At 73.0% G+C, this 56,474-nt stretch carries 56 protein-coding genes (2 of these 56 cut by a window edge); 38 read left to right on the top strand and 18 right to left on the bottom strand.

Annotated elements, in window-relative coordinates:
• Both glmS and DDP54_RS04460 read left to right on the top strand, forming a co-directional pair.
• Positions 1-168, top strand: partial view of a glutamine--fructose-6-phosphate transaminase (isomerizing) gene (glmS, locus tag DDP54_RS04465; protein ID WP_109130723.1) — the 3' portion only. 1,692 nt of this gene lie to the left of the window's left edge; 168 of the gene's 1,860 nt are visible here — the last part of the coding sequence; its start codon lies beyond the left edge, outside the window; its stop codon occupies positions 166-168.
• Between the two features lie 10 nt (positions 169-178).
• Positions 179-532, top strand: a complete 354-nt coding sequence (locus DDP54_RS04460) for a holo-ACP synthase (RefSeq protein WP_109130722.1) — start codon at positions 179-181, stop codon at positions 530-532.
• Between the two features lie 73 nt (positions 533-605).
• Here the strand turns inward: DDP54_RS04460 and DDP54_RS04455 are convergent, their stop codons facing one another.
• Positions 606-1,592 (bottom strand): LLM class F420-dependent oxidoreductase, encoded by a 987-nt coding sequence (locus tag DDP54_RS04455; RefSeq protein WP_109130721.1) that lies wholly within the window; start codon positions 1,590-1,592, stop codon positions 606-608.
• A gap of 71 nt (positions 1,593-1,663) precedes the next feature.
• Here DDP54_RS04455 and DDP54_RS04450 point away from each other — a divergent pair, with 71 nt between their 5' ends.
• The 7 genes from DDP54_RS04450 (at position 1,664) to DDP54_RS04420 (ending at position 7,990) form a co-directional block, all read left to right on the top strand.
• Complete coding sequence (locus DDP54_RS04450) at positions 1,664-3,295, top strand: bifunctional ADP-dependent NAD(P)H-hydrate dehydratase/NAD(P)H-hydrate epimerase (RefSeq protein ID WP_242448221.1); 1,632 nt, start codon at positions 1,664-1,666, stop codon at positions 3,293-3,295.
• Positions 3,296-3,360: 65 nt separating this feature from the next.
• Positions 3,361-3,978 (top strand): nucleoside/nucleotide kinase family protein, encoded by a 618-nt coding sequence (locus DDP54_RS04445; protein ID WP_277949597.1) that lies wholly within the window; start codon positions 3,361-3,363, stop codon positions 3,976-3,978.
• 85 nt (positions 3,979-4,063) lie between these two features.
• Complete coding sequence (gene alr / locus DDP54_RS04440; RefSeq protein WP_109130719.1) at positions 4,064-5,275, top strand: alanine racemase; 1,212 nt, start codon at positions 4,064-4,066, stop codon at positions 5,273-5,275.
• Positions 5,272-5,883 (top strand): tRNA (adenosine(37)-N6)-threonylcarbamoyltransferase complex ATPase subunit type 1 TsaE, encoded by a 612-nt coding sequence (locus DDP54_RS04435; RefSeq protein WP_109130718.1) that lies wholly within the window; start codon positions 5,272-5,274, stop codon positions 5,881-5,883. Before alr ends, DDP54_RS04435 begins: the two co-directional genes overlap by 4 nt.
• Before the next feature lie 18 nt (positions 5,884-5,901).
• A complete protein-coding gene (gene tsaB, locus DDP54_RS04430; protein WP_109130717.1) occupies positions 5,902-6,606 on the top strand; it encodes a tRNA (adenosine(37)-N6)-threonylcarbamoyltransferase complex dimerization subunit type 1 TsaB in 705 nt (234 codons plus the stop codon).
• Positions 6,603-7,130 carry a ribosomal protein S18-alanine N-acetyltransferase gene (rimI, locus tag DDP54_RS04425; RefSeq protein ID WP_109130716.1) on the top strand — a complete coding sequence of 176 codons (528 nt, stop codon included), beginning with the start codon at positions 6,603-6,605 and terminating at the stop codon, positions 7,128-7,130. Before tsaB ends, rimI begins: the two co-directional genes overlap by 4 nt.
• Complete coding sequence (locus DDP54_RS04420; protein WP_109130715.1) at positions 7,127-7,990, top strand: sulfurtransferase; 864 nt, start codon at positions 7,127-7,129, stop codon at positions 7,988-7,990. Before rimI ends, DDP54_RS04420 begins: the two co-directional genes overlap by 4 nt.
• A gap of 6 nt (positions 7,991-7,996) precedes the next feature.
• Here DDP54_RS04420 and DDP54_RS04415 read toward each other — a convergent pair whose 3' ends face one another.
• A complete protein-coding gene (locus DDP54_RS04415; RefSeq protein WP_109130714.1) occupies positions 7,997-8,650 on the bottom strand; it encodes a malonic semialdehyde reductase in 654 nt (217 codons plus the stop codon).
• An 87-nt stretch (positions 8,651-8,737) separates the two neighbouring features.
• Between DDP54_RS04415 and tsaD the strand changes: the two genes are divergently transcribed.
• Complete coding sequence (gene tsaD / locus DDP54_RS04410) at positions 8,738-9,796, top strand: tRNA (adenosine(37)-N6)-threonylcarbamoyltransferase complex transferase subunit TsaD (protein ID WP_109130713.1); 1,059 nt, start codon at positions 8,738-8,740, stop codon at positions 9,794-9,796.
• 64 nt (positions 9,797-9,860) lie between these two features.
• On the opposite strand, the gene DDP54_RS04405 is transcribed toward tsaD, so the two are convergent.
• Both DDP54_RS04405 and DDP54_RS04400 read right to left on the bottom strand, forming a co-directional pair.
• Positions 9,861-11,006 carry a glutamate--cysteine ligase gene (locus DDP54_RS04405; protein ID WP_109130712.1) on the bottom strand — a complete coding sequence of 382 codons (1,146 nt, stop codon included), beginning with the start codon at positions 11,004-11,006 and terminating at the stop codon, positions 9,861-9,863.
• The gene (locus DDP54_RS04400) at positions 11,003-12,193 is read right to left on the bottom strand and encodes a class I SAM-dependent methyltransferase (RefSeq protein WP_109130711.1); all 1,191 of its coding nucleotides are present in this window, start codon (positions 12,191-12,193) and stop codon (positions 11,003-11,005) included. The genes DDP54_RS04405 and DDP54_RS04400 overlap by 4 nt, the downstream gene beginning before the upstream one ends.
• 258 nt (positions 12,194-12,451) lie before the next feature.
• Here DDP54_RS04400 and groES point away from each other — a divergent pair, with 258 nt between their 5' ends.
• Positions 12,452-12,748, top strand: a complete 297-nt coding sequence (gene groES / locus DDP54_RS04395) for a co-chaperone GroES (RefSeq protein WP_109130710.1) — start codon at positions 12,452-12,454, stop codon at positions 12,746-12,748.
• Between the two features lie 84 nt (positions 12,749-12,832).
• On the opposite strand, the gene DDP54_RS04390 is transcribed toward groES, so the two are convergent.
• The gene (locus DDP54_RS04390) at positions 12,833-13,123 is read right to left on the bottom strand and encodes a WhiB family transcriptional regulator (protein WP_109130709.1); all 291 of its coding nucleotides are present in this window, start codon (positions 13,121-13,123) and stop codon (positions 12,833-12,835) included.
• Between the two features lie 201 nt (positions 13,124-13,324).
• Here DDP54_RS04390 and DDP54_RS04385 point away from each other — a divergent pair, with 201 nt between their 5' ends.
• From DDP54_RS04385 to guaB, 3 genes are all read left to right on the top strand, one after another.
• Positions 13,325-14,416: a MerR family transcriptional regulator gene (locus DDP54_RS04385; protein WP_242448220.1), complete on the top strand. Its 1,092-nt coding sequence runs from the start codon at positions 13,325-13,327 to the stop codon at positions 14,414-14,416.
• 170 nt (positions 14,417-14,586) lie between these two features.
• Positions 14,587-15,249 (top strand): response regulator transcription factor, encoded by a 663-nt coding sequence (locus DDP54_RS04380; RefSeq protein ID WP_109130708.1) that lies wholly within the window; start codon positions 14,587-14,589, stop codon positions 15,247-15,249.
• A gap of 30 nt (positions 15,250-15,279) precedes the next feature.
• Complete coding sequence (guaB, locus tag DDP54_RS04375; protein WP_109130707.1) at positions 15,280-16,809, top strand: IMP dehydrogenase; 1,530 nt, start codon at positions 15,280-15,282, stop codon at positions 16,807-16,809.
• A gap of 70 nt (positions 16,810-16,879) precedes the next feature.
• Here guaB and DDP54_RS04370 read toward each other — a convergent pair whose 3' ends face one another.
• Positions 16,880-17,602: an exonuclease domain-containing protein gene (locus DDP54_RS04370; protein WP_109132351.1), complete on the bottom strand. Its 723-nt coding sequence runs from the start codon at positions 17,600-17,602 to the stop codon at positions 16,880-16,882.
• 154 nt (positions 17,603-17,756) lie between these two features.
• Between DDP54_RS04370 and DDP54_RS04365 the strand changes: the two genes are divergently transcribed.
• Positions 17,757-18,893: a GuaB3 family IMP dehydrogenase-related protein gene (locus DDP54_RS04365; protein ID WP_109130706.1), complete on the top strand. Its 1,137-nt coding sequence runs from the start codon at positions 17,757-17,759 to the stop codon at positions 18,891-18,893.
• A 34-nt stretch (positions 18,894-18,927) separates the two neighbouring features.
• On the top strand, positions 18,928-20,559 hold the full coding sequence (locus DDP54_RS04360; protein ID WP_109130705.1) for a succinic semialdehyde dehydrogenase: 1,632 nt from the start codon (positions 18,928-18,930) through the stop codon (positions 20,557-20,559).
• A 22-nt stretch (positions 20,560-20,581) separates the two neighbouring features.
• On the opposite strand, the gene DDP54_RS04355 is transcribed toward DDP54_RS04360, so the two are convergent.
• The 4 genes from DDP54_RS04355 to DDP54_RS04340 form a co-directional block, all read right to left on the bottom strand.
• Positions 20,582-22,237, bottom strand: coding sequence for a tetratricopeptide repeat-containing diguanylate cyclase (locus DDP54_RS04355; protein ID WP_109130704.1), 1,656 nt, complete (start codon positions 22,235-22,237; stop codon positions 20,582-20,584).
• 186 nt (positions 22,238-22,423) lie between these two features.
• Positions 22,424-23,620, bottom strand: coding sequence for an acetate kinase (locus tag DDP54_RS04350; RefSeq protein WP_109130703.1), 1,197 nt, complete (start codon positions 23,618-23,620; stop codon positions 22,424-22,426).
• A complete protein-coding gene (pta, locus tag DDP54_RS04345; protein ID WP_109130702.1) occupies positions 23,617-25,701 on the bottom strand; it encodes a phosphate acetyltransferase in 2,085 nt (694 codons plus the stop codon). Before pta ends, DDP54_RS04350 begins: the two co-directional genes overlap by 4 nt.
• 93 nt (positions 25,702-25,794) lie before the next feature.
• Entirely contained in the window at positions 25,795-28,275 is a 2,481-nt protein-coding gene (locus tag DDP54_RS04340; RefSeq protein WP_109130701.1) for a phosphoketolase family protein, read from the bottom strand.
• Positions 28,276-28,570: 295 nt separating this feature from the next.
• Here DDP54_RS04340 and DDP54_RS04335 point away from each other — a divergent pair, with 295 nt between their 5' ends.
• Positions 28,571-29,494, top strand: coding sequence for an SURF1 family protein (locus tag DDP54_RS04335; protein WP_242448219.1), 924 nt, complete (start codon positions 28,571-28,573; stop codon positions 29,492-29,494).
• Positions 29,495-29,522: 28 nt separating this feature from the next.
• Here the strand turns inward: DDP54_RS04335 and DDP54_RS04330 are convergent, their stop codons facing one another.
• Positions 29,523-30,026: a peptide chain release factor-like protein gene (locus tag DDP54_RS04330; RefSeq protein WP_109130700.1), complete on the bottom strand. Its 504-nt coding sequence runs from the start codon at positions 30,024-30,026 to the stop codon at positions 29,523-29,525.
• Between the two features lie 94 nt (positions 30,027-30,120).
• Here DDP54_RS04330 and DDP54_RS04325 point away from each other — a divergent pair, with 94 nt between their 5' ends.
• A complete protein-coding gene (locus tag DDP54_RS04325; RefSeq protein ID WP_242448218.1) occupies positions 30,121-30,729 on the top strand; it encodes a GNAT family N-acetyltransferase in 609 nt (202 codons plus the stop codon).
• Between the two features lie 19 nt (positions 30,730-30,748).
• On the opposite strand, the gene DDP54_RS04320 is transcribed toward DDP54_RS04325, so the two are convergent.
• Together DDP54_RS04320 and DDP54_RS04315 are read right to left on the bottom strand one after the other, a co-directional pair.
• On the bottom strand, positions 30,749-32,482 hold the full coding sequence (locus DDP54_RS04320) for an ABC transporter ATP-binding protein (protein ID WP_109130698.1): 1,734 nt from the start codon (positions 32,480-32,482) through the stop codon (positions 30,749-30,751).
• A complete protein-coding gene (locus DDP54_RS04315; protein ID WP_109130697.1) occupies positions 32,463-34,298 on the bottom strand; it encodes an ABC transporter ATP-binding protein in 1,836 nt (611 codons plus the stop codon). The genes DDP54_RS04320 and DDP54_RS04315 overlap by 20 nt, the downstream gene beginning before the upstream one ends.
• 179 nt (positions 34,299-34,477) lie before the next feature.
• Between DDP54_RS04315 and DDP54_RS04310 the strand changes: the two genes are divergently transcribed.
• Positions 34,478-34,828 (top strand): DUF3817 domain-containing protein, encoded by a 351-nt coding sequence (locus DDP54_RS04310; protein WP_109130696.1) that lies wholly within the window; start codon positions 34,478-34,480, stop codon positions 34,826-34,828.
• Positions 34,829-34,940: 112 nt separating this feature from the next.
• Here the strand turns inward: DDP54_RS04310 and DDP54_RS04305 are convergent, their stop codons facing one another.
• Positions 34,941-35,276, bottom strand: coding sequence for a DUF192 domain-containing protein (locus DDP54_RS04305; protein ID WP_158274451.1), 336 nt, complete (start codon positions 35,274-35,276; stop codon positions 34,941-34,943).
• Between the two features lie 213 nt (positions 35,277-35,489).
• Here DDP54_RS04305 and DDP54_RS18100 point away from each other — a divergent pair, with 213 nt between their 5' ends.
• From DDP54_RS18100 to guaA, 16 genes are all read left to right on the top strand, one after another.
• Entirely contained in the window at positions 35,490-36,278 is a 789-nt protein-coding gene (locus DDP54_RS18100; protein WP_158274450.1) for a hypothetical protein, read from the top strand.
• A complete protein-coding gene (gene cpaB / locus DDP54_RS04300) occupies positions 36,275-36,982 on the top strand; it encodes a Flp pilus assembly protein CpaB (RefSeq protein WP_158274449.1) in 708 nt (235 codons plus the stop codon). Before DDP54_RS18100 ends, cpaB begins: the two co-directional genes overlap by 4 nt.
• Positions 36,982-38,568: an AAA family ATPase gene (locus DDP54_RS04295; protein WP_109130693.1), complete on the top strand. Its 1,587-nt coding sequence runs from the start codon at positions 36,982-36,984 to the stop codon at positions 38,566-38,568. Before cpaB ends, DDP54_RS04295 begins: the two co-directional genes overlap by 1 nt.
• The gene (locus DDP54_RS04290; protein ID WP_146192357.1) at positions 38,565-38,942 is read left to right on the top strand and encodes a pilus assembly protein; all 378 of its coding nucleotides are present in this window, start codon (positions 38,565-38,567) and stop codon (positions 38,940-38,942) included. Before DDP54_RS04295 ends, DDP54_RS04290 begins: the two co-directional genes overlap by 4 nt.
• A gap of 2 nt (positions 38,943-38,944) precedes the next feature.
• Entirely contained in the window at positions 38,945-40,237 is a 1,293-nt protein-coding gene (locus DDP54_RS04285) for a CpaF family protein (protein WP_109130691.1), read from the top strand.
• The gene (locus DDP54_RS04280; RefSeq protein ID WP_109130690.1) at positions 40,234-41,157 is read left to right on the top strand and encodes a type II secretion system F family protein; all 924 of its coding nucleotides are present in this window, start codon (positions 40,234-40,236) and stop codon (positions 41,155-41,157) included. The genes DDP54_RS04285 and DDP54_RS04280 overlap by 4 nt, the downstream gene beginning before the upstream one ends.
• A gap of 1 nt (position 41,158) precedes the next feature.
• Positions 41,159-42,043 carry a type II secretion system F family protein gene (locus DDP54_RS04275; RefSeq protein ID WP_109130689.1) on the top strand — a complete coding sequence of 295 codons (885 nt, stop codon included), beginning with the start codon at positions 41,159-41,161 and terminating at the stop codon, positions 42,041-42,043.
• Positions 42,030-43,253 carry an ATP-binding protein gene (locus DDP54_RS04270; protein ID WP_146192356.1) on the top strand — a complete coding sequence of 408 codons (1,224 nt, stop codon included), beginning with the start codon at positions 42,030-42,032 and terminating at the stop codon, positions 43,251-43,253. Before DDP54_RS04275 ends, DDP54_RS04270 begins: the two co-directional genes overlap by 14 nt.
• Before the next feature lie 337 nt (positions 43,254-43,590).
• Positions 43,591-43,878, top strand: a complete 288-nt coding sequence (locus DDP54_RS04260) for a helix-turn-helix transcriptional regulator (RefSeq protein ID WP_109130687.1) — start codon at positions 43,591-43,593, stop codon at positions 43,876-43,878.
• A gap of 114 nt (positions 43,879-43,992) precedes the next feature.
• Complete coding sequence (locus DDP54_RS04255) at positions 43,993-44,229, top strand: hypothetical protein (RefSeq protein ID WP_146192355.1); 237 nt, start codon at positions 43,993-43,995, stop codon at positions 44,227-44,229.
• A 71-nt stretch (positions 44,230-44,300) separates the two neighbouring features.
• Entirely contained in the window at positions 44,301-45,839 is a 1,539-nt protein-coding gene (locus DDP54_RS18820) for an OmpA family protein (protein ID WP_109130685.1), read from the top strand.
• 24 nt (positions 45,840-45,863) lie between these two features.
• Positions 45,864-47,273 (top strand): hypothetical protein, encoded by a 1,410-nt coding sequence (locus tag DDP54_RS04245; protein WP_109130684.1) that lies wholly within the window; start codon positions 45,864-45,866, stop codon positions 47,271-47,273.
• Positions 47,261-47,890, top strand: coding sequence for a hypothetical protein (locus tag DDP54_RS04240; protein WP_158274448.1), 630 nt, complete (start codon positions 47,261-47,263; stop codon positions 47,888-47,890). Before DDP54_RS04245 ends, DDP54_RS04240 begins: the two co-directional genes overlap by 13 nt.
• Positions 47,891-47,901: 11 nt before the next feature.
• Positions 47,902-48,996 (top strand): pilus assembly protein TadG-related protein, encoded by a 1,095-nt coding sequence (locus DDP54_RS18815; RefSeq protein ID WP_109130682.1) that lies wholly within the window; start codon positions 47,902-47,904, stop codon positions 48,994-48,996.
• 54 nt (positions 48,997-49,050) lie between these two features.
• Entirely contained in the window at positions 49,051-49,488 is a 438-nt protein-coding gene (locus DDP54_RS04230) for a hypothetical protein (RefSeq protein WP_146192353.1), read from the top strand.
• Positions 49,485-51,095 (top strand): glutamine-hydrolyzing GMP synthase, encoded by a 1,611-nt coding sequence (gene guaA, locus DDP54_RS04225; RefSeq protein WP_277949581.1) that lies wholly within the window; start codon positions 49,485-49,487, stop codon positions 51,093-51,095. Before DDP54_RS04230 ends, guaA begins: the two co-directional genes overlap by 4 nt.
• 60 nt (positions 51,096-51,155) lie before the next feature.
• Here guaA and DDP54_RS04220 read toward each other — a convergent pair whose 3' ends face one another.
• Both DDP54_RS04220 and DDP54_RS18095 read right to left on the bottom strand, forming a co-directional pair.
• Complete coding sequence (locus tag DDP54_RS04220) at positions 51,156-51,986, bottom strand: GGDEF domain-containing protein (protein ID WP_109130679.1); 831 nt, start codon at positions 51,984-51,986, stop codon at positions 51,156-51,158.
• A gap of 81 nt (positions 51,987-52,067) precedes the next feature.
• A complete protein-coding gene (locus tag DDP54_RS18095; protein WP_158274447.1) occupies positions 52,068-52,232 on the bottom strand; it encodes a hypothetical protein in 165 nt (54 codons plus the stop codon).
• Between the two features lie 75 nt (positions 52,233-52,307).
• Between DDP54_RS18095 and DDP54_RS04215 the strand changes: the two genes are divergently transcribed.
• Together DDP54_RS04215 and DDP54_RS04210 are read left to right on the top strand one after the other, a co-directional pair.
• Complete coding sequence (locus tag DDP54_RS04215) at positions 52,308-53,438, top strand: glycosyltransferase family 4 protein (protein ID WP_109130678.1); 1,131 nt, start codon at positions 52,308-52,310, stop codon at positions 53,436-53,438.
• A gap of 189 nt (positions 53,439-53,627) precedes the next feature.
• A complete protein-coding gene (locus tag DDP54_RS04210) occupies positions 53,628-54,194 on the top strand; it encodes an aromatic ring-opening dioxygenase LigA (protein WP_109130677.1) in 567 nt (188 codons plus the stop codon).
• 103 nt (positions 54,195-54,297) lie between these two features.
• Here DDP54_RS04210 and DDP54_RS04205 read toward each other — a convergent pair whose 3' ends face one another.
• Positions 54,298-54,684, bottom strand: coding sequence for a hypothetical protein (locus tag DDP54_RS04205; RefSeq protein WP_109130676.1), 387 nt, complete (start codon positions 54,682-54,684; stop codon positions 54,298-54,300).
• Positions 54,681-56,075 (bottom strand): PspC domain-containing protein, encoded by a 1,395-nt coding sequence (locus DDP54_RS04200; protein ID WP_158274446.1) that lies wholly within the window; start codon positions 56,073-56,075, stop codon positions 54,681-54,683. The genes DDP54_RS04205 and DDP54_RS04200 overlap by 4 nt, the downstream gene beginning before the upstream one ends.
• 146 nt (positions 56,076-56,221) lie before the next feature.
• Between DDP54_RS04200 and DDP54_RS04195 the strand changes: the two genes are divergently transcribed.
• Positions 56,222-56,474 carry the start of an ATP-binding protein gene (locus DDP54_RS04195; protein WP_109130674.1) on the top strand. Its footprint extends 1,223 nt past the window's final position, so only the first 253 of its 1,476 coding nucleotides appear in the window; its start codon is at positions 56,222-56,224; its stop codon lies beyond the right edge, outside the window.

Genomic DNA, 56,474 nt, shown 5'->3' with positions numbered 1-56,474 from the left:
GTGCGACCGTTCGCCGACGAGGTGTTCTACGTCCCGCAGTCGCCGGTCCTGCTCGCGCCGCTGCTCACGGTCGTGCCGCTGCAGCTCTTCGCGTGCGAGCTCGCGACGGCCCGCGGGCTCGACGTCGACCAGCCGCGCAACCTGGCGAAGTCCGTCACGGTCGAGTGAGCGACCTCGCGTGATCGTCGGCGTCGGCATCGACGTCGTGGACGTCGCGCGCTTCCTCGCGACGCTCGAGCGCGCGCCGCGGCTGCGGACGCGCCTGTTCACCGCGGACGAGCGTGACCTTCCGCCCGCGTCGCTCGCCGCGAGGTTCGCCGCGAAGGAGGCCATCGCGAAGTCCCTGGGCGCGCCGGCGGGCATGAGCTGGCAGGACGCGACGGTGCACCGCGTGTCGGGCGGTCAGGCGGTCGTCGAGACGCGAGGCACGGTCGCGGCGCGCGCGGCCGAGCTCGGGGTCACCCGGTTCCACCTGTCGATCTCGCACGACGCCGGCATCGCGTCGGCGGTCGTCGTCGCCGAGAGCGACTGAGCCGCACGTCGGTCGTGACCCGCGTCGGCGGAGCCTGACGGGGCGCGCCGGCCGTGGCGCGCCCCGTCAGACCTCAGCGAAACGCCGGGACGACCTCGCGCTCGAACAGCTCGATGCCCGAGCGGTCGTAGGCGGCCTCGGCGAAGTACGTGATCGCGTAGGTCATGCCGAGCGTCTCGAGCTCGCGCAGCTTCTCGACGATCTGCTCCGGGGTGCCGACGAGGGGCCCCTTGCGGAACTCCTCGGCGACGCCGGGCGCCTTGTCCGGGACCGTGAGGCTGTAGTGCTCCTCGATCCAGGCGATGCGGTCGTCGACCTCGGCCTGGGTGCTGCCGATGACCACGTTGAAGTTGGCCGAGCGCGTGATCTCGTCGAAGCTGCGGCCGATGTCGTCGCAGTGCCCGCGCAGGATCGCCGACTTGTGCGCGAACCCCTCGGGCGAGCCGTCGAAGTTCGTGTACGCCGCGTGCTCGGCGGCGATGCGCAGGGTCTTCTTCTCCCCGCCGCCGGCGATCCACAGGGGCGGGCCGTCGACCTGCAGGGGCAGCGGGGACAGCTGCGCGCCGTCGACCTTGTAGTGCACGCCGTCGAGCGTCGCGGTCCCGTTCGTCCACAGCTGCTTGAAGATCTGGACGCCCTCCTCGAGCATCGCGATCCGCTCGCCCGCGCGCGGGAACCCGTAGCCGTACGCGCGCCACTCCTGCTCGTACCAGCCGGCCCCGATGCCCATCTCGACGCGGCCGCCGGAGATGATGTCGGCCGTCGCGGCGACCTTGGCCAGGTAGGCGGGGTTCCGGTACGCCATGCACGTGCACATCTGGCCGAGCCGGACGCGCGTGGTGCTGGCGGCGTACGCGTTGATGAGGCTCCACGCCTCATGGGTGGCCTCGCCGTTGGGCTCGGGCACGGCGTGGAAGTGGTCGTACACCCAGATCGACTCGAAGGCGTCGCCGTCGTCGGCGTGCTTCGCGAGCGAGTGCATGACCTTCCAGTGGTCCTGCGGGGGGATCCCGGTGAGGGACTGACGCCAACCCTGGGGGATGAAGAGTCCGAAGCGCATGGTCCGAACGTACCTCGCCGCACGCGGGGTCGGCGCGCGTGCCGCCCGTGCGCGGGCCGGGCGGCGGCATGATGGGAGACGTGATCCTCGCCTTCGCCTCGGACGCCGTGCGCGCCGCCGAGGAGCCCCTGCTCGCAGCCGGTGCGCCGCTCATGGACCGCGCCTCGTTCGCACTCGCGGTGCGGGTCGCAGCCGAGCTGCGCGCGCGGCGGGGGCGGGTCGTCGGGGCCTCCGTCGTCGTGCTGGTCGGTGCCGGGAACAACGGCGGCGACGCCCTGCATGCCGGTGCGCTGCTCGCGCGTCGCGGTGCCGGCGTCCTGGCCGTCGCGACGTCGGACCGCGTGCACCCCGGTGGGCTCGCCGCGTTGCGCGCGGCCGGGGGGCGGATCGTGTCGGTGGCCGACGGCGGCCCGGGCCCCCGCGTGTGGGCGGGCGACGCGATCGCGGACGCGTACGCCGCTGACGTCGTCCTCGACGGGCTGCTGGGCATCGGGGCCCGCGGGGCGCTGCGGGGGCCCGCGGCGGAGGTCGTGCGGCTGCTCGGGGAGCTGATGGCGGACGAGAGCGCAGGTGGGCGGGGTTCCGGACCGATCGTCGTCGCGGTCGACGTGCCCAGCGGGATCGGTGTCGACGCCGGCGACGTGCCGCGGGACGACGACGCCGTGGAGGGTCGCGCCCGCCGTGGCGCCGACGATCGCGGCGACGGGCCGGACGGGTTCGGTGCGGTGCTGCCCGCGGACGTCACGGTGACGTTCGGTGCGGCCAAGGCCGGCCTGCTGCTGCCGCCCGCCGCCGGGCTCGCCGGACGCCTCGACGTGGTCGACATCGGGCTGGACCTCACGGGCGCGCGCCCGCTGGTGGCACGGCTGGAGACGGACGACGTCGCCGGGCTGTGGCCTGTACCGAGGGCGAGCTCGCACAAGTACACGCGAGGGGTCCTGGGCGTGGTCGCGGGCACGCCCACCTATCCCGGCGCGGCGGTCCTGACGGTCAGTGCGGCGGTCCGGGCAGGCGCCGGCATGGTCAGGTTCCTGGGCTCGCCGGGCGTCACGGCCACGGTCCTCGCAGCACGGCCTGAGGTCGTCGCGGGCGACGGGCGGGTGCAGGCCTGGGCCCTCGGGCCAGGCGTCGACCCGGGCGACAGCGCGCAGGCGGACCGGGTCCGGGACGGCCTCGCGCAGGCGCTCGCCCGTGAGCTGCCCGCCGTCGTCGACGCCGGAGGTCTCGCGCTCCTTCCGGAACGCCTCGCGCCATGGGTCGTCCTCACGCCGCACGCGGGCGAGCTCGCGACGCTGCTGAGTGCGCGCGGCGAGGACGTCGACCGCGCCCAGGTCGAGGCCGAGCCGCTGCGCTGGGCGCGTCGCGTGCACGAGCTCACGCACGCGACGGTGCTGCTCAAGGGCGCGGTGACCGTCGTCGTCGGACCGCAGGGTGCCGTGTACGCCCAGGCGGAGGCTCCCGCGTGGCTCGCGACGGCCGGTGCGGGCGACGTGCTCACGGGACTGCTCGGAGCCCTCCTGGCCGGCCGTGCGGAGGACGTCGTCGCCGACCCGACGCTCGTGGCGGCGCTCGCAGCGGCGGCCGCGCTCGTGCACGGGCGCGCGGCCGACCGCGCGAACCCTGGCGGTCCGGTCGCGGCGCTCGCGGTCGCGGACGCCCTGCCCGCCACGATCGCGGCCGTCCTGCGCGGCGACCTCGACTGACCTCCACCGACCGCGGCTGAACGCGTCCGCGCGAGGGGGCTCGCACCGGGCAGACTGGGCGCGTGCTGCTCGAGGACTCGTTGGCCGTGCGCGTCGCCGCGCTGATGGACGCCCGCCCGCGCCGGATCCTGGGGATCGTCGGGGCGCCCGGAGCAGGCAAGTCGACGCTCGCCGCCGCGGTCGCCGCGGCCTTCCCGGGACGGTGCGTCGTGGTGCCCATGGACGGGTTCCACCTGGCCCAGAGCGAGCTCGAGCGGCTCGGCCGCGCGGATCGCAAGGGTGCCCCCGACACGTTCGACGCCGCGGGCTACGTCGCCCTGCTCCGGCGGCTGCGAGCGCCGGTCGCGGAGGTGACCGTTTACGCGCCCGAGTACCACCGTGAGCTGCACAACGCCGTCGCGGGGGCGATCGGAGTGCCCGCCGAGGTGCCGCTCGTCCTGACCGAGGGCAACTACCTGCTGCTGGACTCGCACGGGTTCGGGCCGGTCGCCGAGCTGCTCGACGAGGTGTGGTTCGCCGAGCAGCCAGAGGTGCAGCGGCTCGCCCGGCTGGTCGCCCGGCACGAGCAGTTCGGCAAGGCGCCGGCCGCCGCGCGCGACTGGGCGCACGGCCCCGACCAGCGCAACGCCGAGCTCGTGGCGGCGACGCGCGCGAGGGCCGACGTCGTCGTTCCGGTGCCGTGAGGTGCCGCGGGCGAGCGCGACGCGGTCCGGGGGCGCGCGCGGAACGGCCACCGGACCGGTCCGGCGCCGGTGGGAGACTGGACCCGTGAGCAACTTCCCCGCGCGTGCCGTCGTCGACCTGGCCGCGATCCGCGGCAACGTCCGGGCCCTCGCGGCGCACGCACCGACCGCCCAGGTGATGGCCGTCGTCAAGGCCGACGCCTACGGGCACGGCCTCGTCCCCGCGGCGCGCGCTGCCCTCGAGGGTGGCGCCACCTGGCTCGGCACGGCGCAGATCGGCGAGGCGCTCGCGCTGCGGGCCGCCGGGTTCGACGCTCGCGTGCTCACCTGGCTGTACGCACCGGGCGCCCCCCTCGAGCAGGCCGTCGCCGCGGACATCGACGTGTCCGTCGCGGCGCCCTGGGCGCTCGAGGAGGTCGCCGACGGTGCCCGCCGCGCCGGGCGCACCGCCCGCGTGCACGTCAAGGTCGACACCGGGCTCGGTCGCAACGGCGTCACCCCCGACCGGCTCGAGGCGCTGCTCGACGCTGCCCTGCGCCTGCAGGCCGAGGGGGTCCTCGACGTTGTCGGGATCTGGTCGCACTTCGCCTTCGCCGACGAGCCGAGCCACCCGACCGTGCTCGCCCAGGCCGAGGTGTTCGCCGGCGCCGTCGCGCTCGCAGAGTCCCTGGGCGCGCGCCTCGAGGTCCGGCACCTCGCCAACTCGGCGGCGACGCTCACCAACCCCGCCGTCCACTACGACCTCGTGCGACCCGGCATCGCCGTCTACGGCCTGTCGCCCGTCCCGCAGCTCGGCGGGCCGGCGGACTTCGGTCTCGTGCCCGCGATGACGCTCGAGGCCGAGCTCGCGACGGTCAAGACGGTGGGCGGCGGCCAGGGCGTGTCCTACGCGCACGCCTACGTGACGCCCGGCGCGACGACGCTCGGCGTCGTGCCGCTCGGATATGCCGACGGGATCCCGCGGCACGCGTCGGGGTCAGCCGGCCAGCTGGGCGCGCCTGTCCAGGTCGGCGGGCGGCGGCTCGGGGTCGCCGGTCGCGTGTGCATGGACCAGTTCGTGCTCGACCTCGGTCCCGGGGCGCGCGAGGTCGCGGGCGACCGTGTGGAGCTGTTCGGCACCGGGGCCGACGGCGGGCCGACCGCCGAGGACTGGGCGGAGGCGGCCGGCACCATCAGCTACGAGATCGTCACGCGGCTCGGGTCGCGGGTGCCGCGCGTCCACGTGGACAGCGAGACGCCGGCCACGGACGACGACGTGGCCACGCCGACCGCGGCGATCGGGGCGGTCGGCCGATGACCGCGTCGACCGGGCCGGACCAGGAGCTGCCCGCCGGGCACCCCTCGCCCGTCACCGTCGAGCTCGCCGACGCCGACGCGACACGCGGGTACGGCCGTGCGCTCGCGGCGGTGCTCCGGGCGGGCGACCTCGTCGTGCTCACGGGTGACCTCGGTGCCGGCAAGACGACCCTCACGCAGGGCATCGGTGCGGGTCTCGGGGTGCGCGGGCAGGTCGCGTCGCCCACGTTCATCATCGCGCGCGTCCACCCGCCGCTGCCGGGGGTCGCAGCGACCTCGGGAGCCGCGGGGGAGGCGAGCACGCCCGGCGAGGCGGGGCCGGCCCTCGTGCACGTCGACGCGTACCGGCTCGGCTCGCTCGACGAGGTGGAGGCGCTCGACCTCGACACGAGCCTCGAGGACTCCGTCACGGTCGTCGAGTGGGGTGAGGGGCTGGTCGAGTCTCTCGCTTCGGACCGCCTCGAGCTCTCGATCCATCGTCCCCGCGGCGCGGCGCTGGTCGAGGCCGACGGAGGGGACGCACCCGAGGAGGACCCCGCGGGTGGCACGCGCACCGTCACGGTGCGCGCGGTCGGGGCCCGCTGGGCAGGGATCCGCCTGCCCTCCTGACAGTGGGATGCTGGGGCCGTGGCTGTTCTCGCACTCGACACCTCCGCTGCGGTCGCGGTCGCTCTCACTGACGGCTCGGGCCGGACCCTCGCAGCACGCTCCGTGCAGGAGCACCGGCGCCATGCGGAGCTGCTCGCTCCCCTGATCGACGAGGTCCTCACCGAGGCCGGCGTGGACCGGACGGCGGTCACGGCCGTCGTCGCCGGCACCGGTCCCGCGCCGTTCACCGGGCTGCGCGTCGGGCTCGTCACCGCGCGAGCGCTCGCTCTGGCCCTGGGCGTGCCGGTGCACGGCGTCTGCAGCCTCGACGCGATCGCGGCGCAGGCCGTGCGTGACCTGGCGCTCGCGGTCGGGACCGACGTGCTGGTCGTGACCGACGCGCGCCGCCGCGAGGTGTACTGGGCCCGGTACCGGGTGACCGGGGCGGCGACCGATCCTGAGCGCGCGATCGAGCTCGTGGCCGGACCCGGGGTCGACCACCCGGCGGCCGTCGCGGCGGACGGTGTCGCCGGCGTCGTCGTCGTCGGCCGTGGCGCGACGCTCTACCCCGACGACCTCCCCCTGACCGCGGGCGCTCCTCTGGACCCGGACCCGACCGAGCTCGCTCGCCTCGCCCTGCGCCGGCTCGCGTCCGACCCGGGTGCGGCCCTGTCGACCGAGCCGCTGTACCTGCGTCGGCCCGACGTCGTGCCGCCGACGGCGCGCAAGCGCGTCCTCGGGTGACCGAGCTGGCCCCGGGCGTCGTCGTGCGCCCGCTCACCCGCGCGGACCTGCCCGTCCTCGACCGCTTCGAACGCGAGCTCTTCGGTGCGGGCGCGTGGTCGCGCGCAGCGCTCGCGGAGGAGCTCGAAGGACCGGGGCGCTGGTACGTCGGTGGGCATGAGGTCGCGACCGGGGAGCTCGTCGGCTACGCCGGGCTGTCGTTCGACGGCGTCGACGCCGAGGTCATGACGATCGGTACGACCACCGGGCACCAGCGGCGCGGCGTCGGTTCTGCCCTGCTCGCGGCGCTCCTGGGACATGCGCGCGAGGTCGGTGCGGCCAACGTCTACCTCGAGGTCCGGGTCGACAACGACCCGGCGCTGCGGCTGTACGAGCGGGCAGGCTTCGTGCGGATGGGGCGTCGGCGCGGGTACTACCAGCCGGAGAACGTCGACGCCTGGACGATGAGCCTGGCGCTGAGCAACCCGCCCGCACCGGCAGCACCGCCCGCACCGAGCGACGACGACAAGGAGCAGATCTCGTGAGCACCGGCGACACCGCACGGACGGCAGTCCTCGTCGAGGCACAGCAGCTCGCCGCGCAGATCGCGAGCGGGGACGTCCCGGTCCTGCTCGACGTCCGCTGGGCGCTGGGCCGGAGCGACGGCCACGCCCAGTACCTCGCGGGTCACCTGCCGGGCGCGGTGTACGTGGACCTGGAGACCGAGCTCGCTGCGCCGGCGACGCCCGCGGACGGCCGCCACCCGTTGCCGGACGTCGCCGCGCTCGAGGCGGCTGCCCGGCGCTGGGGAGTCGGAGCGGGTGGGTCGGTCGTGGCGTACGACGCGGTCGGCGGGATGTCCGCGGCGCGTGCCTGGTGGCTCCTGCGGTGGGCCGGCGTGCGGGGAGTCCGGCTGCTCGACGGCGGGCTTGCTGACTGGCTCTCCGCCGGTGGATCGCTCGAGACGGGCGAGGTGACCCCGCCCGCCGGAGACGTCGTTCTCGTCCCGGGCGCGCTCGCGACGCTCGACGCCGACGAGGCGGCCGGGCTCGCATCGGCCGGGGTGCTGCTCGACGCGCGAGCGGGGGAGCGGTACCGGGGAGAGGTCGAGCCCGTCGACCCCCGGGCGGGGCACATCGCCGGCGCGGTGTCGGCGCCGACGTCCGACAACCGCGACGCGGACGGCCGGTTCCTGGGTGCGCAGGCGCTCCGGGACCGGTTCGCCGCGCTGGGTGTGCCGGGGCCGGCGCCGGTCGGGGTGTACTGCGGGTCCGGGGTCACGGCAGCGCACGAGGTCGCGGCGCTCGCCTCGATCGGTGTCGAGGCGGCGCTGTACCCGGGTTCCTGGTCGCAGTGGTCCGCCGACCCCGACCGTGCGGTGACGACGGGGCCCGATCCGCGCTAGCGACGGTCAGACGGTCCGGGCGACGTCCGTGAACGCGAGGCGCTCCGCGCGCGGGCGGGTCGCGTCCTCGACCGCAGGCTGGCCGACGTTGAGGACGAGCAGCGACTGCCAGCCGTTCTCGGCGAAGAACTCGGCGTCGATGCCCGCGGCGTCGAACCCGCCCATCGCACCGACGTGCAGCCCGGCTGCGCGCAGCCCGGTGATGAGGTAGCCGACCTGGATGAGGCCGGACTGCCGGGCGAGGCCCGTGCGTGAGCCGGCGTCGCCCTCGAACCTGTCGACCATGCCGACCGCGTGCGGCGCGAGCAACGGCAGGTGGTGGTGGAAGTTCGTGTCGGCGGCGGCGACGATCGTCAGGGGCGCGGCGAGGACCCGGTCACGGTTGCCCTCGTTCATGTGCGCGGCGAGACGCGTGCGGGCCTCGGGCGTCCGGACGAGGAGCAGGCGCAGCGGCACGGTGTTCATCGCCGTCGGGCCCCACCGGACCAGGTCGTAGGCCGCGCGGACGGCGCTGTCGGGCACGTCGTCGTCGGCGAACGTGTTCACGGTGCGCGCCTCGCGGAACAGCAGGTCGGCGACGTCGTCACCGATCGACAGCGGGGCCGCCTCGAGATCGGTCGGGAAGTCGAGCTCGGACAGGTCAGTGGTCTCGATCGTCATGGTGGTTGAAGCGTCAACTCCCCGCGCCCCATTCCGTCCGCGCTGGTGACGCATGTCACGCGGGCCTGCCCGCCTATCCTGGACGGCATGACAGCCGCCCCGCTCGTGCTCGGGATCGAGACGTCCTGCGACGAGACCGGCGTCGCGCTCGTCCGCGCGCACGCGGACCGCAGCGAGCTGCTCGCCGACGTCGTCGCGAGCTCGATGGACGAGCACGCGCGGTTCGGCGGGATCATCCCCGAGATCGCCTCGCGCGCCCACCTCGAGGCGATGATCCCGACGATCGAGCGCGCACTGGCGACCGCGGGCGTCGGTCTCGCGGACGTCGACGCGATCGCCGTCACCGCGGGGCCCGGGCTCGTCGGACCCCTGACGGTCGGCGCCTCGGCCGCCAAGGCGCTCGCGCTAGGGCTCGGCAAGCCGCTCTTCGGGGTCAACCACGTCATCGGGCACGCCGCGGTGGACGAGCTCGTCGACGGGCTCTTCCCCGAGCGGCTGATGGCACTCGTCGTCTCGGGCGGGCACTCGAGCCTCCTGCTCGTCGACGACGTCGTCACCGGGGTCACCGAGCTCGGCTCGACGCTCGACGACGCCGCGGGGGAGGCGTTCGACAAGGTCGGACGCCTGCTCGGTCTGCCCTACCCGGGCGGCCCGCACATCGACCGGCTGGCCCGCGAGGGCGACCCCACCGCGATCCGGTTCCCGCGCGGGCTGACGGCCGCCAAGGACCAGGAGAAGCACGCGTACGACTTCTCCTTCTCCGGGCTCAAGACCGCCGTGGCTCGCTGGGTCGAGGCGCGCACGGACGTCGGGCAGCCGATCCCGCTGAACGACGTCGCGGCCTCGTTCGCGGCCGCCGTCGCCGACGTGCTGACCGCCAAGACGATCGCCGCGTGCCGACGCCACGACGTGCGCACGCTGGTGATCGGCGGGGGCTTCTCCGCCAACTCCCAGCTCCGCGAGCTCGCCGCGATCCGCTGCGCCGAGGCGGGCATCGCGCTGCGCATCCCGCCGATCCGCTTCTGCACCGACAACGGCGCGATGATCGCGGCGCTCGGGGCCGCCGTCGTGCGCCGCGGGCTCGCGCCGTCCTCGCTCGACCTGCCCGTGGACTCCTCGATGCCGCTCGAGACGGTGCGGGTCTAGGGACGGCGGCGTCGGTCTGCGCTGGCTGCAGCGGCCGGCAACAACGGCCGAATGGAGCGCCCGGCTACAGCGGCCGGCCCGCGCGCATCTCGGCGACGAGCGCCGCGACGACGGCATCGAGCGCCCCCGCGTTGCGCCGGGCGACAGCCCGCTGCCGCTGGTAGGACGCGCCCCGGCGCAGGATCACGCGCACGTTGTCGAGCTCGGTCGAGCAGCCGAGACGCTCCGCGACGGGGGCGAGCTCCACGAGGAGCCGCTCGACGGCGTCGGTCACGTGCTCCTCGTCGCCGGCAGAGTTCGTGATGATGATCGCGTCCATGCCGTAGCGCGCCGAGCGCCACTTGTTCTCCTGGACGTACCAGGGCTGCATCCTCGGCAGGGTCTCGCCGCGGTCGAGCATCGTCGAGAAGTGCTCGACCAGGCAGTGCGTGAGCGCGCCGAGCGCGGTGACCTCGAGCAGGTTCGACGAGCCGTCGCAGATGCGTGTCTCGATCGTGCCGAACCGCAGCGAGGGGCGCACGTCCCACCGCACCTCGTCGAACTGGTCGATCACGCCGGTGTGCATCATGTCGGCGACGTAGCCCTCGAGCTGGTCCCAGCGGTCGAACTGGAACGGCAGCCCGGCCGTGGGCAGCTGCTGGAACATGAGCGCGCGGTTGGACGCGTACCCGGTGTCCTGGCCGCCCCAGAACGGGCTCGACGCGGACAGCGACTGCAGGTGCGCGAAGCACGTCAGCAGCGCGTTGGAGATCGGCAGCACCTTGTCGCGGTCCTCGATGCCGACGTGCACGTGGACGCCGTAGATGAGCATCTGCCGGCCCCACCACTGCGTGCGGTCGATGAGGGTCGCGTACCGCTGCTTGTCGGTGACCTTCTGCTGGGTCCAGCGGGCGAACGGGTGCGTGCCCGCGCACATGAGCTCGACCCGCAGGGGGTCCGTGACGACGCGGACCTCCTCGATGGCTCGCTGCAGGTCGGCGCCCGCCTCGCCGATGGTGCGGCAGACGCCCGAGACGACCTCCACGGTGTTGAGCAGCAGCTCCTGGCGGATCGCCGGGTGCTCGCCACCGCCCGCGGGTCGGACCGCGTCGAGCACCGTCTGGGCGACCTGACGCAGGTCGCCCGAGTCGGAGTCGACGAGCGCGAGCTCCCACTCGAGCCCGACCGACGAGCGGCCCGACGTCGCGAACGGCAGCGCGAGAGTCTTCATGCGACCGGCTCCACGAGGAGGACCTGCTGCGAGCCAGCGACGCGTGTGAGGACGATCGTCGCCTCGGTGTCGCCGTGCAGGTCGAGCTGGGCGCGCAGCTGCTCGGGCAGGACCGCGGTGCCGCGCTTCTTGATCGTCAGGCGCCCGACGTCGCGCCCGCGGAGGTAGGTCCGCAGGCGCTTGAGCCCGAACGGCATGGTGTCCAGGACCCGGTAGGCGGTCGCGAGGTGGGTGGGGTGCAGCACGTCGGACGTCACGTAGGCGATCGTCCTGTCGACGAGCCGGCCCTGCACCTGCGCCGCGACCTCGCCCACGAGCCCGGACCGGATCACGGCTCCGTCCGGCTCGTACAGGTAGGCGCCGACCGGTCCGACGTCGGGCACGGACGGGCCCTGCGGGCCGACCCGCACGACGTGGGTCCCACCGGCGCGCAGCACGAGGGCGCTGCGCCCGGGACCGTCGGGGGCGAGCGGGCCGAACCAGAGCCCGACCTCGACGACGTCGCCCTCGACCGACACCCACTGCGCCTCGGCGTCGTCGGGGAGCGCCGCGTGCGGCAGGCCCGGGCCGAGCTTGAGGCCGAGGGCAGGGACGCTCGCGCGCAGCCCGAGGAGGGTGTCCAGGGGTGGCGAGTAGGCGGCAGGGTCGAACACGCGCGAGCCGCCCGTCGTGCGTCGCGCCGGGTCCGCGTAGACCCCGTCCACGCCGTCGGCCGTGAGGTCGATCGTGAGCCCGTCGCCGTGGCGGACCTCGACCTCGGGGAAGTGACGGAGGTTGACGGTCGCGACGGCTGCCGTGACCTCGTCGGTGTCGACTGCCAGCACCGTGAGGCCCATGCTCGCAAAGGCCATCGAGTCGGCCCCGATGCCGCACGTGAGGTCGGCGAGCTTCGTGACGCCCGCGTCGGTGTAGCGCCGGGCGTGGTGCGCGGCGACGAGGAGGCGGGTGGACTGCTCGAGCCCGGCCGGGGTGAAGAGCATGCCGTCGGCGAAGTCGCCGAACTTGACGTGGGCCTTGGCTCGCAGCCGTGACTGGGTCAGTGCGGCGGCGACGAGGTCAGGGTCGACGCCGTCGCGGTGCAGGCGCTCGGACAGCGCGAGGGTCGCCCGCTCGTCGTAGGGCGGCAACGCGTTCAGCAGCGCCCAGCCCGTCGGGCTCATGAGCTTGGCGAGGCCGGTGGCGTCCATGCGGGCGATCCTTCCACGCTGCAGGCCGCGGGGCGCCTCCACCGACAGGTTCGGGCCAGGCCCCGGCCGGTCAGACGGTCCTCACGCTGGCACTCGCCTTGACCGAGTGCTAACCGGTTCATAGAGTGGTCGATGGCGCTCTCCCCTGGAGGGTGCCAACCGAACCGAGAGGCCCACCGACCCCCGCGACGGCGGTCGGCCTGCACGGAACGGCACCAGACATCACTGAAGCACTCACACGTGAAGGGGAGGTCCGCTGTGTCGGTCTCCATCAAGCCGCTCGAGGACCGGATCGTCGTCAAGGCGCTCGAGGCGGAGAAGACGACCGCTTCCGGGATCGTGATCCCGGACAGCGCCAAGGAGAAGCCCCAGGAGGGCGAGGTCCTGGCTGTCGGACCCGGCCGCGTCGACGACAACGGCAACCGCGTCCCGCTGGACGTCGCCGTCGGTGACAAGGTCATCTACAGCAAGTACGGCGGCACCGAGGTCAAGTACGACGGCGAGGAGTACCTCATCCTCTCCGCTCGCGACATCCTGGCGATCGTCGTCAAGTAGCGCGAACTCATGACGAAGCCCCTCCCGGCCTGGCCGGGAGGGGCTTCGTCATGTCACGAGCTGTGGAGCTCGGCGTCCTGAGCGTCAGACCGCCCGACGCACCGGCTTCGCGAGGATCGCGGCGCGCTCGTCCTCCGAGAGCCCGCCCCAGACGCCGTAGGGTTCGCGGACCGCGAGCGACTGGTCGCGGCACTGCTTGAGCACCGGGCAGGTCGCGCAGATGGCCTTGGCGGCCTCGGCGCGGCGTCGACGCGCGGATCCTCGTTCGCCCTCGGGGTGGAAGAACAGCGTCGGGTCGGCCTCGCGGCACGCACCCTCGAACTGCCACTCCCACAGGTCCATCACCGGTCCGGGCAGTCGCGAGATCTCAGCCATCGGTCCTCCTTGACTTGGCGCCGGGCCCACAGGGGGATCGGCGACTCTTCGGAACGTCGGTCGTGCGTGCCTGTGGTGATGACCATACAAGCGCGTCAGAAGTTGTTCAAGTCTCCGGTCACAACCGCTTCAATCGGACCGAATCGACCACGCGGGACGCGGCCGTTGGCGATCGCGTCACAAGTTGTGCAGAATCGAGCCATGGCTCCCCGCGACGGCGACGACGCGGCAGCGCCGTCGGCCGCCTCGGGGCTCGTCCCGGGGTTCGTTCCGGGAGACGCAGCGGCGACCGTGACGGAGCTCGCGCCGATGCGCATCCAGAACCGCACCCCACGGCAGGTCCCCGCGCTGACCGTGGCGGCCGTCGCGCGCCGCCTCGGCGTGGCGCCTGCGACCCTGCGGACCTGGGACCGCCGGTACGGGCTCGGGCCGTCGGCGCACGCTGCCGGCTCGCACCGCCGCTACACGGCGGAGGACGTCAACCGGCTGCTCGTGATGCGCGGACTGACGATCGACGGGGTCGCCCCGTCCGAGGCGGCCCGGCTGGCACGCGAGAGCGACACGCACGGCGACGGGCTGGGCCATGGGCAGGCTGCGGGCGGCGCGCCGCACGACGACGGGCACGGCACCGTCGGAGGCGCGGGCTCGGCGACCGGAGCCCTGGTGCGCGCCCGCACGCAGGAGGTCACCCCGACCCTCGTCATCGACGCCGCGCTGCGGGGCGACGAGGCCACCTGCCGGGCCCTGCTGACGCCGCCGTCCGACGTGCTCGTCGAGACGTGGTGGCTCGAGCTGGTCGAACCCGTCCGGGCCGGGCTGGCCGCGCGCACGGTCCTCGCCCGGTCCGGGGAAGAGGCCGACACGATCGTCGTGGCGGCCGTCCTCGCGGCGCTGCGGAACCGCAGCACCCCGCTCGCCCGCACGCACGTCGCCGGCCGGCGCGTGGTCCTGCTCCTCGCTGCGCCCGACGAGCCGAGGCCGCTCTCGCTCCACGTGCTCGCCGCTGCCCTCGCAGTCCGTGGTGTCGACGCCCGCGTCGTGGCCGGGCCGGTCGAGCCGCACCGCACCGTCGAGATCGCCGCCATGACGAGGCCGGCGGCCATCGTCCTCGTCACCGACCGCGCCGACGCCGACCTCACCGTCATCGTCGCCCTGGCGCAGGCCCAGCCGGACGTGCCGCAGTTCGTCGTCCTGCCCGACGGCGCGGCGGCCGACCTGCCGCTCGGCCGGCTGGTCCACCGGGCACGCTCGTTCACGGGCCTGCTGCACGAGGTCCTCGCGGTCAGCACCTGACCGGTCGTGTGCCCCTCCGGCCCGATCCGGCCCCGTCTCGGCCCCGCACCGACCCCGCAGCGCGTGGGGACATCTCCTGCCTATCACCCGTTCGGCGGACTAACGTTGCGGCTCCGTGCGTCGATAGACAGATGACGGCGACGGGCACCCGGAGCCAAGAGGAGGGTTCGATGGCCGGAGTCGTGATCTGTCACGGCTCGACCGTGGTGCGCGAGCGCTTGGTCCTGACGGCTGTCGGCGTGCCCTCGCTCGCGCCGGTCCGTGCGGCCGCGTCGCTGGACGAGCTGATGTCGCTCGCCCGGCGCAACCCGCCGACGATCGTCCTGCTCGACGCGCACCTGCCCGGGCAGGGTCCCGTCGAGGCGATCCGCCGCCTGCGGGGGATCACCAGCACCGCGTCGATCGTCATGCTGGCCGTCCCGGGCGACGAGATCGCCCTCGACCGCGCCGTCGCGCTCGGCGCCCGCGGCTACCTGGCGCCCGACGTCGGACGCGCCGAGCTCGCGGCCGTCGCGGCGCACGTCCTCGCGAGCCCCGTCGTCGCCGACCCCGAGCGCCTCGCGTCGCACATCGACCCCGGCCCGGTCGTCGGTCGACCGCTCGTCGAGGTGCCGGTCCAGCAGCCGGCGCGCGAGGAGCTCGCGCTGACGAAGCGGGAGGTCGAGGTGCTCGTCGGGATGAGCAACGGGCGCTCGAACTCCCAGATCGGCGCGGACCTGTTCCTGTCCGAGGACACCGTCAAGACCCATGCGCGCCGGCTGTTCCGCAAGCTCGGTGCGGCCGACCGCGCGCAGGCCGTTGCCATCGCGCTGCGCCGCGGACTCATCCGCTGACCGTCCTGGGCGCCGACGTATCATCGGCGCATGGCTTTCGGACACCCTGACTCACCCGCTCCGGCTTCGGACCCCTTCGGCTACGTCGGCCTGACCTACGACGACGTGCTGCTGCTCCCGGGCGAGACCGACGTCATCCCGAGCGAGGTCGACACGACCACGCGCCTGACGCGCGAGATCTCCGTCGCGATCCCGCTGGTCTCTGCGGCGATGGACACGGTCACCGAGTCACGCATGGCGATCGCCATGGCCCGGCAGGGCGGTGTCGGCATCCTGCACCGCAACCTGTCGATCGACGACCAGGCCCACCAGGTCGACCTCGTCAAGCGCTCCGAGTCGGGCATGATCACCGACCCCGTCACCGTCGGTCCCGAGGCGACTCTCGCCGAGCTCGATGAGCTGTGCGGCAAGTACCGGGTCTCGGGGCTCCCGGTCGTCGACGCGTCCGGCCGGCTCCTCGGGATCATCACGAACCGGGACCTGCGGTTCGTCGCTGCGAGCGACTACCCGGTGCTCCGCGTCCGCGAGGTGATGACGGCCATGCCGCTCATCACGGCTCCGGTGGGGATCGCCCGGGAGGACGCCGCGGCGCTGCTGGCCAAGCACAAGGTCGAGAAGCTGCCGCTCGTCGACGGCGACGGGATGCTCCGCGGGCTCATCACGGTCAAGGACTTCGTGAAGTCCGAGCAGTACCCGCTCGCGACGAAGGACGGCGAGGGACGCCTCGTGGTCGGCGCGGCCGTCGGGTTCTTCGGCGACGCGTGGGACCGGGCCCTGGCCCTGGTCGACGCCGGGGTGGACGTGCTGGTCGTCGACACCGCGAACGGGCACGCGCGCCTCATGCTCGACATGGTCCGCCGCCTGAAGTCCGACCCGGCGACCCGGGGCGTCCAGATCATCGGCGGCAACATCGCGACGACCGACGGCGCGCAGGCCCTCGTCGACGCGGGCGTGGACGCCGTGAAGGTCGGCGTCGGCCCGGGCTCGATCTGCACGACGCGTGTCGTCGCGGGCGTCGGCGTCCCGCAGATCTCCGCGATCTATGCGGCGTCGCTCGCGTGCAAGCCGGCGGGCGTGCCGGTCATCGGCGACGGCGGCCTCCAGTACTCGGGGGACATCGCCAAGGCGCTCGTCGCGGGAGCGGACTCCGTGATGCTCGGCGGGCTGCTCGCCGGCTGCGAGGAGTCGCCCGGCGACCTCGTCTTCGTCAACGGCAAGCAGTACAAGCGCTACCGCGGCATGGCGTCGCTCGGGGCGATGCAGTCGCGCGGCGATCGCCGCTCGTACTCCAAGGACCGCTACTTCCAGGGCGACCTGTCCGACGACGAGATCATCACCGAAGGCATCGAGGGCCAGGTCGCGTACCGCGGTCCCCTCGCGGCCGTCGCGCACCAGCTCGTCGGTGGCCTGCACCAGTCGATGTTCTACGTCGGGGCGCGGACGGTCCCGGCGCTGCAGGAGCGCGGCAAGTTCGTGCGGATCACGCCGGCGGGGCTCAAGGAGTCCCACCCGCACGACGTGCAGATGATCTCCGACTCGCCGAACTACTCGACCCGCTAGCAGCTCGACCGGCTGGCCCCTTCGACCGGCTGCACCCCTCGAAAGGCTGCGCCGCGCACGAGCTGCTCGGTCAGAGCGTGGCGACGGCAGTGACCGGGGTGCGCGTGGGCCAGTCGGTGTCGGCACCCGGTCCGGCGAAACCCTGACCGGTGCGCCACACGTTGAACTCCTCGGCCCACGCGCGGTGGGCGGCGACCTGCCGGGCGTGCAGCGCCGCGAGGTCGAGCTCGGCGAGGTCCGGGAACCGCTCGACCAGGCGCGCGAGCACGTCGAGCGTGGCCACGACATCGACGTCTGCCGAGTGCAGCGACCCCGTCCCCACCTCGTAGACGCCGCACAGGTCGACGAGCTTGCGCTTGCCGCGGCGGTAGCGGTCCGCGTGCCGGTCGAGCACCAGCGGGTCCAGGACCGGCGCGGCGGGCCGGCCGAGGCGGTCCGGGACCGTGGCGAGGCTGTGCCGGGTCAGCTCCGCGTCGAGGATGGACAGGTCGTAGCACGCGTTGAAGGCCACGACCGGGATGCCGTCGGAGAAGGCGGCCGCGACCAGCGTCGCGATCTCCTCGAGCGCGACGACCGGTGGGGCCCCGTGCGCGTGCGCGTGGGCGGTGGTGATGCCGTGGATCGCGCTCGCGGCCGCGGGGATCTCGACCCCCGGGTCGATGAGCCACGTGCGGATGTGCGTGCCCGACGCGTCGCGTCGGACCAGGGCGGCCGTGACGATCCGGTCGACGTCGACGTCGACGCCCGTGGTCTCGGTGTCGAAGCCGAGCAGCGGCCCCTCGATCCAGCTCATCGGCGTCCCGTCGTCGTCGTCCGCGTGCGGTGCCTCGCGGCCCGACCACCGCCAGGATGCCACCGGGCGCCGACACCCCCGCTGAGCCGCGCCGACGGGGACCGCACTCCGGGCGGGCGTGGGACGTTGTCCCGTGCGCCGGTAGCCTGGACCCGTGAGCAACGAGATCGAGATCGGGCGCGGAAAGCGCGGTCGCCGCGCGTACTCCTTCGACGACATCGCCGTGGTGCCCTCGCGGCGCACGCGTGACCCGGAGGAGGTCTCGGTCGGCTGGCAGATCGACGCGTACCACTTCGAGGTCCCGGTCATGGCCGCACCCATGGACTCGGTCATGAGCCCGGCGACCGCGATCGCGCTCGGCCACGCGGGCGGTGTCGGGGTCCTCGACCTCGAGGGTCTGTGGACGCGCTACGAGTCGCCCGAGCCGCTGCTCGCCGAGATCGCGGAGCTCGACGTCGACGCCGCGACGGCCCGCATGCAGGAGATCTACGCGGCGCCGATCAACCCGGAGCTCATCACGCTGCGCCTGAAGGAGATCCGGACCGCGGGCGTCACCGTCGCCGGAGCACTCTCGCCCCAGCGCACCCAGGAGCTCTCGCAGGTCGTCGTGGACGCCGGGGTGGACCTGTTCGTCATCCGCGGCACGACGGTCTCGGCCGAGCACGTGTCGGGCCGCGCGGAGCCGCTCAACCTCAAGCGGTTCATCTACGAGCTCGACGTTCCCGTCGTCGTCGGGGGCGCGTCGACGTACACCGCGGCGCTCCACCTCATGCGGACCGGCGCGGCCGGTGTGCTCGTCGGGTTCGGTGGCGGCGCGGCGCACACCACCCGGACGTCGCTCGGCATCCACGCGCCGATGGCGACCGCCGTTGCGGACGTCGCGGCCGCCCGGCGGGACTACCTCGACGAGTCCGGCGGCCGGTACGTGCACGTGATCGCCGACGGCGGCGTGGGCCGCTCGGGCGACCTGGTGCGGGCGATCGCGTGCGGCGCGGACGCCGTGATGCTCGGTGCGGCGCTCGCGCGCGCTGCCGAGGCGCCGGGGCGGGGCTGGCACTGGGGCCCCGAGGCGCACCACCCGAAGCTGCCCCGCGGCGAGCGCGTGCGCGTGGGGACGGCCGGCACGCTCTCGGAGATCCTGTTCGGCCCGGGCCGGACGGCCGACGGCACGCTCAACCTCATCGGCGCCCTGCGACGGGCCATGGCCACGACCGGCTACTCCGACCTCAAGGAGTTCCAGCGCGTCGAGGTCGTCGTCTCGCCGTACCAGCCGCTCAACCGGCCTGTCTGACGCAGGCGTCGGTCCGCCGACGTAACCTCGTCGCATGGCGTACGAACCGGAGCATGCGCACCTGATCGACCCCGAGACCGACCCGCGCGCGACCTACGTGCTCGAGCCGGACGACATCGGCATGCTCGTCGCGCGCATCGTCACGTCCCCCGGGGCGGCGACGTCTACGACCTACGCGCCGTTCACGGGCGGTCCCATCGCGGCGGTCCCGCTGTCGACCCCGGACGACGTCGAGCGCGCGACGGCCGCCGCTCGCAGCGCCCAGCGCACGTGGGCGACCGTCCCGCTGCGCGACCGCTGCGCCGTCCTCCTGCGCCTGCACGACCTGCTCCTCGAGAACCAGAGCGACGTCCTTGACCTCATCCAGCTCGAGAGCGGCAAGTCGCGCGCGAGCGCGTTCGAGGAGGTCGCCGACGTCGCCCTCGTCGCCCGGCACTACGCGCTGCACGCCCGGGAGTACCTCGCGGACCGGCGGGTCCACGGGCTCGTCCCCGGTCTCACGAGCGTGCGCGTGCTGCGCCACCCGGTCGGGGTCGTCGGCATCGTCGCGCCCTGGAACTACCCCCTGACGCTGACCGTCGGCGACGCGCTGCCGGCGCTGGTCGCGGGCAACGCCGTCGTGCTCCGACCGGACCCGCAGACGGCGCTGACGGCGCTGTGGGCCGTCGAGCAGCTCGAGGCCGCCGGACTGCCCGCCGGGGTGCTCCAGGTCGTCGTGGGCGACGGTGTCGCGCTCGGCACGGCCGTCGTCGACCACGTCGACCACGTGGTCTTCACCGGCTCGACCACGACCGGGCGCATCGTGGCCTCGCGGGCGGGCGAGCGGCTCATCCCCGCGACCCTCGAGCTCGGTGGCAAGAACCCGATGTACGTCGCCGAGGACGTCGACGTCGAAGTCGCGGCGGCGGGCGCCGTCCGGGCCTGCTTCGGGAGCACGGGTCAGCTCTGCATCTCGATCGAACGCCTCTACGTCCACGAGCACGTCGCGGACGCGTTCCTCGAGGCGTTCGCGCGCCGTACGCGCGACCTGCGCCTCGGGGCAGACCTCGACTACCGGTCGGACGTCGGCTCGCTCACGTCGGCGGCCCAGCTCGCGACGGTCGTCGAGCACGTCGAGGACGCGCTCACGCACGGTGCGGTCGTCGTCGCCGGCGGCGTCCACCGCATCGACATCGGCCCGCTGTTCTACGAGCCGACCATCCTCGACGGGGTGACGTCGGACGCCCGGGTGTTCCATGAGGAGACGTTCGGCCCGGTCGTGTCGGTGTACCGCGTCGCCTCCGACGACGAGGCCGTCGCCGCCATGAACGACAGCCCCTACGGGCTCAACGCGAGCGTGTGGACGCGCAGCGGTCGACGGGGTGCGGCCATCGCCGCCCGCGTCCGGGCCGGCACGGTCAACGTCAACGAGGGGTACATCGCGGTGTGGGGCTCGACCGGCGCACCGCAGGGTGGGCGCGGGCACTCGGGCCTCGGGCACCGGCACGGTCGCGAAGGCCTGTGGGCGATGACGGAGCTGCAGTCGGTCGCTGTCCAGCGCGGCACGCACGGGGTCCTGGGGAGCCCGCCGTTCGGGCTCCAGCGCCTGTTCGACCTGGGCACCCAGCGGTGGCCCGTGGTCTTCACCCATGCGCTGCGCGCGATGCGGGCGCTGCGCCTGCCGTGACGGGACGGTCGGTCTCGACCGCTCAGGCGTCCCGGACGATGCGGTTGCGGCCCAGCCGCTTGGCCTCGTAGAGCAACGCGTCGGCACGGCCGTGCAGGTGCACGGGGCTCTCTCCGGGGCGCCACGACGCCGCGCCGATGCTGATCGTCACCCGCAGGCCGGGGGCGACGTCTTCCCATGGGTAGACCGCGATCGAGCGCCGGATGCGTTCGCACACCTCGGCGACGAACGACGGGTCCGGGTCGGACGCGAGCAGGACCGCGATCTCCTCGCCGCCGACGCGCGCGACGAGGTCGGTGCCGCGGACGCAGCCGCCGATGATCTGGGCGATGCGACGGAGCACCTCGTCGCCGACGAGGTGCGAGAACTCGTCGTTGACGGCCTTGAACTCGTCGAGGTCGGACAGGAGCAGCGTCAGCGGGGCGTGGGCCCGGGACGTGATGGCGGCCAGCGTGGAGTCGAAGTCGCGGCGGTTCGCCAGGCCCGTCAGGGCGTCGTGCAGCGCGTCGTAGGCCAGGGTGCGGTTGACCGACTCGAGCTGCTCGGACCGCAGCTGCGCACGCTCGGCGGCGAGCTGCGCGCGTTCGAGGTCGAGATGGCCGTTGAGGACCCGGCCCCGACGCTCGGCGACCTCGTCGCGCGCCCGGAGCGTCGCCTCGAAGAGTCGCCGGTGCGCCCCGAGGGCGTCGGCGAAGGCCCCGCGCTCCTCGTGGACTGCGACCAGCTCGGTGAGCAGCTGGACGCGCTCGGTCATACGCGGCGTGTCGTCGGTCAGGGCGAGACCGGCCTCGACCGCCTGGGCAGCCGCCGTGTGGAACCCGCGCCTCCGCTGGATCCGGCCCGTCAGCATGCTGTCCATGATCTGGAAGTACGGCGTTCCGGTGACCCCGCCCATCGCCCGGATCCGAGCGATCGCCTGCTCCGCCTCGTCGTGGCGCCCGCACGCGACGAGAGCACGCGCCTCGACGAGTCGTGCGATCGCCAGGATGCGGAGGTTGTCGTCGAGGGTGTGGGCGACCTCGAGACTCTCGCGGGCGCGCACGAGGGCTTCCGCGGCCGCGGTCGCCGAGGCGTCAGCCCCGAGGCCCACACGTTCCGACTCGGCCATGGCGAGCTCCGCGAGGGTCCCGAGCGACACGGATGCGCCCTTCGTCGCCTCGGCCGAGCCGGGGATCGACGTGAACAGGGCGTGCGACTCCGTCAGCAGCTCGCGCGCGCGGTCGAAGAACTGGCGCATCTCGATGTAGGTGTCGGCCAGGTTGTTGAGCGCGACCGCCGTCCCGTAGGTGTCGTCGAGCTCGCGGCGGATCGCGAGCGCCTGCTCGAGGTAGTCGATCGCGGACGTGTTGTCACCGAACCCGCTGTGCACGCTCCCCAGGGTGGCGAGCGCCTTCGCCTCCCACTGCCTGTCGTCGCGGGCTCGTGCCAGGTCGAGCGCCCGCTGGGTCACCTCGAGTGCCCGCGCGTCCTCCGCCAGCAGGTAGTACGCGAACCCGAGATGGGCGCACAGGTGCATCTCCGCGACCTCGTCGCCGGCGTCGCGGACGATGCCCAGCCCCAGCAGCCCCTGGACGACGCACTGCGCCGGGTCGTTGTCGCTGAGCACGTGGACGTGCTCCACGAGGTCGTGGTGCTCGGCGAGTGGCGCCGAGGTGGCGCGCTCGGGATGCACGCTCATTCCGCACCCGGCGGACACCGCAGCTGGCTGTGGGTCACGCCCCCTGATCGGCACATTCGAGCGCAACGTGAGGGATTGAGGCGGTTCGTCCGAGGCGTGGACGCGTGCCTCGGTTCCGAACCGTCCCCAGCACCCCCGAACCGGTCGCAGCGGGCCCGCGCCGGCCTCAGCGGCCCGTTACCAGCCTCAGCGGCTGCGCACCAGCTCGACCGACTCGCGCGCGATCTCGAGCTCCTCGTTCGTGGGGTACACCAGGACCGTGACCTCGCTGCCGTCGGGCGAGATGATCGTCGGCACCTTGATCCGGCCGGCGTTGCGGTCGGGGTCCACGGCGATGCCGAGGCGCTCGAGGCCCGTCAGCGAGCCGATCCGCACGATGTCGTCGTTCTCGCCGATGCCGGCCGTGAAGACGATCGCGTCGACGTGGCCCAGCTGGGCGTAGTAGTTGCCCACGTAGCCCTTGATCCGGTGGAAGTAGACCTCGAGGGCCGTGCGCGCGTTCTCGTCGCCCGCGGCCACCGCGTCGTGCACGTCGCGCATGTCCGTGTAGCCCGACAGCCCGAGCATGCCCGACCGGCGGTTGAGCAGGTCGTCGAGGTCGTCGATCGACATGTGCCCCTGGCGGGCGAGGTGGAACAGCACCGCGGGGTCGATGTCGCCGGAACGCGTGCCCATGACCAGGCCCTCGAGCGGGGTCAGCCCCATCGATGTCTCGACGGACACCCCGCCGCGGACGGCCGACGCGGACGCCCCGTTGCCGAGGTGCAGCACGATGACGTTGATCTCGGCGGGGTCCTTGCCGAGGAACTCCGCCGCTGCGCGCGAGACGAACTTGTGCGACGTGCCGTGGGCGCCGTACCGGCGGATGGAGTACGTCGCGGCCAGCTCGCGGTCGATCGCGTACGTGTAGGCCGCCGGGGGGAGTGTCTGGTGGAACGACGTGTCGAACACGGCGACGTGGGGCACCGTCGGGAAGGCGTGCCGGGCCGCCACGATCCCCGCGACGTGCGCGGGGTTGTGCAGCGGAGCGAGCGGGGACAGGTCGGAGATCTGCTGCAGGACCGCGTCGTCGATCAGGGCCGGTCCCTTGAACACGCTGCCGCCCTGCACGATCCGGTGGCCGATCGCGACCAGTGCCGTCTCGTCGATCTGCGGACCCTGCGTGTTGAAGAGCCCGAGCACGAGCTTCATGCCCGCCTCGTGGTCGGCGACGGGCTGCTCGAGGACGGTGTCCCCGTTCGGGCCGGTGTGCTTGACCTTGCCCATCTCGAGCCCGATGCGCTCGACGATGCCGTTCGCGAGGACCTCCTTGGCCGCGACGTCGAGCAGCTGGTACTTGATCGACGACGAGCCGGAGTTGATGACGAGGACGAGGGAGTTCACAGCTGGCCTTCCGTGGTGGTCGCGTCCAGGGCCTGTGCCTGGATGGCGGTGATCGCGACAGTGTTGACGATGTCCTGGACGAGCGCCCCGCGGGACAGGTCGTTGACGGGCTTGCGCAGGCCCTGCAGCACCGGTCCGATGGCGATGGCCCCGGCGGAGCGCTGCACTGCCTTGTAGGTGTTGTTGCCGGTGTTGAGGTCAGGGAACACGAAGACCGTCGCGCGCCCGGCGACCGCCGACTCGGGCATCTTGGTGTGCGCGACCGACGCGTCGACGGCGGCGTCGTACTGGATCGGACCCTCGACCGACAGGTCGGGACGCCGCTCGCGGACGAGCTCCGTGGCGAGCCGGACCTTGTCGACGTCCGCGCCCGTCCCGGACTCGCCGGTCGAGTACGACAGCATCGCGATGCGCGGCTCGACGCCGAACTGGGCAGCCGTCGCGGCCGACGAGATCGCGATGTCCGCGAGCTGCTCGGCCGTCGGGTCGGGGTTGACCGCGCAGTCGCCGTAGACGAGCACCCGGTCCTCGAGGCACATGAGGAACACGCTCGAGACGATCGAGACGCCCGGGACCGTCTTGATGATCTCGAACGACGGCTTGATGGTGTGCGCCGTCGTGTGCAGGGCGCCCGACACCATGCCGTCGGCGAGCCCGTCGTGGACCATCATCGTGCCGAAGTACGACACCGACGAGACGATCTCGCGGGCGCGGTCGAGCGTCATGCCCTTGTGCGCCCGCAGCGCCGTGTACTCGCTCGCGAACCGCTCGAACAGGTCGCCCTGCTTCGGGTCGATGACGTGAGCGTCGGCGATCTGCAGCCCGAGCTCGGTGGCGCGGGTGCGGATCGCGCCCTCGTCGCCGAGCAGCGTGAGCTCCGCGACGCCGCGCTGGAGCAGCGTCGAGGCGGCCCGCAGGATCCGGTCGTCGTTGCCCTCGGGAAGCACGATGTGCTTGCGGCGGGACCGCGCGCGGTCCAGCAGCGTCCACTCGAACATGAGCGGCGTGACGACCTCGGGGTGCGGGACCTCGAGCGCCGCGACGAGCGCCGCGCTGTCGGTGTGCTTCTCGAACAGGGCGAGGGCCGTGTCGACCTTGCGCTGGGAGTCGGCGCTGAGCCGGCCGCGGGTGCGTGCGGCGGCGCCCGCGCTGCGGAACGTCCCGAGGTCGGTGCGGATGATCGGCAGCCGCGTCCCGATGCCCTCGACGAGGCGCGCGACGGTGGGCGGCGGGAAGAACCCGCCGTTGAGGATGATGCCGGCGAGCGACGGGAAGCCCTCGGCGGTGTGCGCCGTGAGCAGCCCGAGCAGGATGTCCGAGCGGTCGCCGGGCGTGATGACGACGACACCGTCGTGCAGCCGGTCGAGCAGGTGCTCGATCGACATGGCGCCGACGAGCACGTCGACGACCTCGCGGGACAGGAGCTGCTCGTCCCCGACGACGAGGGTCCCGCCGACGGCCTCCATGAGCTGGCGGACCGTCGGTGCGGACAGGTACGGGTCCTCGGGGATCGCCCAGGCGGGGACCGTGCTGCTCAGGGCCGCCCGGATCTCCTCGACGGCGCCCTCGGCGCACCGGTTGGCGATCACCGCGACGACGTGGGCGTAGTTGGCCTCGAGCTCGGAGATCGAGACCTCGGCCGCCTGACGCACCTCGTCCGGGGTACGCCCGTTCCCGCTCACGACGAGCAGGACGGGCGCGCCCAGGTTCGCGGCGATGCGCGCGTTGTAGGCGAGCTCGGTCGGCCCGGAGACGTCGGTGTAGTCCGTACCGACGACGACGACCGCATCGCACTGACGGGCGACCGCGTGATACCGCTGCACGATCTCAGCGAGAGCCGCCTCCGGGTCTGCGTGCACCTGCTCGTACGTGACACCGAGGCAGTCCTCGTAGGAGAGGTCCACGCCGTCGTGCTCGAGCAGGAGCTCGAGCACGTAGTCGCGGCTGTCGCTCGACCGGGCGATCGGCCGGAAGACCCCGACCCGCTGCACGGTGCGGGTCAGGAGGTCCACCAGACCGAGCGCGACCGTCGACTTGTTGGTCTCCCCCTCCGGGGAGGTGAGATAGATGCTGCGTGCCACTGAGCTGCCTTCTTCGTGCGCGAGTGTCCGCGCGTCGTCGTCCGGGTCGTGCTGTCGGTCAGGTGTGTCGTGTGCTGCGGGTGTCGGGACGGGTCAGTCGTTGTCCCCGCCCGTGCTCCGGATCGCGGCAGACACCTGGTCGGCGTCGGCCGTGTCGCCCGCGTCGGGCCACACCCAGTCGCGGACCTCCGGCTGGTCCTCGCCGAAGTCCCGGGTGTACTGGCGGGCGGCCAGGCGTGCGTCCGACATGCGCTGTCGCAGGCCCGCGGCCTTGGAGCCGAGGCCCTTGGTGCGGTCGATGACGTCCATCACGAGGTGGAACCGGTCGAGGTCGTTGAGCATGACCATGTCGAACGGCGTCGTCGTCGTGCCCTCCTCCTTGTAGCCGCGCACGTGGATGTTCGAGTGACCCTTGCGGCGGTACGTGAGGCGGTGGATGAGCCACGGGTAGCCGTGGTACGCGAAGATCACGGGCTTGTCGGTCGTGAAGAGCGTGTCGAAGTCGCGGTCGGACAGGCCGTGCGGGTGCTCGTGCTCGTCCTGGAGGCGCATGAGGTCGACGACGTTGACCACGCGGACCTTGAGCTGGGGCAGCTCGCGGCGCAGGATGTCCGCCGCTGCGAGCACCTCGAGCGTCGGCACGTCGCCCGCGCACCCGAGCACGACGTCCGGGTCGTGGCCGACGGTCTCGGTCCCGGCCCACTCCCAGATGCCGAGGCCGCGCTCGCAGTGCGCCACGGCCTGGTCCATGGTCAGGAAGTTCGGCGCCGGCTGCTTGCCCGCGACGACGACGTTGACGTACTGCCGGCTGCGCAGGCAGTGGTCGTACGTCGCGAGGAGGGTGTTGGCGTCCGGCGGCAGGTAGACGCGGACGATCTCGGCCTTCTTGTTGACGACGTGGTCGATGAACCCGGGGTCCTGGTGGCTGAAGCCGTTGTGGTCCTGGCGCCAGACGTGGCTGGACAGCAGGTAGTTCAGGCTCGCGACCGGCCGGCGCCACGGGATCTCGTTGGTGACCTTGAGCCACTTGGCGTGCTGGTTGAACATCGCGTCGATGATGTGGATGAACGCCTCGTAGCAGTTGAACAGGCCGTGGCGCCCGGTCAGGAGGTAGCCCTCGAGCCATCCCTGGCACTGGTGCTCCGAGAGCATCTCGACGACCCGGCCCGCGCGGGCGAGGTGCTCGTCGACCTCCGGGCCGATGTACTCGGCGTCCCAGACCTTGTCCGTCACACCGAAGACCGACTGCAGCCGGTTCGACGCCGTCTCGTCCGGGCCGAAGATCCGGAAGTTGTCCGGGTTGAGCTTGATGACCTCGGTCAGCCAGTCGCCCAGGACCCGGGTCGCCTCCGAGATCGAGCCGCCCGGCACCGGGACGTCGACGGCGAAGTCGCGGAAGTCCGGCAGCCGGAGGTCCTTGAGGAGAAGGCCGCCGTTGGTGTGCGGGTTGTCGCTCATCCGTAGCTGCCCGACGGGCGCGAGGGAGGCGATGTCCGGCTCGAGGCGCCCGGTCGCGTCGAACAGCTCCTCGGCGCGGTACGAGCGCAGCCACCCCTCGAGGACGTCGAGGTGCTCGGCGGTGTCGCGCGCGCTCGCGAGCGGGACCTGGTGCGAACGCCAGGAGGCCTCGACCTGCTTGCCGTCGATGACCGGCGGGCACGTCCAGCCCTTGGGCGTCTTGAAGATGATCATCGGCCACTGCGGACGGGAGTCGTCGCCGGCCGCGGCGCGCGCCTTGATCGCGGCGATCTCGTCCATGACCTCGTCGAGCACCGCGGCGAAGCGCGCGTGCACGGCCGCGTGGTCCTCGCCGTCGAACCCGCCGACGAACATGTGGGGCTTGTGGCCGTAGCCGCGCATGAGATCGAGCAGCTCGGACTCGGGGATGCGGGCCAGGACCGTCGGGTTGGCGATCTTGTACCCGTTGAGGTGCAGGATCGGCAGGACGACGCCGTCCTTCAGCGGGTGGATGAACTTGTTCGAGTGCCAGCTCGTCGCGAGGGGGCCGGTCTCGGCCTCGCCGTCGCCGATGACCGTCGCGACCAGCAGGTCGGGGTTGTCGAACGCCGCGCCGTAGGCGTGCGACAGGGCGTAGCCGAGCTCGCCGCCCTCATGGATCGATCCCGGGGTCTCCGGGGCGACGTGGCTGGGGATGCCGCCCGGGAAGGAGAACTGGCGGACGAGACGGCGCAGGCCCTCGTCGTCCTGCGTGATGTCGGAGTACACCTCGGAGTACGTGCCGTCGAGGTAGGCGTTCGCGACCAGGCCGGGGCCACCGTGACCAGGCCCGGTGATGTAGATCGTCGACTGCTGGCGCTCGCCGATCACGCGGTTCAGGTGCGCGTACAGGAAGTTGAGGCCCGGCGTCGTGCCCCAGTGCCCGAGGAGACGCGGCTTGACGTTGTCGCGGATCAGCGGCTCGCGCAGGAGCGGGTTGTCCAGCAGGTAGATCTGTGCGACCGACAGGTAGTTCGCCGCGCGCCACCAGGCGTCGATGCGCTGGAGCGTCTCGGCGCTCACCGACTCTCCGGTTCCCGCGTGCCAGGAGGTCGTCCGCGAAGCAGTCGTAGTCATTGCCTTCTCCAGGTGCCTCGTACCCCACCCCGCGCTGGCCGCACCGGGGATGACTCCAGCCTGACGTGGATCGCGGGCGCCTGGCAGGACGTCCGACCCAGGGCGCGCGCCGTTGCACGCACTGCTCCACCCGCAATACAACCGCATCGCGCGCCCGAGCGCATCGGGTCCAGACCGCCCCGCCGTGCACATGCGCAGGTCAGACGGCACAAACGGGGTGCTGAGCAGGCAGGCGGACCGGCCCGCGACGCGAGTAGGACGAGTGTCCCGCGACGCTGACGGGTTACCGTGAGACGTGCCACACACCGACGCCTCGACGGACCCGGTGCCCGCGGTCGTGGACGGTGACCCGGCCGGTCCCGTGGACGGTGCTCCGGACCGTGCCGAGGGCTCCCACGAGCCGACGACGATGCTCCGTGCAGCGGTCCGGCCGCGCATGCTGGTGCTCCTTCTGCTCCTGCTCGGTGCCGCGGCGGTGTGCGGGCGGCTGGGGGCCTGGCAGCTCGACCGCGCCGAGATCCGCGGGGCGTCGGCGGCCTCGCAACAGCTCGCCGCGCAGCAGGCTCTCCCACCGGTCGGACTGGGTGACGCGCTCGCGCCGCAGACCGCGTTCCGGGGCGGGCTCGTCGGGCGGTCGGTCGTCGCCCGGGGCGTGTACGACGCCGCGGGACAGGTGCTCGTCGTGGACCGCGCGCTCGAGGGACGCACGGGCTACCTTGTCCTGACGCCGCTGCGGGTGACCGACGACCGGCCCGAGCGCTTGGCCGGCGGAGCCTCGACGGCCGGCGCTGCGAGCGACGCCGTCGAGGTCCCTGTCTCCGCGCCCGTGCTCCCGGTCGTCCGGGGCTGGGTCGAGACGCCCGACGACGCCGCCGCACTGGCCGTGCCGACCGGCGAGGTCACCGTGACCGTCTGGCTGCAGAGCTCCGAGGCGTCGGGACGGACCGACCTGCCCGCCGGGCAGGTCGACGCGATCAGCTCGGCGCAGCTGCTCAACAGGTGGGGCGGACCGATCTGGACCGGGTACGGCGTGCTCAGCGCCTCGGACCCGAGCCAGGGCGACGCCCTGACTCTCCTGCCGATGCCGGCGCGGTCGGGCACCGGGCTCAACGTGCAGAACCTCGCCTACGCCGCGCAGTGGTGGATCTTCGGCGGGTTCGCGATCTTCCTGTGGCTGCGCATGGTCCGCGACGAGGCGACCGGGGACCGGGCGGTCTGAGCGCCGGCAGGTCGGGCGTCCAGGCCGCTCAGGCCTGGGGCCGGCGACGCATCTCCTTGACGGACCGGCGACGGCTCTCCGCCTGCACCCGACGAGCACGCGAGGCTCGGCTCGGGCGGGTCGCACGGCGCGGCGGGGGAGGCGGGCGCAGCGCGTCGTCGAGCAGCTCGGTGACGCGCGCGAGCGCCGCCTCGCGGTTGCGCAGCTGCGAGCGGAACTCGGACGCCGCCACCGTCAGGACGGTGCCGACCGGCTCGTCCGCCTCGGCGCGCTCGCCCTCGACGGCCTCGTCGCGACGCGCCGCGACCTCGCGACGGTCGGCGAGCGCCAACCGGGGGGCGAGCCGCGCGAGCACGCGGTCCCGGTCGGCCGGAGTCGCCCACGTGATCGCGGAGAGGTCGACAGCGAGCTCGACGCGGGAGTCCGCCGTGTTGACGGACTGCCCGCCCGGTCCGCTCGACCGCGAGAACCGCCACGTGAGAGCGTCCTCGGGCACGACCGAGCCGTCACGCAGCACCACCGGACCGAACATGTGTCCAGGATCGACTATCGCGTCCACCCCTGTCGCGTGGATACTCACCTCGGCCGTCCCGATGACCGGCTGCCGCTCTCGCAAAGGAGCCGATGTGGCGTTCGTCCGACCGTACGAGGACTTCGACCGCGCCGACGTCTACGACGTCTGCGTGCGCACAGCGGACGGCGGTGGTGACGCCCGGGGCCAGTACAGCGACGACCACCTGATGCCGGACGTCTACGCGGGCCCGTACCTGCACCTCGAGCCCGAGCTTGCCTTCGTGCTGGACGACGGGAACCGCGCGGTCGGCTACGTCCTCGGGACCGCCGACACGCGCCGCTGGGCCGAGGAGTACCGGCGCAGGTGGCTCCCTGTCGTGGCGCCCCGCTACCCGAGGGGCGACGCGCCCGGCACCCGGCAGGAGCGCCTCGTCGACACGCTCCACCACCCCGAGCAGGCCGTGCACGAGGGGCTCGCGGACTATCCCGCGCACCTGCACATCGACCTGCTGCCCGAGCACCAGGGCCACGGCCACGGGCGCGCGCTGGTGCGGACCTTCCTCGCGGCGCTCGCGGACCGAGGCGTCCCCGCGGTGCACCTCGGCATGGCGAGCTCGAACGTGCGGGCCCGGGCGTTCTACGACCGGCTCGGGTTCCACGAGCTGCCGGTGTCCGAGCCCGGTGTGACGTTCTTCGGGATCGCGAGCGACGCAGACGTGTGACCGGCCGCTGCTCCTGCTGCTACTCCTGCTGCCAGGAGTGCCACAGCGCCGCGTAGTCGCCGCCCGCCGCGACGAGCTCGTCGTGCGAGCCGATCTCGACGATCCGCCCGCCGTCCACGACGGCCACGCGGTCGGCGTCGTGCGCGGTGTGCAGCCGGTGCGCGATCGCCACCACCGTGCGCCCCGCGAGGACCGCCGAGAGCGAGCGCTCGAGGTGCCGGGCCGCACGCGGGTCGAGCAGGCTCGTCGCCTCGTCGAGCACGAGGGTGTGCGGGTCGAGGAGCACGAGCCGGGCGAGCGCGAGCTGCTGGGCCTGCGCGGGGGTGAGGGCCGCGCCACCCGAACCGACGCCGGTGCCGAGCCCGTCGGGCAGCGCCTCCACCCACCCCCAGGCGTCCACGGCTCGCAGGGCGCGCTCGAGCTCGGCGTCGTCCGCCTCGACCCGGGCGAGCCGGAGGTTGTCCGCGACCGAGCCGACGAAGACGTGGTGCTCCTGCGTCACGAGCGCGACGTGCCCGCGCAGGTCCCCGAGCGGCAGCTCGACGAGCGGGACGCCGCCGACGGTCACGGCCCCACCGCTCGGCGGGTGGATGCCGGCGAGCATCCGCCCGAGCGTCGACTTGCCGGTGCCCGACGGGCCGACGACGGCGAGCCGCTCTCCGACCACGAGGTCGAGGTCGATGCCGTGCAGCACGTCGTGCCCCTCGCGGTAGGCGTAGCGCACCTCGGTGGCCACGACGTGCTCGTCGGACGGCTGCGCCGAGCCTGCTGTCCGGTCGGGCAGCACGTTCGCGACGCCGAGGATCCGGGCGAGCGACGTCGCGCCGACCTGGATCTCGTCGAGCCAGAAGATGAGCTCCCAGATCGGGTGGATGATCTGCGTCGCGTACAGCGCGATCGTCGTGACCGCGCCGATCGTCGCCCCGCCCGTCGAGATGAGGTAGGCGCCCCACGCGAGCACGGCGACCACGGGCAGCAGGAAGGACGCGTCGATGCCCGGGAAGAGGATCGAGCGCAGCCAGAGGGTCTTCGACTCGGCCGCGAACGCCTCGCGGAGGTCGTCGTCGACGCGTGCCCGGCGGCGGGCGCCGAGGTTGAGCGCGTCGACCGTGCGGGCACCCTCGACGCTCTCGGTGATCGTGCCGTTGAGCGTCGCGTACGCCGCCGACTCGCGCAGGTACGCGGGCGCCGCGCGCCGCAGGTACCAGCGCGCGACCGGCAGCAGCAGCGGCAGCCCGGCGAGCAGCCCGAGCGCGACCAGGGGGCTCGTCAGGGCAGCGGCGACCGCGGTCAGTGCGATCGTCGCGCCGCTCACGAGCAGGCGCGGTACCCCGAAGCGGACCGTGTACTGCACCCGGTCGATGTCGGTCGTGGTGCGGGCGATCAGGTCGCCGGTCCCGGCGCGCTCGACGACGGACAGCGGCAGCCGCGTGACGGTCGAGAGGAACTCCTCGCGCAGCTCGGCGAAGACGGACTCGCCGAGCACCATCGCGGAGCGCTGCGCGTAGCGGATGAGGACCGTCTGCGCGAGCACGGCGACCACGAGGACGGCGACGGTCCGGTCGACGTACGACGACGTCGTCCCGACAGCGACGGCGTCGATGAGGTGGCCGAGCAGCCACGGACCGGCCAGGCCGGCGCACGCCGCTGCAGCGTGCAGCGCGACGACCACGGTCAGTGCGCCGCGGTGGCGGCGCACGAGCGTGCGGGTCTCGCGCCGCAGCGCGGGGCCGTCAGCGACGGGCAGCTTCACGGCGGTCCTCCTCTCGGGCGTCGTCGGTGGGGCGGGTCTCGGTGGGTACGGTCTCGTGGCCGCGGGACACGACCGCGCGGTAGGCGCGCCCGGCCGCGTCGGCCGCGGCGAGGAGCTGGCGGTGGCTCCCGCGCGCCACCACCCGGCCGCCCTCGATGAGCACGACCTCCTCGACCACGTCGAGCACGAGCGGGGACGCGGTGACCAGGACGGTCGTCCGGCCGCGTCGGGCCTCGGCCAGCCGCCGCGCGATCCGCGCCTCGGTGTGGGCGTCGACGGCGCTCGTCGGCTCGACGAGCACGAGCACCTCGGCCTCGGTGAGCAGGGCCCGTGCGAGCGCGACGCGCTGGCGCTGGCCACCGGACAGCGAGCGCCCCTTCTCCTCGACCGCTCCGGCGAGACCGCCGGGGACCGAGTCCAGGACGTCCGCCGCGTCCGCGACGTGCATGGCCGCCAGCAGGTCGGACTCGGTGGCCCGGCCGCGGACGTCGAGCTCTTCGGCGAGGACACCGGTGAAGAGGTGCGGTGTCGACTCGGCGACGACGATGCGGTCGCGCACCTCGCGCAGGTGCAGCTCGCGCAGGAGTACCGCTCCCCACCGCACCTCACCGAGCGACTCGTCGTCGTCGGCCGCGCTGCCTGCGGGCGCCCGGAAGCGACCCAGCCGCGTCGCGAGCCGTGCGGACTCGTCAGGATCCGCGCTCACGAGCGCGAGCAGCGCCCCCGGCTGCACGACGAGCCCGCTCAGCTCGTCGACGAGGGCCTCGGTCCGTGCGGGGCTCGTCGCGGCGGCCGCGGCGCGACGGTCGGCCGAGTCCGCGCCCGCCTCGGGGATCTCCAGGACCTTGATGATCTTGCGGCAGCCGACGACGGCTCGCGTCATGACGCGCATGGCCTCGGTCGCGGTCCACAGCGGCTGGGTGAGGAAGGCAGCGAACCCGTAGAACGCCACGAGCTGTCCGGGGCTGATCTCGCCCGCCAGCGCGAGGTGCGCACCGACCCAGACGACCGCCGCGAGGAACAGCCCGGGCAGGAGCGTCTGCAGGGCGTCGAGCAGCGACTGCGTCTGCGCGACCCCGACCCCCGCGCGGCGCACGAGCTCCGACTGCGCGCGGTAGCGCCCCGCGAAGACCTCCTCGCCGCCGATCCCGCGCAGGATCCGCAGGCCCGAGACCGTGTCGGCGCCGAGCGTGGTCAGCCGACCCGACGCCTCGCGCTGCGTGGCCTGGCGGCGCTGCAGCGGCTTGACGAGGAGAGCGAGCGCCGACGCCACGACCGGGAGGCCGAGCAGCACGAGCAGGCCGAGCGTGACGGAGGTGCGCATGAGGACGACCGCGACGGCCGCATAGGCGACGATCCCGCCGACGAACCGGGCGGCGACCGCGTACACCTCCCCGATCCGCAGCGCGTCGCTCGCGACGGTCGCCACGACCTCGCCGGTCGGCAGCTCGGCGGTCACGGCGTCGCCCGTGCGGGTGACGTGGTGCCCGATGAGCTGCGAGGTCGCGTAGGCCGCGCGGAGCCAGTTCTCGACGTCGAGACGGTGCCCCCAGACGTTGGCGCCGACCTGCACGAGCCCCACGGCTCCGAACGCGGCGCAGCCGAGCCACAGCGTGCGGCTCAGGCCGTCCGTCAGGCCGCCGTCGATGATGCGTCCGAGCACGTACGGCATCGCGGCCGCCGCGACGTTGCCGACGATGCCGCACGTGATCGAGGCGAGCAGCAGCCCCTGCTGGTGTCGCGCCTGCCACCACAGGAGGGCGGCAGGGGACGTCAGCGGCGCTGGGCCGGGATGGGGGAGCGGGAGTTGACGCACTCCGCCACAGTAGGTGCGGGCACCCACATCGCCGAAGGCATTTCCGCAGGCCCCGAGCGGGTGCGCCTCCTGTTCGGCCGCTCGCGCGGCCGCGGTCGGGGATGATGGACCCGCCCCGCGTCGGCGGTGCTCGTCGCGGTGGCGACCACCGCACCGATCGGGCAGAACAGGAGCGTCACATGGCTGCGCTGGACCCGGTCAAGGGCCGTCAGGCACTGCAGCGGTACCGCATCATGGCCTGGGTCACCGGCACGATGCTGCTGATCCTGTGCCTCGAGATGCTCCTCAAGTACGCGGTGCGCGTCGGCCCCGACGTGCTGAGCTGGATCGGCTGGGTGCCGTTCGCGCACGGGTGGATCTACGTGGTGTACCTCGTGACCGTCATGGACCTGTGGTCGAAGATGCGCTGGGACTTCGGGCGTCTCGCCGCGATGGTCGCCGCCGGCGTGGTGCCGGTCATGTCCTTCGTCCTGGAGCGTCGCGTGCACGCGGACGCCGTGGCGCGGCTCGAGGCAGCCCCGGCGCGCTGAGTCGGCGCTGGGCCCCCGGGCCCAGCAGGCAGCGGGGAGCCGGGGTCCTCGGTTGAGCCCGTGGGCCCGGGACTCCTCGACGTGGCCGGGGCACGATCGCCCGGTGCCGTGCTCAGCTCAGGTCGTCGTCCGTAGCCACCCGGCTGCCCACGACGAGACCCCACCGGTCGAACGAGCCGACGGGTGCCTCCAGGACGTCGACCGCGCCGCGCACCGGTGGGACGAGACCGAACGGTTTCAGGACGCGCACGGCGAGCACTGTGCCGTCGGCGCCGAGCGTCGCGACGTCGAGCGGCTCGCGCATGCCGACGCCGTGGACCGAGCTCGACGGCCGCAGCAGCAGCGCGGGCGGGAGCGGCCTGCGGGCCAGCATCCCGCGCAGCCGGCTCCAGTACGTGTCGGCCACCAGGACGGGCGCGAGGTCGCGCCCGTCGATCGTGAGTCTCATCGCGCGCATCGGACCGCCCACCTCTGCTCGTCGCGCCCGCCGACAGGGTCGGGCGCCGTCGCAACCCTACGGGCGCCCATTCGGTGCACTTTGTCGCGTTCGGGTGAACATGTCGCGACGTCGGTGCATTGTCTGTACTGTCGCCTGTGCTCCCCACCTGCACGTTCGCTGGGAGTGCCGCGCGCCACCACGTCCTCGAAGGGAGCCGTCTGAGTGCCCGTCATCGTGGTGGCCGACCATGCTGTGGCGCCTCGCGGTGCCACCACGGCTGTCGCCGAGCGGCAGGCGATCGCTGAGGCCGTCGACGCGACACCCCGCGGTTCGCAGGTGCTCCTGCTGAGCAGCGACGAGGTCGGCTGGCGGGAGTCGCGCGCGGTGCGGCTCGCCTACGGACGCGAGGACATCGGTCTGCTGCGCTGCGACGTCCCGGTCACCGCGCTGTTCGTGGTGGCGTCGGCGCTCGCGATGTTCCCGGACAGCGAGCTCGGGCTCGCGGGTGCGGCATCGGCGATGGTGACCCGCGCGTCGTCGACGTTCGCGCTGCTCTCGTCGGTCGGCTCGCTCGAGCGCCCGAACCCGCACCTCGGTCTCCACGCGGCGAGCCTGTGGCCGGCGAGCAGGTTCCTCGTGGACTGGGAGCTCCAGCGGGTGTCCCGTGCCCGGGAGCTCCCGCCGCTCGAGGGGTACATCGCCGTCATCGCGCGGTCGGCGAGCGCGTTCGCCGGCGTCGACGACGCGAGCCTGCCGGCCGAGCGGGTCGAGCTGGAGCTCGGACCGGGTGCCTCGCCCTGGCGGTGCGCCCGATGGGTCGAGGTGACCACGTTGCACGAGTGGCTCGAGGACATCGTCGGCCACGTGCTGCGCCCCGAGGTGACACGCACGTTCCCGATCTGCCCGTCCTGCGGGCGCGCCGGCTGGGGGCAGGTCTGCGTCTTCTGCCAGCTTCCGCTGACCGACGTCGCACTCTCATCTGCTGCCGTGACCCCTGGAGGACTTGCGTGAACCCGCGTCAACGCCGTGGTGCCCTCTTGCTCGTCCTCACGTCGATCGGGGCGATCGTGGTGTTCTTCGCGGTCCTCACGTTCGTCGGTGACGTCAGCTCGAAGGTGGGCCCGATGACGGGCGTGCTGCAGTTCACGCGCGACGTGGCTGCGCTCGAGCCCATCGAGTCGGACATGGTCACGATCGTCGAGGTCCCGGAGCGCTGGGTGCCGGCCACGGCGCTGCACACGGAGAAGGACGTCGTCGGCCTCGTCGCGGCGACGGGGTACACGGCCGGCTCGACGGTGCAGACCGGGATGCTGGTCCCCCGACCCGGCGTGCAGCCGGGCTACCGGGAGGTGGCCATCGTGGTCGACGCCGAGACCGGGGTGGCGGGCAAGGTCTCGCCCGGCAACCACGTGGACATCATCGCGACCGTCGCGGGCGACGACCTGAACCCGGCGCGCTCGGAGATCTGGGTGTCCAACGCCCTCGTCCTCGAGGTGGGTCTCCCTGCCGACGTCGAGGGCTCCGACTCGTCGGGCAACTTCTCGACCTCCCGCGGCGTCCCGGTGACCTTCGCCCTGACGTCGGCCGATGCACTGCGGCTCGCCTACATCGAGAGCTTCTCGGTTAAGCTCCGTCTGGCCCTGCGCGGTGCCGGCGACGACCAGGAGCAGGCGCCGGCCGACAAGGTCTTCCTCGGCGACAGGGCGGCGGGCTGATGAGCATCGAGATCCTCCTCGCCACCGGGAGCGACGCGACCCAGCAGCGCCTCGCGCACATGCTGGCCGAGGCAGAGAACCTGACCCTCGCTCATGTCGCCGCAGACGGCGCGTCCCTCGAGGACACGCTCAGCCGCAGCACCGGGATCAACGTCGTCGTGATCGACGAGGCGCTCGAGGGCGGCCGCGGTCACGCCGTCGCGCGCGCGGTCGGCGCCTCCCACCCGCTGGTCGGCGTCGTGCTGCTCGTCGAGAGCGCGGGACCCGAGCAGTTCGCTGCCGCGATGGAGTCGGGCGCGCGCTCGGTCATCTCCGAGTCGTCGAGCCTCAACGAGATCGTCTCGCGCATCGAGGCGGTCGCCCAGTGGGCGGTCGCGGCGCGATCGGCGGTCACCTCCGAGCTCACGGGCGGTCGGGGCGGTCGCGTCGTGGCTGTCGCGGGCGCCAAGGGCGGGGTCGGCGCGACGTCGGTGGCCATGCTCGTCGCGCAGTCGCTCACGGCGACGCGCACGGTCTCGCTCATCGACTTCGACCTGCAGTCGGGGGACCTGGCTGCCTACGCCGGGGTCCACACCCGGCGGTCGATCGTCGACCTCGTCGACATCGCCGGCGAGATGTCGGGTCGCGTGCTCCGCGAGACCTCGTACGACCTCGAGAGCGGGCTCAGGCTGCTGCCCGCACCGAACGACGGCGAACGCGCCGAGGAGATGACGGCCGACGCGGCCCGAGCGGTCGTCAACGCTCTGCGCTACCAGTTCGACGTCTCGGTGATCGATGTCGGCTCGCACCTCGACGACGCGACCGCGCTCATCCTCGAGTACGCCGACGTCGCGCTCCTCGTCGCGACTCCGGACCTGCCGGCGCTGCGGGCCGCGCGGCGCACCCTCGCCCTGTGGGAGCGGCTCGCGGTGCGGCTCCCGACGACGGTCGACGTCGTGCTCAACCGGCGCTCGAGCCGTTCCGAGGTCCAGGAGTCGCTGGCCCACCGGATCGTCGACGCCCCGGTCTCGCTCGTGATCCCGGACGGCGGAGCGCCGTTCCAGTCGGCGATGAACACCGCCACGATCCTCACGACCGCGACGCCCGCGCACGCCGCAGCGGCCCGGTTCGTCACCATCCTGGACAAGGCGCGCGACGACGGGGCGTCCGAGAGCGCGTTCGCCCTGGCGGGCGCCGGCGCGGTCGCGTCGACACCACCTGCGGGCGATCGGCGGAGCACACGGCGCGCTCGGCGGGGCGACGACAGCGGGCAGTCCGCCGTGGAGCTGCCCCTCGTGTTCGCCTTCGGGCTCCTCGTGTTCCTCGTGTGCGCGCAGTGCGTCGTGTGGGGCGCCGGGTTCCTCCTCGCCCGCAACGCCGCCCAGGAGGGTGCGCGCACGATCGGGATCGCACGGTCCTACGACGCGGCGTCCGTCGACCAGGCCCGGGCCGACGCGCTCGGCGAGCTGAGCGGTCCGTGGGCCGACGGTGCGAGCGTCGACGTCGGTCCGAGCGCCGTCCAGGTCCAGGTCGTGGCGCCGACGGTGGTCCCGGGGCTCCACCTGACCTCTGCGGCGACCGCCGCCGTCTTCGCGGAACCCCGATGAGGGCGTTGCGGCAGGCCGTCGGCGCGTCGGACCGCGGAGCCGCGTCCGTCGAGCTCATCGGCCTCGTGGCGATCCTGCTCGTCGTCGCGTCGATGTGCGTGCAGGGGCTGTTCCTGGCCCAGATCGGGGCGGCGACCGAGAAGGCTGCGCGCGACGGCGCCCGGGCGGCGACGCTCGGTCACGACGTGCGGACCGAGGTGGAGCGCCAGCTGCCGAGCTGGGCCCCCATCGAGTCGCTGACGACGGGCACGGCGGCCGTGCCGTCCTGCGCGGGTCGTTGCGTGCGGCTCGAGGTCCGCGTCCCGATCGTGCTGCCCGGGATCACCTCGAGCTCGTTCACTGTCACGCGTGACGCCGACCTCCCGGAAGGCTGACGATGGCACTGCGCGACCGCGTCCAACGAACTGCGACCCGTTCCGACGAGCCCGACCTCGTCGGGCACTACCGCGACCGCCTGCTCGAGGAGGTCGACCTCGACGTCCTCGCGAGGCTCAACCCGACCCAGCGTCGAGCCCGGCTCGAGCGGATCCTGTCGACGCTGCTGTCGATGGACGGGCCGGTGCTCGCGACCCGCGAGCGCTCGATCCTCATTCAGCGCGTGGTCGACGACGCGCTCGGGCTCGGGGTCCTCGAACCGCTCCTCGCGGACGAGTCCATCACCGAGATCATGGTCAACGGGCCGAACGACATCTTCGTCGAGCGCGCGGGCCGGATCGAGCGGGTCGGGACGACGTTCAGCTCGGTCGAGCACCTGTACCAGACCATCGACCGCATCGTGTCGACGGTCAACCGCCGGGTCGACGAGTCCTCCCCGATGGTCGACGCGCGGCTGCCCACCGGTGAGCGCGTCAACGTGATCATCCCGCCGCTCGCGCTCGACGGACCGACGGTCACGATCCGCCGCTTCCCGCGGCCGTACCGGCTCAGCGAGCTGGTCGCGATGGGGAGCCTCGACGAGCACACGGCCCTGCTGCTGGCCGCGTTCGTCCGGGGCCGGTTCAACATCATGATCTCGGGCGGCACGGGAACCGGGAAGACGACGTTCCTGAACGCGTTGTCGGGCATGATCCCGGACCACGAGCGGATCGTCACGATCGAGGACGCGGCCGAGCTCTCGCTCCAGCAGGAGCACGTCGTGCGCCTCGAGTCCCGCCCGGCGAACGTCGAGGGGCGGGGCGAGGTGACGATCCGCGACCTCGTGCGCAACGCGCTGCGCATGCGCCCCGACCGCATCGTCGTCGGCGAGGTGCGGGGTGGCGAGACGCTGGACATGCTGCAGGCCATGAACACCGGTCACGAGGGGTCGCTCGTGACCGTGCACGCCAACAGCGCGCTCGACGCGATGTCCCGGCTCGAGACCCTCGCGACCATGAGCGAGCTGAACCTCCCGGTGGCCACGCTGCGCGACCAGATCAACAGCGCGATCGACATCGTCGTGCACCTCGAGCGCGGCGTCGACGGCACGCGTCGGGTCGCCGAGGTCGCGGCGCTCACGTCGAGCCGGCGGGAGGAGTACGACGTCGTGCCGCTCGCGCTGTTCCGGTCCGACCCCGTCGGCCCCGACCGGAAGGTGACAGGTCGGTTCGTCCTCGCCGCTGTGCCCGAGGCCTTGCGGGAGCGGCTGTTCCGGGCGGGGGAGTCGGTCCCGAGCGGGGTGCCGGCCTCATGACCGTCGGCCCGATCCTGACCATCCTGTTCGCCACGCTCGTCCTGGCCGTCGTCACGACCTCGGTCCTCCAGGAGAACCGTGCGTACCGGCGACGGCTGCTCGCCGCCGTCGACTCTCGGCCGGCGTGGCGCAACCACGTGCTGGCGACGCTCGACGAGCAGGTCCGGCGCACGACGTGGGGCGCGCGGCTCTCGGCGCTCCTCGCCGGATCGGGGCTCGTGGGCTGGTCGCCGACGGGCGTCCTGCTCGGTGTCGCGGCGGCGACGACCGTCGGGGTGCTCGGGACGCAGCCGCTGGTGGGTCGGTACGGTTCGTTCGCCGCCGGGATCGCCGTGGTGATGTCGTTCAAGAAGTGGCTCGACCGCCGTCGCCAGGCGCGCATCGAGAAGTTCGTGACTCAGCTCCCCGAGCTGGCTCGGCTGCTCGCCAACGGGGCCTCGGCGGGTCTCGGTGTGTCCCGGTCGATCGAGCTGGCCGCGCGCGAGATGGACGACCCTGCGTCGGCCGAGCTCGCCCAGGTCAGCGCCGAGCTCGCGGTCGGGCAGTCGTTGGCGTCCGCGCTCCAGCACCTGTCGGCGCGACTCCCGTCGCGCGAGCTGCTCGTGCTCGTGCAGACGCTGATCATCCAGGGGAAGGCCGGCGGTGCGCTCGTCTCGGCGCTGTCGAACATCGCCTCGACGCTCGAGGAGCGCCGTCAGCTGCGTCGGGAGATCAAGACGGCGACCGTCGGCGCGGCGTTCTCCGGGTACGCCGTGATCCTCATCGGGGTCGGGTCGATGTTCCTGATGAACGTGATCTCGCCCGGATCGCTCGACCTGATGCTCGGCACGCTCGTCGGGCAGATCGTCGTCGTGGTCGCGACGAGCCTGTTCGCCGTCGGGTTCATCGCGATCCAGCGGCTCACGAAGGTGGACATCTGACGTGGTGCTCCTGATCCCGCTGTTCGCCGCTGCGCTGACCGTCGTCGGCATCGTCGGGGCGCAGATGATGCGCACGACGGGCCTGGAGGACGTCGAGGCATCGATGCGCTCCGCGCACGGCGACGTGCGTCAGGTCCGCGGTCTCGTCCCCCTGCTCGACCTGCTGGGCAAGCGGCTGGTCGGCACCGCGATGCGGACGTACGGAAGCGCGCGGCTCGGCCGCCTGGACGAGACCATCCGCCGTGCCGGACGTCCCGACGGCATCACCGTGACGGTGTACGTCCGACGCCAGATGGGGTTCCTCGTCCTGTCCGGGATCCTCGTGGTGATCTTCGCCGTGCTCGGCCAGACCTCCGTCGGCTTCCTCCTCGGGGCCGTCCTGTGCTCGTGGATGCGGGTATGGCTCGTGACGACGGGTCGGCGGCGCCAGGCCCAGATCGAGACCGAGCTGCCGGACTTCCTCGACGTCCTCGGGGTGACGGTCGCCGCGGGTCTGGCGTTCCGCCAGGCGGTCGAGCGGGTCTGCGAGTTCCACGAGGGGCCGTTGGCCCAGGAGATGACGACGGCGCTGCGGGAGATGTCGGTCGGCGTCTCGCGCCGGCAGGCGTTCCTCGGTCTGCGGGACCGGACCCGGTCGGAGGCCGTCGGGACGTTCGTGACGGCGATGCTGCAGGCCGAGGAGCTCGGTGTCCCGCTGTCCGACGCGCTGACGGGCATCGCCGCGGACGTGCGGCAGGAGTACGGGCAGCGTGTCCGTCAGCAGGCTGCCAAGGCGGCACCCAAGGTGTCGCTCGTGATCACCACGACGATCGTGCCGGGCGCGCTGCTGCTCATGGTCGCGGCCGTGCTGCTGGCCAACATGGACTCGTTCCGTGACATCTTCTGACGTACGGCTGACAGGCAGGGAGCCGGCGGTCGACGTCGAGGCCATCGGGAGCGTCGTGCGGCTCCTGTGCCATGTCCGGCTCGCCGTCCTGGCACTCGGCGTCCTTGACGCCGTGGTCTCCGGCACGCTCACGGGCGTGGCCCTGACGTTCTCCGTCCTGGCTGTCCCGTTCTCCTACGTCCCGGCGCGGACGTGGCAGCGGCGCGGCGACCAGCTGAGCCGGTCGGGCGTGCTGCTCGCCGCCGACCTGGTGATCACCGCGATCGTCGTCTGGGTGACGCCCGAGTTCGAGCCGATGGTGATGTACGCAGCAGCGACGGTCGCGCTGTTTGGTGCGGCCGTCGGCTTCCAGCTCGCGGTCGTCATGGCCGCCCCGATCGCGCTGCTCGTGCTCGTGTCGATCAACGAGGCGCCGGACGAGCCGCACTGGGCGCTCGTGACGGGTGCACCCGTGGTCGTCGTCGCGATGGCCTGGGCGGGCTCACGGATCGGTGCCGGTCTGCGGGCCCAGGCGTCGATCGCCCACGAGCTGCGACACGTGCAGGCGGACCGGGCGGCGACCCTCGAGCGGGTCAGGATGGCCCGCGACCTCCATGACACCGTGGCCGGCGACCTCGCGGGGATCGTGATGCTCACCCAGGCGCTGACGCGGCAGCTGCGCGACACCTCGGCGCAGGACTCGGTCCAGGACCTCGCCGCTCAGCTCGAGTCGGCGTGCGGGGCCGCGCACACCGCGACGCGGTTCGCGCTCGGCGAGCTCCGCCGGGCCTCGGAGCCGCCGCACCTGATGCTCGCGACGCTGTGCCGGCAGTGGTCCGAGCGCACCGAGATCGCCGTCGACGCCGAGATCGACGACGGCCTCGCGAGTCTGGCCGCCGCGGCCGCGGACGACCTGCGGTCGATCCTGCTCGAGGCGCTCGAGAACGTCCGCCGGCATGCGGGGGCGGGACTCGTCACGGTGCGAGCGACCTGGGACGACGACGACGACGTCGTCCGGCTCGTGGTGACCGACGACGGCCGCGGGCTCATGGCGGACCCCGGCACGGAGCTGGAGCTCCTCGTCCCGCAGGACGGCCAGGAGCACTTCGGGCTGCTCGGCATCCGTGAACGCGCTGCGCTGCACGGCGGCGACGTCCGGGTCACCGGTCGGCCGGGTCGGGGGACGTCGGTCGACGTCCGCCTGCAGCAGGAGAAGGAGGCCGTGCGGTGAAGATCCTCGTCGTCGACGACAACGCGCTGATCCGGCTGGGTCTGCGGGCATCGCTCGCCGGGCTCGCCGGCGTCGAGGAGGTGCGTGAGGCGGCGAACGGTCTGGAGGCGCTCGAGGCCGCGCAGACGTTCGACGTCGACATCGCGCTGCTCGACGTGCGGATGCCGGTGCTGGACGGGATCGGCGCGTTGCCTGGCCTCCTCGAACGCTGCAAGGTCGTCATGCTCACGAACACCGACGACTCCGACGTGGTCGCCGACGCGATGAGGCTCGGTGCGTCCGGCTACATCATCCACGGCTCGCTGCCGCCCGAGGGCATCCTGGCGGCCCTCCAGGCATGCCTGCTCGGGGCACGTTCACCGCGGGCCTGGCGCCGTGGGGGAGCAGGCGTGAGTCGCCGCGCGGCCCGTCGGCGCCGTCGGTCCTGTCGGTCCGCGAGAGCGAGATCATGGAGCTCGCCGCCGCCGGGCTGGCGAACCCGGAGATCGCCGGCGAGCTGTTCCTCAGCGAGAAGACCGTCAAGAACCACATCAACTCGATCTTCGCCAAGCTCGGCGTCGCGTCGCGCGGCCAGGCCATGGCGCTGTGGCACCAGGGTCATCGTGGGCCTGTGGGCCCACGATGATTGGGCCCGCGGTGGGCCCTGGGCAGGTCGTCCCGATCTGTCCGCTTCCCTAGCGTTGCAGGTGGCAGAGCGGCTCAGCTCCGCAGGTGGCCCCTCGAGGGTCCCGTGGTCAACGTGAAGGAGATCGTCATGATGGAGAACCTCGTCCGCAAGGTCGCTGCCGCTCGCCTCGCCGTTGTGGGCGCAGTGCGCGGGCGGCTCCACCGCAGCGACGACAGCGGTCAGGGCGCCGTCGAGTACGTCGGCATCATCCTCGTCGTCGCGGCGATCATCATCGCCCTCGTGGCTCTCGGCCCGACGCTCGGTGCGGCGATCGGCACCAAGATCCAGTCGGCGATCGACAGCTTCTGACATACGGTCGGGGCCGGGCGTCCGAGGTCGGCGCCCGGCCCTCGCCCTGTCCTCCTCTGGAAGGAACCTTCGTGCGTCGTGCCCTCACCGGTCTGGTCGCGTGCCTCGTGCTGCTCACCGCCTGCACCGCGGGCACCGAGCCGAACCCGACCGCGTCCCTGACCGCAGCTCCGAGCGGCACCGCGAGCGCGAGCGTCGAGCCGACCTCCGGCCCGCAGCCCGTGACGGCTCAGGGGACCTATCTCTCGGTCCCGGTGGAGGTCCAGGTCGCGCCGGTCCAGGTCAAGGACGGCGTCGCACTCCTCACGGTCGAGTACCGCATCGCGGCAGGTGCCCCGGCAGGCGCGAGCTTCAGCGTGGGGCAGGCGCTCAAGACGACGACAGGGCCGGTCGGACCGAACGCGGTCAGGCTGGTCGATCTCTCGTCCGCGACCGTGTACCCCCCGGGGACGGACGACAAGGAGCAGCCTGCGGTGACTCGGGACTACCTCGCGGCGACCGCGGGGAAGCCGTCGACGAGCCAGGGCTTCTACGGCGCGCCCGCAGGCGACACGGTCGGGGTCCTCTTCCCGTACCTCGGTCTCGTGGCGGACGTCCCGGTGGTCAGGCTGAGCGCGTCGGAGGAGCTGGCGACGACTCCCGTCGAGCTCGGGCGCACGGGGCAGATCACCTACGTGAGCGCGCCGATCGACGCCTTCTCGGTCGCGTTCGACGACTCCTCGTCGACCCGTGTCACGCAGGAGGAGGTCACCGTGTCGCTCGCGTCGGACGTCCTGTTCGCCGTCGACCAGGCCGACCTCACCCCCGCGGCACAGGCCGTCGTCGACTCCGCAGCGGCCGCGATCAAGGCCAAGGGTGCCGAGGGTGAGGTGCACGTCACCGGGCACACCGACGACGTGGCCTCGGACGCGTACAACCAGGACCTGTCGGTGCGTCGCGCCCAGTCGGTCGTCGACCGCCTGGTCCCCGCGCTCGGCGGGGGCTTCGCCGTGACCGGTGAGGGGCGCGGGGAGAGCGAGCCGGCCGTGGCCGGGACGACGCCGGAGGCCCGTGCGGCCAACCGGCGCGTCGAGATCCGCTTCACCGCCAAGTCGGCGGGCGCGACCGTCGAGGTCGCCGGTGCCGCCGTGGCGGTCCCGGATGCCACGGGCCCCAGCGCGAGCGGGCCCACCGCGGTCGAGGTGACCGCGGTGCCGGGGTTCACGGTGCGTGCGGCGTCGGTCCGGCGCGTCGGCGCCTACCTGGTGGGCAGCCTCGAGGTGAAGCGCACCGCCTCCGGGACCGGTCAGCCGACCGGGATCTTCGGGGACTTCGTCCAGGGCCGGGCGATCTCACGCGGCCTGAGCGCCTACGCGATGGGCGCGGGCGCACACAACGTGACCCTCCTCGGTGCCGCGGCCCGGTACTACCCCTCGGACTACGTCCGCGGCGCGTCGAGCACGGACAAGGACCTGCGGGCGATCGTCGCCGACGAGTGGTTCGTCGCGGCCATGAAGCAGGGCGAGTCCGTGACGGCGACCGTGCTGTGGCCGGACCCGGGCGGCTCGACCGTCACCATCGACGTCCCCGAGCGCTTCCGCCTCGCCGACGTCCCCGTCCAGGCACCCTGACCCACGACTCGCCGGAGGTCCCGCATGCGCACCACCGACCGCAGGACGCCGGCCTCGTTCTGGCGGCGCGCGGCGGCCTCGCGTGACGAGGGTGCCGGCAGCGTCGAGTACCTCGGCGCGACCATGTTCGTGGCCGTGATCATCATGTCGCTCCTCATGCTGGCGACCCCGCTGGGCAACCAGATCGCCGCGAAGCTCTGCTCGGCGTTCGGCACGACGTGCGGCTCCGACACGGCGGGGCCCGCCGTCCCGGACGGGCCACCCGAGGGCCCGTGCACGGTGCAGAAGGACGGCACGCATCTCGAGGCCGGCGTGAGCGTGTCGTTCATCTCGCTCGGCTCGAGCGGTGACATGTCGGTCGAGCAGCGGAGCGACGGGACGTACAAGGTCACGGTCGGCGGCGAGCTCGGCGCGGACGCGTCGCTGAGCGCCGGCGAGGCGCAGGGCAAGCTCTTCATCGGCGAGTACGGCGGTGAGCTCGGTGCCGAGGCATCGGTGTCCGCCGGGGCCTTCGTCGGCACGGGAGTCGAGTACACCTTCGACTCGAAGGCCGAGGCGGACGAGTTCACGGGCTGGGTCGAGCGGACCGTCGCGAAGGAGGGCACCACGTCCGTGGCGAGCGCCCTCGTGCCGGGCGCCGGGGTGGGCGTCGAGGTCCTCAGCTGGCTCTGGGACAAGGTCGCGGGCCACGACTACACGCCGCCCGCACCTGACGCGTCGTACTACGAGGGTGGTGTCTCGGCGAACGGAAGCGCGGCGGTCGGTGGGATCACCGCGGGCGGGAGCGCCTCGGCCGACTACCAGAGCGCGCTCGGTGTGAAGTTCGACCACGTCACCGGGTCCACGACGGTCTACAACAAGGTCACGCTCGACGCCGAGGCGGCCGTTCAGCTCGGGCTGTCGTCGACCGACGGCAGCTGGGGCGCCGGCGGGGAGGGCTCCGCGGGCATCGAGATGGTCGTCGCGACGACCATGGACGAGAGCTACACCATCACCGGGGTCTCATACGACGGTGCGGCGACCGCTGAGGGCGCGGGGTCGCTGACGGCTCTGGCAGGCATCCCGCTCCAGGGTGGCGGCGGCAAGGGGGTGCAGGTCTCCGCCTCGTTCGACGTGACCGCCGCCAACCGGTCGCAGGTCACCGCGGCGCTCCAGGGCATCGGCGTGCTCGCGGTCGTCCCCGGTGGCTCGTCGATGGCGCAGGCGACAGCGGTTCCGCTGATCTTCCAGCAGGCCAGGGCGAACGGCGAGGTCACCGCGCAGTTCCTGGACGTGAACTCGTCCAACCTCGTGGACGCCGCGCTCGGTCTCGAGGCGCCGGCGATCGGGGGGCTCTCGTTCGCCCTCGGCGCCTCGACGTCCAGCGAGACCTCGACCGGTGCGTACTACCTCGGAGACAACGGATGGCAGGAGTGGGCAGCATGCGCAGCATGACAAGGGTGGCCGCCGCGGTGGCACTGACCGGCATCGTGGCCCTCGGGGGCTGCGCCGGCGGAACCGGCAACCCGACCGGAGGCGCCTCGACGCCCCGCTACGAGGTCGCGCCGTCCGGCGGCACGGTCACGATCGAGCCGACGAGCGGGCTCGACGGCTCCGCAGAGTACGAGACCGACGTGTTCAGCATCGAGGTGCCGTCAGGGATGACCGCGACGAAGACCGATCGCGGCGCGGCGGGGATGTCGGTCGACCTCCGTGCGGACGGCGCAGCGCGTGCGTCGGTCATCGTCAACGTCACGCCGCAGAAGGGCGCGAACGACGATGCCGTGAACGCCGCGTCGGTCGTGGCCGCCGCCCAGCTGGGCGGGAGCGGACTTGCCACCGACATCGTCCGCAGCGCGGCGACGTGGGAAGGGTTCGCCTACGCGGTCCAGATGACGTTCACGCTGAACCTCGACGCCAACGGCACGGCGCAGGTGCTGGACGGGATTCTCGTCACGACCCGCAACGAGGCGAGGACGTACCTCGTGTCGATCTCGGCCGAGGCCCCCGCCGGTGGGCTGACCTCGTCGGTCGCGTACGACGCGCTGCGCACCCTGCGCCTGAAGGGCTGAGGAGCCCGACGATGTTCCGGCGGCGGGTCGACGTGCGTGGCGTGCGGCTGTTCGTGGTGCTCGACCTCATGACGTTCGCGGCGGTGTACTGGCTCCTGCTGCCCGCGCTCGACCAGGTCCTCGCGACGCTCGACACGACGACCCTCGTCGCGACGGGGCACGTGCTGACGGCAGTCCGGCTGACGTTCATCGGGGCGATCGTCACACGGTCGGTCCGGAGTCGACGGGGGCTCGTGGCGCGGACCGACGCCGTCCCGACGGTCGTCGTCGCCGCGGTCGTCGCGTGGTTGCTCCAGTCGGTGCTCGGCGTGGCTGCGCTGCTCATCGTCGGGATGCCTGCGTTCTCGTGGTCGATCCTGCTCGCCCTCGTCGAGTGGGTGGCCTTCGGGCTGCTCGGCGCGATGTTCGTCGCGCGAGGCGATGCCGACACGATGCCGTTCCGGTTCCGCGTCGAGGCCTCGGACCGGGGCAGCGTGAGCCTGTTCCTCGTCCCCGCGACGGTCGCGCTCCTCTTCGTCACGTTCCTGGCCATCGCTGTCATCGGCTCGGCGACGAACGACCGGCGTGAGTCCACCACCGCGGCCGACGCGGCGGCGCTCGCCGCGGCCGACCAGTGGCAGGGCTCGCTCGAGGCCTACTTCGACCACCATGCGGGCGCGAGCGAGCACGCCGACTTCTGGGCGCTCGCGGGAACCCGCCTGCAGGACGTGACGTCGCAGTCCGCGATGCAGGCGAGCGCATCGAGCTACGCGGCACGCAACGACGCCGAGCTCGTCGACTTCGCCGTGGACTTCACGACGGCCCAGGTCTTCGTCCGCGTCCGCAACAACGACACGGTTCCGCAGTCCAGCAAGCGGGTCGAGTCGACGGCGACCGCAGGCCTCGAGTTCAGGAGCGGGCTGTGCCGGTCCGGCGTGCGGCTCGGCTACCTGATCGGGGGGGCGTGCCGCACGGTCCCGGACGTGCTGCCCACCCCGACCCCGACACCCACCCCGACCCCCAGCCCCGGGGAGACGCCGGCGCCCGTGACGCCCGAGCCGGCGCCGCCCTTCAGCGTCCCCGGCGGCCTCGGCGGTTTCCGCGTCGACACCGTGCTGACGGGGTAGTCGCGTGCGGGCATCGCAGCACGTCACCGGCAGGCACGTCGAGAGGTGGTCCAGGTGAGCGGTCTTCAGCTCGTCCTCGTCAGCGGCGTCGTGGTGGTGTTCGTCGTCGCCAACCTGGCTGTCTTCGCGTGGCGGGTCAGCCGGCACCGCGTCTTCACGCGCGGTCTGCGCGGCACCGCGGTGGTCATCGGGGTGCGTCGTGCCGCCGTGTACCAGCGCAAGGCGCTGCTGGAGGCGCCGACCGACGTCGTGACCCTGGCGACCGCCGCGGTGCCGCGCGGCATCGAGGCCTCGCAGAAGCTGCCTGCGGGCCAGTACGTCGTCGGTCAGACGGTCGAGGTCGTCCAGCACCCGCGCGACCGCTACCGGCTGTTCGTGGACCGGCCGGATCTCGAGCCGTCCTCGCTGACCGTCTATGCCCCGCTCGTGGCTGCCGCGATGGCCCCGGTGATCCTGCTGATCGCCAGCGGCCGCCTATCCTTGACCCCGTGACCTCAGCCGCGCAGACCACACCGCCCGCGAGCGCTCGTCGCCCACCGTCGCACCGACCGGTGCTGGTCGTGGACTTCGGGGCGCAGTACGCGCAGCTCATCGCGCGTCGCGTGCGCGAGGCGCACGTGTACTCCGAGATCGTCCCGCACACCGCGACGGTCGAGCAGATGCTGGCGAAGGACCCGGTGGCGATCATCCTGTCGGGCGGGCCGGCGAGCGTGTACGCCGACGGCGCACCGTCCGTGGACCCCGCGCTGTTCGAGGCCGGCGTGCCGGTGCTCGGCATCTGCTACGGCTTCCAGGCCATGGCGGCGGCCCTCGGCGGGACGGTCGCGCAGACCGGTGCGCGCGAGTACGGCGGGACGGCGGTCTCGGTGCACGACGCCGGCACTGTCCTCGCCGGCAGCCCTGACGCCCAGACCGTGTGGATGAGCCACGGCGACGCCGTCCATGCGGCCCCGGAGGGTTTCGAGGTGCTCGCGACCTCGACCGGTTCGCCGGTCGCCGCGTTCGAGGACCGCACCCGGCACCTGTACGGGATGCAGTGGCACCCCGAGGTCAAGCACTCCGCGCTCGGCCAGCAGGCGCTGGAGAACTTCCTGTACCGGGGCGCGGGACTTGCCCCCGACTGGAACCCCGGCAACGTCATCGCCGAGCAGGTCGCAGCGATCCGTGCGCAGGTCGGCGACGCGCGCGTCATCTGCGGGCTCTCCGGCGGCGTCGACTCCTCGGTCGCCGCGGCGCTCGTGCAGAAGGCCGTCGGCGACCAGCTCACCTGCGTGTTCGTCGACCACGGCCTGCTGCGCACGGGTGAGGCCGAGCAGGTCGAGAACGACTTCGTGGCCGCGACGGGGGTGCAGCTCAAGGTCGTCGACGCGCGCGAGCGCTTCCTCAGCGCCCTCGCGGGGGTGAGCGACCCGGAGACCAAGCGGAAGATCATCGGCCGCGAGTTCATCCGCGTGTTCGAGCAGGCGGCCCGGGAGGTCGTGGCGGACGCCGGCGAGCACGGCACGGAGGTCAAGTTCCTCGTGCAGGGCACGCTCTACCCGGACGTCGTCGAGTCCGGCGGGGGTGAGGGTGCCGCGAACATCAAGAGCCACCACAACGTCGGCGGGCTGCCCGACGACCTGCAGTTCTCGCTCGTCGAGCCGCTGCGCGCGCTGTTCAAGGACGAGGTCAGGGCCGTCGGGCTCGAGCTCGGGGTGCCCGAGGCGATCGTGTGGCGCCAGCCGTTCCCCGGACCCGGGCTCGGCATCCGCATCGTCGGCGAGGTCACGGCCGAGCGTCTCGACCTGCTGCGCGCGGCCGACGCGATCGCGCGCGAGGAGCTGACCAAGGCCGGCCTCGACCGGGAGATCTGGCAGTGCCCCGTCGTCCTCCTGGCCGACGTGCGCTCGGTCGGGGTGCAGGGGGACGGCCGGACGTACGGCCACCCGATCGTGCTGCGGCCGGTCTCGTCGGAGGACGCGATGACTGCCGACTGGACGCGTCTGCCCTACGACGTGCTCGCGATCATCTCGACACGCATCACCAACGAGGTCCCCGAGGTCAACCGCGTCGTGCTCGACGTCACGAGCAAGCCGCCGGGCACCATCGAGTGGGAGTGACCCCGCCGGGCACGTGAGCTGCGCAGCCGCGCTGCGACCGGTTCCGACGCGTGGACCGCGTCAGGTGGTGCGTGCCCGCAGTCGCTTGTCCGCGTACATCCGCCGGTCGGCCTCGGCGATGACCTGCGCGGCCGTGACCGAGCTGCCCGGTCCGATCTCGTGGACGCCGATGGACGCGCCGACCTGGACCGGAGCGCCCCCGATCAGCAGCGGCAGGTCGAGGGCGCGGCGGACGTCGTCGATGCGGCCGGCGGCGCCGTCGGGCGGGCCGTCGTCGATGACGATGAACTCGTCGCCGCCGAAGCGTGACGCGAGCGCGTCCGGCCCGACGGACCCGACGAGCCGTCCGGCGACGCCCACGAGCACCTCGTCGCCCGCGTTGTGGCCGAGCTCGTCCCGCGTGGCGAGGAGCAGGAGCGCCCGCTCGGCCGCGGCCTGCCGCTGCGCGAGGTGCGCGATCCGCACGAGCCCGATCCACGTCGCGGAGGTCCGTGTCGCCGGGTCGAACGTCATGGCACGCGCGATGTTGCCGGCGAGCGTGAGGATCACGGCGACCGACAGGTACAGGAGCGCGGGCCGCGCCGCCCGGTTGCCGACCGCGGCCTGCAGGACCATGCCCGCGAGACCGCTCACGAGCAGCACCAGGAGCAGCGTGTAGGCGCGATCGCCGGGGCCGACGTCGCTGCGCACGAGGGTCGGGTGCAGGACGACCGCCCACAGGACGCTGGCGGACGCGAGCCACATCACGGCCGCGTCGATGAGGCCGCTGAGGTCGCGGCGCACGAACGGCGACAGGATGCCGATCGCCGCGGCGAGCAGGAGCGCGTACCCGAGCGGCAGCGTGACCTTCGAGGCGAGCCCGTCGGCACTGACGTGGCCTCGGTCGCCCACACCGACGTACCAGACGGCCGCGTCGACGGTCAGGGTGACCAGCGCCGCGGCCAGCAGCCACCAGGGGGCGGACCGGCGGACCTACCCCGAGGCGAGGCGTCGCAGCACGACGACGGCCGGGATCGCGATCGCGAGCACGAGCGCACCACCGTGCGCCAGACCGTTGGTCGCTGCGTACACCGCGCACAGGCCGAGCCCGAGCGCGACCAGACGCGCGTGCGTCGGCAGCGAACGGAGGTGGGCCACGGCCACCCGATCGGCCGGGAGCGCCAAGGATCGAGGAAGGCGAGCGGGTGAGCCTGCGCCGGTTAGCCTGGGCGCGTGCGCATCGTCCATGTCTCCGACTGCTTCCCGCCCCGGACGGGCGGGATCGAGTCCCAGGTCAGCGACCTCGCGGCGCAGCAGGCCGCGGTGGGGCACGAGGTCCACGTCCTCACCGCGACGCTCGGTGCGCACGGCGAGCGCGGGGGCGTCGTCGAGCACGTGCGGGGTGTGGCTGTCCACCGGCTCGGCACCCGCCTGCCGTTCGACCTGCCGGTGAACCCGGTGCAGGCGCGGCTGCTGGGCTCGGCGCTCGACTCCCTGGCGCCCGACGTCGTGCACGTGCACGCCGGCGTCGTCTCGCCGTTCGCGTTCGACGGCGCACGCCTCGCGGTCGCGCGGGGTCTGCCGACGGCGATCACCTGGCACTGCATGCTCGACGGCGTGGTGCCGCCCTTGCGCGCCGCTGTCCGGGCCACGAGCTGGCGGTCGACCGCAGCGGCGTTGAGCGCGGTGAGCCGTGCGGCCGCGCAGCGGGTCGGCCAGGTGTTCGATGCGCCGGTCGAAGTCGTGCCGAACGGCATGGACCTGGAGGCGTGGGCGCCGTCGGCCGACGCCGGCGTGCGCGCCGGGGGCAGCCCGGTCCACCTCGTCGCGACGATGCGCCTCGCGCCGCGCAAGCGGGCGGTCCCGCTCGTCGAGCTCGTCGCTGCGGCCGCTCGTCGCGTGCCCCCGGGTGCGCTCCGGCTGACGGTCATCGGCGACGGACCGACCCGCCGGCGGGTCGAGCAGACCGTCGTGTCGCACGGTCTCCAGGCCGTCGTGCACCTGACCGGCCGCCTCTCGCGCGAGGAGGTCCGGGCCGCATACGCCGATGCGGACGTGTTCCTCGCGCCTGCCGAGCTCGAGGCGTTCGGCATCGCGGCCCTCGAGGCCCGCACCGCCGGGCTCGCGATCGTGGCGCGGAGCGGCACCGGGATCGAGGAGTTCGTCGTGGACGGCACGGACGGCCTCCTGGTGGCCGACGACGCCGAGATGACCGAGGCGATCGTGCATCTCGTGCGGGACGAACGTCTTCTCGCGGGCATCTGCGCGCACAACAATGCGGTCAGACCGGCGTTCGGATGGGACCGGGTCCTGCGTGCCGCCGAGTCGGAGTACCGCCGGGCCGGCACCCTCGCAAGCCGATAGCCCAGGTCATGACGCCGGCGCCGACGCTGTCTCGACGCGCCGGAATGCACGAGCCGAACCGTGACTAACGTCCCGCTTCAGTACTGTGGGCGTGCACCACGCTTCTCATGTGAACCGCAGAAGGTTCACCGGGTCCCGAATCCACCAGGGCCCGAACCCCGGGGGTTACTCGAAAGGGATCGGACGATCATGTCGAACGTCACAGTCACGGACCGCTTCAAGGGCGCGCGCATCATCGCGCTCCTCACCATCATCGCCGGCGTCGTCCTCATCGTCGCCGGTGGCATCACCTGGGGCGCTGTGGCCTCTCAGCTCAAGGACGAGAAGATCGAGGTCGCCGCGGTCACGCCCGAGGAGCCGGGTTCGCTCGCCGGCAAGGTCGTCCAGGACCCGTTCACCGCCTTCGCCCAGGCGAACGCCATCAACCACCACGCGCTCACCGCCACCGGCGGCCGTACCTACGCCGAGCTCGGTGACGACATCACCGCCAAGAAGGCCGAGCTCAAGACCGCCGGCACGTCGGACGCGGACATCGCCAAGGACGCTGACGTCCTCAAGCTCCAGGGCCAGCGCACCACGATCATGAACGGCTCCTTCCTCCGGGCGTCGCTGTTCACCTCGGTCGTCGCGTTCGGCATCGCGGCCCTCGTGATCGGCCTCGGCATCCTCTTCATCCTCGTCGGCTACGCGATCCGCGTGCTCGCCGTCAAGCAGGAGACGGTCGTCGCGCCGGTCGCGGTCGCCACGCAGGTCTGATCCACCCCGCACCACACGCCTCGGGCCGAGGTCGGCAGCTGCCGACCTCGGCCCGAGGCATCTCTGCGCATGACGGCCGTTGCTGCGCCGCACCCCGTCCCGCTCAGGGACCGCGGTGCCGGGCGGCAGCCGCGATGGATCCGCCGAGCATCGCCGCGCCGGCGACCGCAAGCACGGCGATGAGCGCGAGCTGGAGGTCGAACACCGCGCCGGCCGCCAGGGCGACGACGCCCACACCGATCGCCGCGATGACGAGTCCCCAGACCGCCGTGGAGACCCGCAGCCGTGGCCGCTCGGGGCTGGTGGCCGGCGCATCGACGGGGGCACCGGACCAGGCGCTCGGCGCGGTGCCGGCCGGGGCGGGACCCGGGCTGGTCGGCGCAGAGGACTCCGGGAAGAGGCCCGGGATCTCGGCAGTCGCTCCGGTCGGGGACTGCTGCGGCTCGTCGCCGCTGGTGGGGAGCTGCTGGGTCGTGTCGTCGGTGGTCATCGTGACTCCTTGATCGTGACGTCGCCTGCACCGACGTTGACGTCGAGGGCGAGCTGGGCGTCGGTGCCGTCCGTGACCTCGGTGCTCTCGAAGCGCCGCGGGCCCTGGCCGACGCCGCTGGACGTGGTCTGGTTCCCGCCGATGTCCCAGGTGATGTCGCCGACGCCGACCTGGACGTCAGCGGTGACGGGGGTGCCCGGCGGGACGAGGACGACGAGCGTCCCCACACCCACATGGATCGGGATGTCGAGCGTCTCGGTGGTGAGCGGGACCTGGCGGAGGTCCACCGTCGTGTCGCCCGCACCGACCGAGTAGCCGACGGCTGCCTGGTCGCGACTCGTCATGACGACGACGCTGTCCTTGACCGTGGTGTTGAAGTTGCCGTCCCAGTGCCAGTCGTTGCTCTCGCCGAAGGCCAGCGGCCCGGCGACGAGGATGGTGACGATCGCGAAGAACCCCAGGACGCCGCTGGTGCGTCCCCGCAGGCCCGACACCACGATGCCGAGCCCGAGCAGCACGATCGCGATCCCGGCCGTCGTGAGCAGGACCGGGCCGTCGAAGTAGCCCTGCCGGCTGGCGAGGAGCAGACCCGCGAGGGTGAGGACCGTGAGTGCGACGACGACGCCGAGCGCACCGGCACCCGGGCCGCGGGACGGCGCCTTGCGGGGGAGAGGGGTCGCGACGGGGGAGGTCGACGGCGCGTAGGGCGCGTACTGCGTCCCGGCGTAGGACGCCGTCGCTGCGTACGGCGCAGCGGAAGCGTACGGCGCCGACGGCGTGGTCGAGGACGTCGGGCCGTACGACGTGGGGGTCGCGTAGCCCTCAGCCGCGCCGGCTCCCGGCGGCGGTGGCGGCACGGGCGGCGTGCCGGGCGTCGGGTAGGGACCGTAGGGCGTGGGCGGGCGCAGCCCGGAGGCGCGGCGACGGCTCGAGGAGTTGGCGATCAGCACGATGACCGTGACGATCCCCGCGAGCCACACGAGCCCGACGATCCACGCGGCGCCGTTGCCGCCCCACCACCAGTGGTCTCCGCGGCTCAGTCCGACGATGACGAGGGCGATCGCACCGAGCAGGGCCACGTCGAAGCGGCCGCGGATGGTCTCCTCGAGGTGGATGCGGCCGTCGCGCTGCTCCGGCAGGAGCGCCCAGCCGACGCCGTAGGCGACGAGCCCGAGACCGCCGAGCAGGAAGCTGACGACGAAGATGGCGCGGACGAGCAGCGGGTCGATGCCGAATCGGCGCGCGAGCCCACCGGCGACGCCGCCGGCCCAACGGTCGTCGGAGCGGAACAGCCCGGTGCGCCGGATGGCGGCGAAGAAGCCGTCGGTACCGTGCGGTGACGGCGGCGGTGGAGGTGTCGGCCCGTTCGGGTCAGGGATGTAGGTGTCCATGACTCGATCGTGCTGCCTCGCGGCGACGCCGGACATCGGGTACGTCCCTGAGCGGACCCTGAACTGCGGTGATGCGAGCCCTGAACTCTGCCCTCGGGGGCCCTGAGGGGGCGCCGCGGAGCCGTCTGCCGTGTGACGATCAACCCATGACCTCGCAGCAGCCCGCACGCGACGACCCGACAGGTCCGGCCCAGCCGGTGCCGTCGGTGCCGCCCGGCGCGCCCGCGCGGCCACTGCTGCGCCGCCCGACGACCGGTCGACGGATCGGCGGGGTCGCGGCAGGGCTCGCGGCGCACCTGGGGCTGTCGGTCGGCGTCGTGCGGTTCGCCTTCGTCATCCTCGTGGGGCTCGGCGGTGTCGGCGTCGCCCTCTACGTGTTCCTGTGGGTCACCGTGCCGG

Source organism: Cellulomonas sp. WB94, assembly GCF_003115775.1.
Classification (GTDB): domain Bacteria; phylum Actinomycetota; class Actinomycetes; order Actinomycetales; family Cellulomonadaceae; genus Cellulomonas_A.
Note: the sequence above shows the minus strand (reverse complement) of the source record. Positions and strands in the feature narration are given on the sequence as shown.

Excerpts from the sequence above, each read along its gene's own strand:
- DDP54_RS04455 (WP_109130721.1), bottom strand. The coding sequence starts at position 1,592 with ATGCGCTTCGGACTCTTCATCCCCCAGGGTTGGCGTCAGTCCCTCACC.
- DDP54_RS04450 (WP_242448221.1), top strand. The coding sequence starts at position 1,664 with ATGGGAGACGTGATCCTCGCCTTCGCCTCGGACGCCGTGCGCGCCGCC.
- DDP54_RS04435 (WP_109130718.1), top strand. The coding sequence starts at position 5,272 with ATGACCGCGTCGACCGGGCCGGACCAGGAGCTGCCCGCCGGGCACCCC.
- DDP54_RS04415 (WP_109130714.1), bottom strand. The coding sequence starts at position 8,650 with ATGACGATCGAGACCACTGACCTGTCCGAGCTCGACTTCCCGACCGAT.
- tsaD (WP_109130713.1), top strand. The coding sequence starts at position 8,738 with ATGACAGCCGCCCCGCTCGTGCTCGGGATCGAGACGTCCTGCGACGAG.
- DDP54_RS04405 (WP_109130712.1), bottom strand. The coding sequence starts at position 11,006 with ATGAAGACTCTCGCGCTGCCGTTCGCGACGTCGGGCCGCTCGTCGGTC.
- DDP54_RS04400 (WP_109130711.1), bottom strand. The coding sequence starts at position 12,193 with ATGGACGCCACCGGCCTCGCCAAGCTCATGAGCCCGACGGGCTGGGCG.
- DDP54_RS04390 (WP_109130709.1), bottom strand. The coding sequence starts at position 13,123 with ATGGCTGAGATCTCGCGACTGCCCGGACCGGTGATGGACCTGTGGGAG.
- DDP54_RS04385 (WP_242448220.1), top strand. The coding sequence starts at position 13,325 with ATGGCTCCCCGCGACGGCGACGACGCGGCAGCGCCGTCGGCCGCCTCG.
- DDP54_RS04380 (WP_109130708.1), top strand. The coding sequence starts at position 14,587 with ATGGCCGGAGTCGTGATCTGTCACGGCTCGACCGTGGTGCGCGAGCGC.
- guaB (WP_109130707.1), top strand. The coding sequence starts at position 15,280 with ATGGCTTTCGGACACCCTGACTCACCCGCTCCGGCTTCGGACCCCTTC.
- DDP54_RS04370 (WP_109132351.1), bottom strand. The coding sequence starts at position 17,602 with ATGAGCTGGATCGAGGGGCCGCTGCTCGGCTTCGACACCGAGACCACG.
- DDP54_RS04360 (WP_109130705.1), top strand. The coding sequence starts at position 18,928 with ATGGCGTACGAACCGGAGCATGCGCACCTGATCGACCCCGAGACCGAC.
- DDP54_RS04355 (WP_109130704.1), bottom strand. The coding sequence starts at position 22,237 with ATGAGCGTGCATCCCGAGCGCGCCACCTCGGCGCCACTCGCCGAGCAC.
- DDP54_RS04340 (WP_109130701.1), bottom strand. The coding sequence starts at position 28,275 with ATGACTACGACTGCTTCGCGGACGACCTCCTGGCACGCGGGAACCGGA.
- DDP54_RS04330 (WP_109130700.1), bottom strand. The coding sequence starts at position 30,026 with ATGTTCGGTCCGGTGGTGCTGCGTGACGGCTCGGTCGTGCCCGAGGAC.
- DDP54_RS04310 (WP_109130696.1), top strand. The coding sequence starts at position 34,478 with ATGGCTGCGCTGGACCCGGTCAAGGGCCGTCAGGCACTGCAGCGGTAC.
- DDP54_RS04305 (WP_158274451.1), bottom strand. The coding sequence starts at position 35,276 with ATGAGACTCACGATCGACGGGCGCGACCTCGCGCCCGTCCTGGTGGCC.
- DDP54_RS04295 (WP_109130693.1), top strand. The coding sequence starts at position 36,982 with ATGAGCATCGAGATCCTCCTCGCCACCGGGAGCGACGCGACCCAGCAG.
- DDP54_RS04290 (WP_146192357.1), top strand. The coding sequence starts at position 38,565 with ATGAGGGCGTTGCGGCAGGCCGTCGGCGCGTCGGACCGCGGAGCCGCG.
- DDP54_RS04285 (WP_109130691.1), top strand. The coding sequence starts at position 38,945 with ATGGCACTGCGCGACCGCGTCCAACGAACTGCGACCCGTTCCGACGAG.
- DDP54_RS04280 (WP_109130690.1), top strand. The coding sequence starts at position 40,234 with ATGACCGTCGGCCCGATCCTGACCATCCTGTTCGCCACGCTCGTCCTG.
- DDP54_RS04260 (WP_109130687.1), top strand. The coding sequence starts at position 43,591 with ATGCCTGCTCGGGGCACGTTCACCGCGGGCCTGGCGCCGTGGGGGAGC.
- DDP54_RS04245 (WP_109130684.1), top strand. The coding sequence starts at position 45,864 with ATGCGCACCACCGACCGCAGGACGCCGGCCTCGTTCTGGCGGCGCGCG.
- DDP54_RS04240 (WP_158274448.1), top strand. The coding sequence starts at position 47,261 with ATGCGCAGCATGACAAGGGTGGCCGCCGCGGTGGCACTGACCGGCATC.
- DDP54_RS18815 (WP_109130682.1), top strand. The coding sequence starts at position 47,902 with ATGTTCCGGCGGCGGGTCGACGTGCGTGGCGTGCGGCTGTTCGTGGTG.
- DDP54_RS04210 (WP_109130677.1), top strand. The coding sequence starts at position 53,628 with ATGTCGAACGTCACAGTCACGGACCGCTTCAAGGGCGCGCGCATCATC.
- DDP54_RS04205 (WP_109130676.1), bottom strand. The coding sequence starts at position 54,684 with ATGACCACCGACGACACGACCCAGCAGCTCCCCACCAGCGGCGACGAG.
- DDP54_RS04200 (WP_158274446.1), bottom strand. The coding sequence starts at position 56,075 with ATGGACACCTACATCCCTGACCCGAACGGGCCGACACCTCCACCGCCG.